Consider the following 57671-nt stretch of genomic DNA (forward strand, 5'->3'; position numbering starts at 1 on the left):
TCTGATTGCAAAGCGCAGTGCGATCCTTGACCAGCCGTTCTCGCATTCGATGCAGGCTCTGAACATCCTGTTGACCCAATGACTTGATCGGTACAAACCGGATATTGGGTCTCATGGATGCCCTGTATGTCAACCTAAGCCTGAGCCAGTGGATTTGACTACGATCCTGTGAAGCAAGCGTGTCTTTGCTCTCAGGGAAATGAACTGACTTTTCATGGTTTATCGACAACTATGTTGAACAATACCGGCAGGGTCGGAGCATATACCCGATATTCCAGTGGCAAGCTGCGGTCAATACTTGCCTGTTTGAAATAAAACGGGGTTGTATAACGGCTCGGATGTGTGTCTGTATCGCCGTGCCAGGCTGGGGTAATATGCCGCCAAAATCAAAAGGCGTAGGCAGTGGTAGCAGAATTGACGGGTGGAACATTGATTGGTCTGGCGGCCGGTTTATTGTGGCTTGGCCATGGCCGTATCAGCGGTATGACGGGGGTGATATCGAGCCTGTTTTTACTGGCTCGACTGGGACAAGAGCGACGTTATTGGTCGTTGTGGTTTTTCCTTGGCCTGATTCTGGCCTGGCCGGTGTTGGTGATCATTGGCTTTGAGGCAGATGCCATTGTGATTACCGACAGTCCGTTGTTACTGATAGCGGCGGGGTTGCTGGTGGGGATAGGCACTTATATTGGCAATGGCTGTACCAGTGGCCATGGCGTTTGTGGCATCGGGCGGCTATCGGTACGGTCGATGGTGGCGACGCTGATATTTATGACGGCAGGTATTCTCACGGTGGCGCTGATGTCGGCCTTGAACCTGTTTATGGAAAGCGATGCGTTATGATTTCAGGACGTAATAGCGTGCCGACCGTTTTCGCTGCTGCAGTATTAGCATTGGTGTGTGGGCTGGTATTCGGTATTGGTTTGATTGTCGCTGGCATGCACAACCCGGAAAAAGTACGCGGTTTCCTGGATCTTTTTGGCCATTGGCAGCCGGCCTTGATTGCAGTGATGGGCAGCGCCATTCCGGTGTTTGCCCTGCTTTACTTCAGCAGCAAGCGTTGCCGTCGGCCTTGGTTTGCCGAGCGTTTTCATTACCCGACACTGGCTGGCGTTAGCGGGCGGTTAGTAACCGGGGCGACCCTGTTTGGTGTCGGCTGGGGTCTGGTTGGTTTGTGCCCTGGCCCGGCGCTGGTAGACATGTTCAGCCTGAATGGCGATGTCTGGATATTTCTGGTTGCGCTGCTGCTGGGCAATCGCATCGCCCATTATTTTTTTGGCCCTGCTGCGACGCCAGCTGCAAAGCCGTAACGTTTAAAGCGGCGCTAATCGTGGTGCTGCCGCTGTCATCTAACTGACGCTAAACTGCAATACTAACTTCAACCCCCGGCAACCGGACTGTCATGGGCTAACGGCTTAATCCCGGCTTATGTTATTAGTTGCGGATACAGCATGCCTCTGACTCGCCGGGAATTCCTGTTGGACAGTGCCGGTACCAGCCTGTTTGCACCAGCAATCAAGCCGGGTAGCGACCGTATGCGCTATCCGTTCCAGCATGGTATCGCCAGTGGCGATCCGCTCACCGACCGGGTGTTGCTGTGGACTCGGATTACTCCGCTCGACAGTACCTTCGGTATCTCCTATCGCTGGCTGATCACCACCGACCCACAGTTACAACAGGTGGTGAACCAGGGAATCGGCTTCACCGATGCCAGCCGTGATTTCACTGTCAAGGTGGATGCCGACGGCCTGCTCCCGGCCACCACCTACTACTATGCCTTTGAAGCCGATGGCCATTACTCCGATGTAGGTCGAACCCGGACATTGCCAGAAGGCTCGGTAACGCATTTGCGGATTGCGTATACCTCCTGCTCCAACTTTGCCAAAGGCTACTTTAACGTCTACCGGGAGCTGGCCAAACGTGCAGATCTGGATGCGATTCTGCACCTGGGCGACTACATCTACGAATACGCCGATCTGGAAGACTGCGCGCGCACCGGGCGCATTAATACGCCGCTGCATGAGACCCAATCGCTGAAGGACTATCGTCAGCGCCATGCCTGTTACAAGCAGGACAAGGACTTGCAGGAAGTTCACCGTCAGCATCCATTTCTGGTGATCTGGGATGATCATGAAGTGGCCAACAACGCTTGGGTGGGCGGCGCAGACAATCACGATACCGCCAGTGAAGGTGACTGGCGCTTACGCCTGAGTGGTGCGGTGCAGGCCTATTTGGAGTGGATGCCGATTCGTGAGCCGTCCCGGCCGGATGTGGGTATTTATCGCAGCTTCCGCTTTGGTGATCTGGTCGATCTGACCATGCTGGATACCCGTCTGGCCGGGCGCGATGCCCAGGCGGCAACGATGGAAGAGCGTAACCTGAGCGGACGCACACTGTTGGGCTATCAGCAGGAAGAATGGTTATACAGCAACCTCGCCAATGCCCAGCAGCAGGGCGTCACCTGGAAACTGAGTGGCCAGCAGGTCATGGTTGCCCAATTAGGCACCAATGATATGCCCTTCAATTACGACCAGTGGGATGGCTACCCGGCGGCGCGTCAACGACTGTTTGATGCCGTCAGTCGGGCGAATGTCGATAACTGGGTTGTCCTCACCGGCGATATTCACTCATCCTGGGCACTTGAGCTGTATCAGGATCCGTTCGCTGATGATCCAGGCAAGCCGCTCGGGGTCGAGTTTGTGACACCGGCAGTCACCTCGCCGGGCATTGAAAGTTACCCCCAGGCGCAGCTGGCCGGAGCCTCCCTGGAAGCCCTGTTACCACACCTGAATTTTGTTGATTTCTACTTTCGTGGCTACGTGGTGCTGGATATCACCCACGAGCGCCTGCAAGCCGAGTGGTGGGTGGTCGATAACATCGATACCCATCGCTACAGCACCGAGTGCTTGCGCGCCTTGCAGGTGCAGTCAGGCAGCAGCCAGCTGCGGCCCGCTGCCGGTTTGAGCCAGGCCAAGGCGGCACCACCACTGGCACCGGCATTCGCCGACGATCTGGCCTTTCTGCGCGACTGGAAACAGCAATACAGCGGTCGGCTGGAAGGCGTACTGGCAGCTCATACCGAACGTCCATCGCTTTAATAGCACGTCTATCAATTACAGCGCTCGACATTCGGGTGTTAAACATCGACTCAAAATGCCCATTTACCACTCTTATTTAACGTAACAACCATTCGCTCAGAAAAGAGCCAAATCCAGCTTTTCCGCAGTAGAACAGCCCAGCGCACGACAGGCACCAGGGTTCTGCAAGCGGTTCTTTAGTGACATCCTGCTCTGACGGCAACCGCTTCGCTTGCACCAAAGTAGCGAATCAGACACATTGCAGCTTCAGAATGATCCTACTTCCCATACAGGATGACCTATCATGGATTCAATTATCTCTCTGCTGTTTTCGGTCGAAGCCGTTGCGCTGGTGTTTGTGCTGGTACTGGTGCGTAGCAGCATTAAATTTGTACCGCAAAACCGTGCCTGGCTGATTGAACGATTTGGCAAATACCACTCCACCAAAGAAGCTGGTCTCAACTTTATTGTGCCCTTTATCGACCGGATTGCGGCGGATCGCAGCCTCAAGGAACAGGCCCAGGATGTACCCAGCCAGTCGGCCATTACCCGTGACAATATTACCCTGAGTGTTGATGGCGTGTTGTATTTCCGGGTACTGGATCCTTACAAGGCGACCTACGGTGTTGATAACTACGTGTTCGCCGTGACTCAGCTGGCACAAACCACCATGCGTTCCGAACTGGGCAAGATGGAACTCGACCGCACCTTTGAAGAACGTAGTCTGCTGAACATCAATATTGTCACCTCGATTAACGAAGCCGCCGAACCTTGGGGCATCCAGGTGCTGCGCTACGAAATCAAAGACATCGTGCCGCCGCAATCGGTGATGCAATCGATGGAAGCCCAGATGAAAGCCGAGCGGGTCAAACGCGCCCAGATTCTGGAATCGGAAGGTGATCGCCAGTCTGCCATTAACGTCGCAGAAGGTCAGAAACAGGCGCGGGTACTGGCAGCAGAAGCCGACAAGGCAGAACAAGTTTTGCAGGCTGAGGGTGAAGCACAGGCCATTGTTGCTGTCGCCAAAGCGAAAGCACTGGCATTAAAAATGGTTGGTGACATTGCCAATACCGACGATGGCCAGAAAGCCATTCAACTGGAGCTGGCCTCCAAGGCGATTGAAGCCAAGCATGCGATCGCCAAGGAATCCTCCGTCGTCTTGCTGCCAGACAGCGGCACCGATGCCAGCAGCATGGTGGCCATGGCGACCTCGATTATCGGCACGCTAAACAAGGGTTAGATAACATCTGGCTGCGACAGGAAAGTCGGCGTTATCCCTCAATACGGGATAGCGCCGTTCTTACCGTTCTTACCCCCATGTTCGTTCCATTATCATCGTTGAAAATCCGCCCATGACTCTTGCCCTGAACGCTCTTTGCCGACACCATCGCCACTCGGACTCGTTATGACGACTGCGGTAATTTATCTTGCCGGGCCAGAAGTCTTTCTGCCCAATGCCGTTGCACTGGGAGCCGCCAAAAAAGCCCTTTGCCAACGCTACGGGTTTACCGGGTTATTTCCACTTGATGCGGAACTGGAGGCGGGTGATACCACGGAACTGGCGTGGGCCATCAGTCGTGGCAATGAAGCGCTGATCCGCCAAGCCGATAGGGTCATCGCCAACCTGACGCCATTCCGTGGCCCCAGCGCAGATGTGGGTACCGTTTACGAACTGGGTTTTGCCCGAGGGTTGGGCAAACAGCTGATGGGCTACAGTAACGATCCGACTCCGTTTGCAAACCGTACCTGGGCCCAATTTGGGATAACGGGTGAGCCTGGCCCAGTGGGAGATATCCGTGATCGGGATGGTTTGAAAATTGAAGAATTCGGGTTGCACGATAACCTGATGATCGAAGGCGGCATCCGTCAGGCCGGTGGCCTATTTATCAGCCACAATGCCTCGGTTAACGACCGCTATACGGATCTGACGGCGTTTGAACGCTTGCTCCAGACACTGGTCTGACAGGGCCGTTGTCGGGGCACCGGTGTATGCTTCTTTCTGCACCATCACCTAATGTAAGGAAACTCGTTATGAGCTACCTGTTGTCACACCTGCCCCAGTCATTGCTGGTGGTCGGTATTCTGGCACTGATTATTGAAGTTGCGATTCTGGGGTTTGCTTCCATCGTGTTGTTTTTCCTCGGGCTGTCGTTGGTGCTATCTGGTTTGCTGATGCTGGTTGGTATCTTGCCGGAAACCCTGACCGCAGCATTATGGAGTAACGCATTGATTACTTGTGGCCTGGCACTGGCGCTGTGGAAGCCATTAAAACGGCTGCAGGACGAGCGACAACCAACACCGATCAATAGCGACTTTGCCCGCGATGCTTTTGTACTGGAGCAGGACGTCGATATCAGCGGTAAGGCCACTCATCGTTATTCCGGTGTCGAGTGGAAACTCAAAAGCCAGCAACCGCTCACTGCCGGAACCACCGTCAAGGTGTTGCGGGCGGATGTAGGGGTGTTATGGGTTGAGGCACTGGAGCAGGATTCTTGATATTGCCCGACATGCGATTGCTTGGCGGGACGGTTGACGGAGCATCGGTTGAAAGGGACGGGTTCTGGTTGACTGGACAGCTGTTCGAGGATCAGCCTCTGACCGCCCTCTGGCAATACTGGTGCGAGCGACGAGACGGGCTGTCGTTTGAGGCATCCCTCAACAATGGCTGGATACACATTGATGAGCACTGCTGTCAGGACGCCTCTATGCCGTTGCTAGCGGGGCAGAAATTTGCCTTCTGGTTGCCACAGCACCGGGAGGGGAAAGCCGACACCCAATGGCAAATCTTGTGGCAAAGTAACGAATTGATGGCGGTGCACAAACCGCCCGGTTTACCGGTGTCACGTACCACCCGCAATCTCTACAACACCCTGATCAATCTGGTACGCCGCCAAAGTCCGGCGACCAATGCCCACCTGTTACACCGGCTGGATGCGGAGACATCAGGCATCCTTCTGTTGGCGAAACATTCTGCCGCCGACAAACGCTGGAAAAAACGGTTTAACACCCTGCTGCAGCGTAAATCTTATCTGGCGCTGGTGTATGGCAAGCCGGATTGGCAGCAGCTCGATTTTGAATGTCATCTGGCAGAGCGGCAAGACAGCGCCATTCGTTGTCAGATGTACGTGGTTGACCCCGAACAGCATCAGCCGTTGCTGTCCGGTTCGGCCAAACTCAGTCGCACGCTGTTTCAGTGTCTGGCAGCAAAGGATGGGCTGGCACTGGTTCAATGCGAATTGAAAACGGGTCGCAAACATCAGCTGCGGGCACAACTGGCCGCGTTGGGGCACCCTATTGTGGCAGACAAGATTTACGCCCACGGCGGTCGTTTTTATCTTCAGCGCCTGCAACAGGCGTTAACCTCGGAGGAAATCGCTGAATTGGGTGCTTCCCATCATCTGCTGCACGCCTGGCAGGTTGAATTAAGCGCCTATGGTCAGCAGTTTCACGTGCAAGATGACCAGTTATCCAATGAGTGGCCCACCTGGGTGCGGGATTGGCTGGCTGCCAGAAATTGATGAATATTTGATGATTATTGAATAAATAATTTCCAAATAAATAGATCATTATATTGGCGTATTTTTTTATATTTTTTATGAATATATATTTCCTGGCAGGAGGAGTGGCCATTATTTATATAGCACAAATCCCTTTTTCGAGGCGAGTTTTTGCGCTTTTCTGGTGCGACCTATAGTCACCCAAATTTAATTTTAAAAGCTGACAAAGTGGACGTATAGTTCCTCTGCAAGGGAGCCCCCTTACCAGGCGTACAGCTTGAAAAATAACGTTAATTATCAGGAAGGACTATGATTGTGCCAGAAATCAACGCAGTCACACAGGCTGAACAGCCCATCTACTTCATTGGTAATACCGCCTTCAATATTGATCAAGGCCGTATTTATCTGAATATCGATGGTATTGCCAGCGACCGTTTTGCGGATAACATCAGCGGTACCTTGAATCTTGAACTGTGGGCTTTGCCACAGCGATATAACGGCTCTCTTGATCAGGGTGAACAATTGGCCGCCACCAGTATTGGTGAACTGTTTGGTCAGTGTTATCTGGAAAACTGTCAATATGACCTGATTTTTGTCGAACCGTCTATGGGTGAGTGGAATCTGGTACTGCTAGTGCGCGAATGGGATCTGGATGATTTTGTCACGCGTGATGTGGTTCAGTTTGATTTGCCCTACGTCGTTGCCGGTGAAAGTATCGTTGCCGATGATAGCGCGGCAGCGGTTGGCCAAGTAATAGAAGTAGCATTTGGCGAACCACGTGAAGCAGCGGTTGCTGAAGATGCAGACGTTGAAAAAGAAGCAGACGTCGTTAAAGAAGCGGTTGTTGCAAACGTGGTGGAAGAGAAAGAGGCCGCTTTGGCTGAGAAAACCGCTGCTGATAAAACCGCAACTGAAAAAGCCGCAACTGAAAAAGCCGCAACTGAAAAAGCCGCTGCTGAGAAAGCCACTGCTGAGAAAGCCACTGCTGAGAAAGCCGCTGCTGAAAAAGCCGCTACTGAAAAAGCTGCTGCTGAAAAAGCCGCTGCCGAAAAAGCCGCTGCCGAAAAAGCCGCTGCCGAAAAAGCCGCTGCTGAAAAAGCCGCTGCTGAAAAAGCCGCTGCCGATAAGGTTGCAGCCCTAAAAAAAAAATTAGTCCGCGTAAATATTAATACCGCTACCGAAGCCGAACTGGCTGCTGTCGGCGGTATTTCCAAAAAGCTGGCCCAAAGCCTGGTGGCAGAGCGCCCATTCAAAACGATGGATGAACTGGTCACGGTTAAAGGCATGGGAGTTCGGACACTCAAGAAAATTGAGCTGTTGGTCTCTCTGTGAGTGCTGTATCGGCAAGGCAGATGCCTTGTGAGTGGCTCACCTCAACGCCTGCTTGCTGCAGGCGTTTTGCTATCTGGCTGGCCGCCATAACACCCTGCTGTATGATAGCCGCTATTGCTGTTTCCCCCGCCTGAATCACTGCGTGACAGGGCTGGTAACAACTGTCGGACAGAGGTCACTGTTGAATATTCTATTGGTTGAAGATGATCCCCAGCTGAGCCGGGATATTGGTCGTTACCTCACCGGAGCCGGTTATGGTGTCGAACAACTGGATCGTGGTGACTGGGCCGCCCGCTATTTGCCAGATCATCTTGATGTGATCGGTTGTGTGGTGCTCGATTTGGGGTTGCCGTACCTGTCGGGTCTGGAAGTACTGACCTGTTGGCGCAGTCAGGGCATCACCACCCCGGTACTGATTCTGACCGCTCGTAACAGTTGGCAGGAACGGGTGGATGGGCTGAATGCCGGAGCCGACGATTACCTGGGTAAACCGTTCCAGAGTGAAGAGCTGTTGGCGCGGCTGGAAGCGTTACGCCGCCGGGTGGAGCAGCGGGGACAACCCCGTCTGGTCGTGGATGGCCTGACACTGGATGAAACCAAACAACAGGTCTCGAACGGGGTGGGTGGGTGTGAAAGCCTGACTGCAACCGAATTCGCCATGCTGCGATTGCTGATGCAAAAAGCCGGACAAATTGTCTCCAAGCAGCAATTGCTGGATGCCACCTACGACTGGCAGGAAGAAAAAAATGAAAATCTGGTGGAAGTCTATATCCGCCGATTGCGCAAAAAAATTGGGCAGGAACGTATCCGTACCTTTCGTGGCCAGGGCTACCTGATGGGAGAACGCTGATGTGGTCCTTAGCGGCCCGTCTGTTTCGTTCCCTGTTGGGCGGTCAGCTGGTACTGATGGTGCTGGTTACCACGGCTGCGGCGATTGCCCTGCTGGTATCGGCGACCGACTATTTCAAAACCCGGCTGGAACACGACAGCGATTTGCTGTTGCAGGAAATCCATTGGCACCGCGACACCATGGATATTGATGAACACATACTGCCGCCTATTTTTGTAATGCCACAATCCGGCCATTATTACCAGGTGATGTGGAATGGCCAGCAACTGAAGTCGCCATCACTGGGAACTCTGGCGCTGCGGCTGGAAGGCCGGGAAGGCAGTCTGTCATGGGGCTGGCAGCAAACTGTGCCAGAGCAAAGTCTGTACGTGATGACGCAGACGCTGATGGTGCACAATCACCAGGTGGTGATTCAGGTTGCCGAGGATTTTCGTCCTATTCTGGCGGTGTTTACCCGAGCTTTTTTAACCTTGATGGTGTTGCTGGGTCTGGTGATGACGGCTATTTTTATCTGGCAACGGCGCATGCTCAACAATGCCTTGTTGCCTTTCAATCAGGTGCAGCAGCAACTGCGTCAGCTGGCGCGGCAGGAGCGTGACCATCTGGATGCCCCGGATATGCAGGAGCTGGAGCCACTGGTGGATGAAATCAACCGGCTTGGGGAACGTACCCGTGAGCGTTTGCTGCGTGCCCGTATGGCCAGTGGCAATCTGTCACACTCGCTGAAGACGCCGCTAGCGGTGTTGAACAATCGTTTGCATGATGTTGCGTTGTCGCAGCCAGAGGGCGACTGGCAAACCTCGCTGCAGCAGATTGAACGCATGAACCAGATGATCGATAACGAAATGAAGCGGGCCAGAATCGCGGGCTTGATGAGCCGGGCACCACAGATCGATCTGGCTGAACTGATACGGCAACTCTGTCTGAGTATGGCCAAACTGTATCCTGGGGTGGTCATCCGCCAGCAGTTACCTGCGACGCTGCCATTTCCTGGTGATCGGGAAGATATGTTTGAGCTGATGGGGAATCTGGTCGACAACGCCTGTAAGTGGGCGGTTGCTAGCGTCGTTATCGAAGCCACACAGCAACAGGATGGACAGATTCATCTGCTGGTGGCCGACGATGGCCCTGGTGTGGATCCGGAGAAACTGGCGGGCTTGCACCAGCCAGGTGTTCGGGGTGATGAAAGTGGTGCCGGTTACGGACTGGGGCTGGCGATTGTGGCAGATATTGTCGAACAGTATCAGGGCCGTATCCTGTTTGAAAACGGCCCTGACGCCGGTTTGCGGGTGTGTCTGTCGTTGCCATTAAATCCGGACTACTGACTGTTCAGGCTGCCACTGGCAAGCAGCGCTTCCACCCAGTAGTGAATATCAAAACCGCTAAAAGCCAGATGCAGGTTTTCAATCACTTCACGACACTGGCTATCGCTCAGGTGCAGGCTGACAAAGGTACGGTTCTGTTTACCCTGAATCTGCTCACTGATCGACAGATGACCGATGCGATTGCTATGGCCCCAGCCGATCCAGGAGCTGAATCCGGGCAGGCCCTGCTCCAGCAGCCAGTCGGTAATGGCATCGGCTTGCCTGGGTGGCAGTGACAGGGTGAGCAGGGTCAGTGACGAATTATTGAGAGTGACCGGAGAAGTACCGGTATCGGTGGTGTTCATTTGTCTGCCTCCAGAATGAAGCGGCGATAAAGCAGCGGTAATACATACAAGGTCAGTAGCGTCGAGGTCACCAGCCCGCCGATCACAACGATAGCCAGTGGCTTCTGGATTTCACTGCCTGGCCCGGTGGCGAACAGTAACGGCAGCAAACCAACCGCACCGGTACTGGCGGTCATCAGTACCGGTCGCAGTCGTCCGGCGGCACCTGCCAGAATCATCTCCAGACCCCGTTGTCCCAGTGCCTGCAAATGCCGGAACTGGTCAACCAATACTACGCCGTTCATCACTGCCACACCCAATAATGCAATAAAACCGATTGAAGCGGGCACCGACAAATATTCGCCACTGATCCAGAGTGCCAGCACACCGCCTATCAGGGCAAAAGGAATATTACACAGAATCAGCAGCGCCTCGTTGATACGGCCGAAGGTGGTAAACAGCACCAGCAACACCAGTGCGATGGCCACCGGCACCATAATGGCAAGGCGGGCGTTGGCCCGTTGCTGGTTTTCAAATTCACCCCCCCAGTTCAGATGGTAGCCACCAGGCAGGTCGATATTCTGGCTGACCGCCTGTTGTGCGGCGGCGACATAGTCGCTCAGTGCCACGCCCTCGACATTGACGGTGACGACGGCAAAGCGCTGGCCGTTTTCCCGTTTCACCAGTACTGGCCCTGGCGTTTCACTGGCGTTGACCAGTTCCGCCAGCGGTACGGTGTCACCGGAGGCGGTGACCAGCCAGTGTTCGTTCAACAGGGCACTGATTTGTACCGGGCGTGAGTGTCTGAGCAGCAGCGGTAGCTGCCGATCCGGGTACACCACGTCCCCTGCACGAATACCTTCAAGGGCTGCCCGCAAGGCGTTTTGTACGGCACTCACCGTCAGTCCCAGCTGCAGGATCCGGGTCGCATCTGGAGCAACGGTCAGGTAGTGCATGCCATCGGCTTGATTAAGCATGACTTCTGCCGTGCCGGGCAGGGTTTTCACCAGCGTCGCAATTTGCTCGGACACGGATTGCAGCTGTTGCAGGTCGGTACCAAACAGTTTGATGGCGAGATCGCCCCGCGAGCCGGAAATCATCTCCGATACCCGCATATCAATCGGCTGGGTAAAGCCATAATTTAAACCGGGGAACTGTTCCAGAATGGCCCGAATCTGCTCCCGCAGCTCACTTTTGCTGCCTGCCTGCCATTGTTCCTCAGGCTTGAGCTGCAAAAACATATCGGTTTCGTTGAGACCCATCGGATCCATACCCAGGTCGTCGGAACCGGCGCGAGCGATAATGCGCTGGATGTCCGGCACCGCTGCCAGCAAGGCTTTTTCCACCTGCAGATCAATCGCCAACGATGCTTCCAGATTGATGGTGGGGATTTTTTCCAGCTGTACAATCAGGTCACCTTCGTCCATTTCCGGCATAAAGGCCTTGCCGGTCTGGGTAAAGGCCAACACGCTGGCGACCACCGCCAGCGCCAGGCCGATCAGCATCGGTAATGGCTTGGCTAACGTCCGTTCGAGCGAACGACGGTAGGCCGCTTGCAAGCAGTTGACCCAGCTTGGCGTGGTGACCTTGTCGGCCTGAATCAGCCAGGTTGCCAGTACCGGAATCAAGGTCATCGACACCACCAGGCTGCTGGCCAGGGCAAACATAATGGTCAGCGCCACGGGCGCAAACAATTTGCCTTCCAGTCCTTGCAGGGTCACCAGCGGCGAGAACACCAGCAGAATAATCAGCGTGCCCGAGACGATGGGGACAGACACTTCGTGAATCGCCCGAAAGATTACATGCAGGCGTGGCAAGGCATGATTGTTTGCCTGCAAGCGGGTGACGGTGTTTTCGACCACGACGACGGAGCCGTCGACCAGCATGCCGATGGCGATCGCCAGCCCGCCAAGACTCATCAGGTTGGCGCTCATACCGAGTTTGTCCATGATGATAAAGGTCATCAGCGCAGACATGGGCAAGTTGACGGCGACCACCAATGCCGTACGTACATTACCGATAAACAGTCCGAGTAATAGGATCACCAGCGCCACCGCAATCCACAAGGCTTCGGTCACGGTACCAACGGCGCGTTCAATCAGGTTGCTGCGGTCGTAAAACACCCGGATCTCCATTCCGGCAGGCAGATTGAGGCTGTCGAGTGCCTCGCGTACACCGCTAATGACTTGCTGGGCATTGGCATTTTTTAACGCCACGACCAGCGCCTCAACCGTTTCTCCCTTGCCGCTGTCGGTGACTCCGCCGTAGCGGGTCAGACTGTCGAGCCGGACGTCGGCTACGTCATTGAGGCGAATCGGGCTGGCATCACGATACACCACCACGCGGTTGGCCAGATCCTCAAGCGTGGTAATACGCCCGGTGCTGCTGACAATGATGGCTTCTTCGCCGTCTTCCAGGCGTCCGGCACCATCATTCCGGTTGTTCTGTTGCAGAAATTGCTGCAGCTCGGCCAGGGTCAGGCCAGCCCGCGCCAGTGCCATCATATCCGGGATAACCGCCCAGGCTTCTACCTTGCCACCGAGGGCGTTGATGTCTGCCACACCGGGTACGGTGCGTAACAGCGGCCGGATTTGCCAGTCGAGAATACGGCGTTTTTCGGCCAGCGATTGTGGCCCGTCGAGGGTAAACATATACAGCTCGCCGAGGGGCGTACTCATGGGGGCGATGCCGCCACTGATGTCAGCAGGCAGTTCCGGCCAGACGGCCGCCAGCCGTTCGGATACCTGTTGGCGCGCCCAGTAAATATCCGTGCCTTCGGCAAAATCGACGGTAATGTCGGTCAGACCGTACTTCACCACGGAGCGCAGGATCGATTGGTTCGGGATACCGAGCAGCTCCACTTCGATCTTGCGGGTAACCCGTGTCTCAAGTTCTTCCGGTGGCAAACCGGGTGCCTTGATAATGATCTTTACCTGGGTAGGCGATATTTCCGGGAAGGCATCAATCCGCAGGTTTTGATAGCTGATCACGCCCGCCGCCAGTACGCCGAGACTGATCACCAGAATCAGTACCCGCTGTACCAGAACCGTTTGAATCCAGTGCGACAGCATTATTCATCTCCCTCGCTGCTGGCTTGCCAATAGGACATCAACGCGGCAGTGCCTCTGATCGCCAGCGTTGGCTCTGCGGGCAAATCGGCCGGGGTGAGCAGTAACTGCCCAGCGCCTTCAGCGATCGGCACGATGGCTACTGGCTCGACCTGGTCACCTTGTTTTAGAAATACCCAGGACTGGCCATTGGCGCGTACGCGGGCGGCGGCGGGTACTGTCCAGCCGGTCTGTGACGATGGAATGGTGACTTGCCAGCGCTGTCCGGGAATCGGCTTGCCCTCGGTCAGTTGCAACCAGACCCGGTACTGGCCGGTGACGCTGATCCGCTGTTCGATTCGCAACACCCTGGCCGCCTGCGACACCGTTGTATGGCTGTCCTGGACGTTCAGTGACTGGCCCGGCTGCAGCTGGCTGGCCAGATGGGCAGGCATTTCAACCAGAATCGCCAGGGCGCTATCGGGCCAGAACTCTGCCAGACCATCGGCCGGGTTGGCGATCTGGCCTGGCTGTTGATAGAGGGTCATCAGCCAGCCGGAGCTGCTGGACTTGAGGGTAAATTCAGCCTCATGGGTGTTATGCCAGTCCGCTGGCAAGTGGGCCAGTACCTGCTGGTTGCTGCTGACGTTATCGTCCAGTTGCTGGCACTCGAGGGATTTTTCTTCGACATCCAGGCGCGAGCTGAGACCACTGTTCTGACGGTCTTTCAGGTACGTCAGTCGTTGGTGACACAGGCGAGTATTTTGCAGCAAGCGCTGGTGGCTCTGCAGAAAGGCCAGTGTTTCATGGCTGTGCAGTTGCAACAGTGGCTGACCGGCATCGATATGCTGACCTGGGGCCTGTAACCACTGTTCGACACGGGCCTCGAACGGCATCATCAGTTGCTGGCGCTGGTGTTCACTGACGGCAGTACTGCCCGGTAAGACCGCCAGTGGCAGCTGGGCAAGAGTCGTCAGGGTGCTGAATTCGACGCCAAGACGCTGCTGTTCCGAGCGATCCAGTGGCAGCACATCGGCCTGACTGGTGGCGATGAAGAGTGTCCCCAGCAAGGCGCCCAGTGGCAGCATGCCGAGCCGGTGCTGGCGTTTAGCTACTGTGGGGGTTACAGAGGTGCGGGTTACAGAGGTACGGGTTACTGGGGTGTGGCTTGAGGCATTCAAAAACGTCATTGCGGTATCTCACCCTGAAGTTGGTTCCAGTCGCTGATGGCTTGTTGGTAGGCAAGACGGGCATCGTCGGCCTGTTGCTGCAGTTGCCAGATGCTGTTTTGCACCTGTAACCATTCCAGTCCCGATAGCTGCCCCTGACGCCAAGCTTGATATTGGGCGTCGTACTGCTGGCTGGCATCGTCACTGAGTTGTGCCAGTTCTTCTACCCGGACAGCCAGTTGTGGCAATTGGCTGGCCAATACCTGTTGCTGGCGTTGCAGTTGTTGGCGCACATCCCGTTCGGCCCGTTGTTGCTGAACAAGGGTGCTTAACTGCGTGCGTTGGTTCTGGTAACCAGCATTGCCTAACGGCAGGCTGATACCGAGCATCAGTAGTTCACTGCCGGGCGTATCGTTGATGGCCGCCAGGTGTTTGATACCCAGGGATACCGTCGGCGTCAGCGCTTGCTGACGGCTAAGTGTCTGATTCAACAGGGCTTGCTGACGTTGTTCGACCTGAAAGCGTAACAAGGGGTGTTGTTCCAGTGGCTGTGCCGTTACGGGAACAAAGTGCCAGTCGTCGGGTAACTGATCTTGTCCCGTCCATTGGCGAAATTGCAGGGTAAGATCCTGTTGCTGGCCTTGCAGCGTCAGTTGGCTTGCCTTTAGCTGTTGCAAGGCTTGTTGTAGCGGCAGCCGGTCTGCGGCCGGGCGTTCGCCCTGGCTGACCAGTAATTGCAGCCAGTCGAGTTGTTGGGTCATCGCCGTCAGACGATTGTGGTTACGCTGCTGTTGCAGTGACAGCTGTTGTCTCTGCCACCACCAGCTTTGTAAGCGGCCTGACCAGAGCCAACGCTGATAATCCCGTTCGCTGGTGATCAGCTGGGCGGCGGTCTGACTGAGTTGGCTGCGGGTCTGATACTGCCCTGGTTTGCTCAGCGTTGCGTTCAGGCTGACTTGCCATTCTTCGCCGATCGCTGCGGCGTGATCGCCCTGGGTATAATCGATGGCCAGTGCCGGGGTTTCCACTAGCCAGTCTGGACGACGATGTTGCTGCAGGGATTGGGCGGTTTCCAGTGCCTGCTGCTCCGGTGTGGATTGCCAACTGGCTTCCAGAGCGGCGGAAAATGAAGGGCCAGCCTGAGTTTGGCTGGCAGCCGTGAATATCAGCAGGCATAAATAATGCTGCCTGGCCCAGGATCTGACTGGACGTACAGGCACAGCAACGGGTTGGGTTTGCCCGGTCATGGCGCTATCTCCTTTATTGATCGCAGGAGCTTAGAACCAAAGGCTGAACCGAAACTGAATGTGTTGAATGTTAGCGGTTATCGAATGGCGGCGTCCGGGGTATCGATGCCCCGCACGTCGATAATGAAGGGCTCGATCACCACTGTTGCGAGTACGGCGGTACGGCCTCCCGGAAAGTATTAGCCGTCATTGCGCGGTATTGAGCGGTGTGTGGTCAGTCTTGCAAAAATGCCAGTTGCGGGCCGACCGGTACAATCCGGGTTGGATTGATGGTGTCGTGGCTGTAGTAGTAGTGGCGCTTGATATGATCGATGTTGACGGTCGCGGCAATGCCGGGGTGCTGATACAGCCGCTGCAAATAGTCCGACAGTGCCGGGTAATCAGCAATACGGCGGATATTGCATTTGAAGTGGCCCACGTACACCGCATCAAAACGCACCAGCGTGGTAAACAGACGCCAGTCGGCTTCGGTTAATACCCCGCGTCCAGAGGCATCGGCGACCAGAAAATCTTGTCTGGCAATGATGGCTTCTACGCTATCGAGGGCATCAAAGAGGTCGCTAACCGCCACTTCGTACTTGTCGGCAGCGGTGGCGAAGCCGGATTTGTACACGCCATTGTTGATCTTGTGATAAACCAGCTCATTAATGCCATCGATCTGGCGACGCAGGTCAGCGGGATAATAGTCGTCGGTATTGCCGGTCAGGTCGTTAAAAGCCGAGTTCATCATACGAATAATTTCTGATGACTCATTACTGACGATGCAATTCTGTTGCTTGTCCCACAGTACCGGCACCGTTACCCGACCGGAGTAGTTCGCTTTGTGGCGGGTATAAATCTGGTGCATGCAGGTTGAGCCAAACAGGGTGTCGCCGCTGCTGCGAAATTTCTTGTCCGGGTGGTTGGTATCAAACTCCCAGCCGTTAGACAGCATGTCGGGTGACACGATGGACACGTCAATATGAGCTTGCAGTTGCTTCAGTTGACGGAAGATCAGGGTACGGTGAGCCCAGGGGCAGGCCAGCGAAACGTACAAATGATAGCGGCCGGATTCTGCCTTGAAACCGCCAACGCCATTGGGGCCTGCTGCACCGGTAGCGGTTACCCAGTTGCGTAACTGGGCGTCTTCGCGCTGGAAGGCACCACCGGTTTTCTCGGTGTCGTACCACTGGTCTTGCCACTGGCCGTTGATCAGTAGACCCATGTTGTTCTCCGATTCAGTCCTGATTGGGTAAGCAGTCAGTCTAGCGCAGGGAGAATTCGAAAAAAGCGCAAATATTAAGCTGGCAGATTCGGTTTGCTCGAAAGGTATTGGCTGTCGGTGCGGCGTTTGCCGTTGTCGTCGATGTCATAGCGGGGAGCTGGCAGGCAGCAGCAGGAAAAAACCGCTGCCATCAAGGGCAGCGGAAAGGCGTACAACACGCCAACAGGCCTCTCCGAGGGAGAGGTTGAGGTCTAAACAATTCGGTATAACCCTGAGTATGAAACAACACCGGCGGGTCAGGCAGCCCGCCAGTGTTTATCTGGCAATGGTGTTTACCGGACTCAGAAGAAACCCAGTGGATCAGTGCTGTAGCTGACCAGCAGGTTTTTGGTCTGCTGATAGTGATCCAGCATCATCTTATGGGTTTCGCGGCCAACACCGGATTTTTTGTAACCACCGAAGGCTGCGTGTGCAGGGTAAGCGTGGTAGCAGTTGGTCCAGACTCGACCAGCCTGAATGCCACGACCCATGCGGTACGCTACGTTCATGTCACGAGACCAAACGCCGGCACCCAGACCAAACTCGGTGTCGTTGGCAATTTCCAGTGCTTCGGCTTCATCTTTAAATGTGGTTACTGCAACCACTGGTCCGAAGATTTCTTCCTGGAAGATACGCATCTTGTTGTGGCCTTTCATCAGCGTCGGCTGAATGTAGTAACCAGTGCCCAAGTCATCGTTCAGAGATTCAGCGGAACCACCGACCAGCACTTCGGCACCTTCGTCACGACCGATTTGCAGGTAACCCAGGATCTTTTCGTACTGCTGCTGGGAAGCCTGTGCGCCCACCATGGTGTCAGTATCCAGCGGGTTGCCACGCTTGATCTGGCCAATACGCTCGATCACTTTGCCGATAAACTTCTCGTAGATGCTTTCCTGAATCAGCAAACGGCTAGGGCAAGTACAGACTTCACCCTGGTTGAAGAACGCCAGTACTGCACCTTCCACACACTTGCTGACGAAGCTGTCTTCGTGATCCATGACGTCGGCAAAATAAACGTTAGGTGACTTGCCACCCAGCTCAACAGTAGAAGGAATGATGTTTTCAGCGGCACACTTCATGATGTGTGCGCCAACCGGAGTAGAACCGGTGAAAGCGATCTTGGCGATACGGGTAGATGTGGCCAGCGCCTGACCGGCTTCTGCGCCGACGCCGTTAACGATATTCAGTGTGCCTGGTGGCAGCAGGTCGGCAATACATTCCATCAGTACCAGAATAGAAACCGGAGTCTGTTCCGCTGGCTTCATAACAATACAGTTACCAGCCACCAGCGCAGGAGCGATCTTCCAGGCGGCCATCAGCAGAGGGAAGTTCCATGGAATGATCTGGCCAACCACACCCAGAGGCTCGTGGAAGTGGTAAGCCACGGTGTTTTCGTCGATATCACCAATGGTGCCTTCTTGAGCACGGGCACAACCGGCGAAGTAACGGAAATGATCCGCCGCCAGTGGTACGTCGGCAGCCAGGGTTTCACGAACGGCTTTACCGTTGTCCCAGGTTTCAGCAACTGCCAAAGTTTCCAGATTGGCTTCAATACGATCAGCAATTTTCAGCAGGATATTGGAACGCTCGGTCATAGACGCCTTGCCCCAAGATGTTTGGGCGGCATGAGCGGCATCCAGCGCCAGATTGATATCGGCTTCATCGGAACGGGGAACCTGACAGAACACCTGGCCATTAACCGGGCTGATGTTGTCCATGTAACGACCGTTAACTGGCTCGACCCACTGGCCGCCAATGAAGTTGCCGTAACGTTCCTTAAAAGTGACTACTGAGCCTGGTTGGCCGGGATTTGCGTAGATCATGTTGGTTCTCCGGGTATTTATTGTTATCGCAAACAGAGTTTATTGTTCAGAGAGACAGAACACCCTGAAGCAATATGGACACTGCCAGTGTGCTGGATGCTCTGCCATCGGGTCATTTGCCATCCGTGTTTAAAAAGACACTACCTTGGTACTAGTTCTTTGGGATGCCACTGTGGCGCGGCAGGGCAGGCTTCCGAGAGGGGGTGAATGGTGGTGCGACTGGTGATGCGACAGAGACTGTTGTTTGCTGGCTGGCAAGAGAGAGTTTGTCCGCTGGACGGCGATCAATAGGGAGAGTATCCGCCGATCTCTTGCTGACAGTTTGGCCTGTATGGCGCGGTTCACACCCTGTTGACTGAGTGATTTATCTGGCCTGCGCTTTGGACTCATGCGATCTATTTGCTACTGCATGGCAATTGCCGGAGAATAGCGCCCCCAGACGTTGGATGACTTGCCGGATTGCCAGACTTTATGACTACCCGCATCGCCATTAACGGTTTCGGCCGCATCGGCCGCTCGGTTCTCCGGGCACTCTACGAAAACCGTTATTACCCGCAACTGCAAATCGTGGCGATTAATGAATTGGCCGATATCGATTCCGTCAGTTACATGTTGCGTTACGACAGCACCCATGGTCGCTTCCCTGGAGATGTGGTGGTGGAAAGTGACCATTATCTGCGCATCAACGGAGATCGGGTGCGGTTATACCGCCAGCCCAGTCCCGACAAGTTGGACTGGTCCGAATGCCAGGTCGATATTGTGCTGGAGTGCAGTGGCCAGATTCGTAGCCGTGCCGACGCCGAAGCGCATTTACTCAGCGGTGCTGGCAAGGTACTGATTTCCAACCCTGCTGACAGTGCGGTCGACAACACCATTGTTTACGGCATCAATCACACGAGCATCCGGCCGCATCAGCGCATTATTTCCAACAGCTCCTGTTCTACCAATTGTCTGGTGCCGGTACTGACCTTACTGGAACGTGAATTTGGTATAGAGCGGGGCGTTACTACCACTATCCACTCAGCCATGAATGATCAACCGGTGATCGACGCCTATTCATCGGATCTGCGACGAACCCGCTCTGCGGTACAAAGTATTATTCCGGTTGATACCGGGCTGCCGAAAGGGATTGCCCGCTTGATGCCGACACTGGAAGGCAAACTCGAAAGCCTGCATTTACGCGTTCCGACCATCAATGTGTCCGCTCTGGACGTGAGCTTGCAGCTCAAATGTGATACCAGCGCACAGGCCGTTAACGAACTGATACAATCCGCCGCCAATGGCGTGTTTCGTGGCCTGTTGGGCATCAGTTACGAGCCTCACGCCTCCATCGACTTTAACCACGATCCGCGTTCCGGCATTGTGGATGCGACCCAGACACGGGTCAGCGCCGGTTCGATGCTGAAACTGTTGCTGTGGTTTGATAACGAATGGGGGTTTGCCAACCGGATGCTGGATACTGCGTTGTGTATGAGACAAGCGCCGGGTGAGTCAGCGATGACGGCATCATCCACAGGCAATAATTCGTAGTCATGATTAATTGTAGTTACTAACAAAAACAGTCAGGGCGCTTGCGACGCCTGCAACACAAATGAGGAAAGCCACAATGTCTGTGATCAAAATGACCGATCTGGATTTGAAGGGAAAGCGCGTTCTGATTCGTGAAGATCTGAATGTACCGGTGAAAGCGGGCAAGGTGACGTCCGATGCACGCATCCGTGCTGCTCTGCCAACCATTCAGCACGCACTGGAAGCGGGCGCTCGTGTCATTGTGATGTCCCATCTCGGTCGTCCGACCGAAGGTGAATACGACGACGAATTTTCGCTGCAGCCAGTGGCAGCTCATCTGTCGGCTTTGCTGGGTCGTGACGTTGTGGTGGTCAAGGACTTCGAAAACGGCGTCGACGTTGCGGAAGGTGAGCTGGTATTGCTGGAAAACGTCCGTTTTAACACCGGCGAAAAGAAAGACGCAGAAGCGCTCTCCAAAGCCTACGCGGCGCTGTGTGATGTCTTTGTAATGGATGCCTTTGGTACCGCTCACCGCGCCCAGGCATCGACGCACGGGGTGGCGAAATTTGCTCCGGTTGCCTGTGCTGGCCCGCTGTTGGCGGCAGAACTGGACGCCTTGGGCAAGGCGCTGGCAACACCGGCCCGTCCGCTGGTGGCCATTGTGGGTGGCTCCAAGGTATCGACCAAGCTGCAAGTCCTGGAAAGCCTGTCCGACATTTGTGACCAGATCATTGTCGGTGGCGGCATCGCCAATACCTTTCTGGCCGCTGCCGGTAAGCCAGTGGGGAAATCCTTGTGCGAAGACGATCTGATTCCAGCGGCGAAAAAGCTGATGGAAAAAGTCTCAATTCCAGTGCCCACCGATGTGGTGTGTGGCAAGGAATTTTCTGAAACCGCCGAAGCCACTCTGAAGTCGGCAGATGATGTGACCGAAGACGATATGATCTTCGATATTGGCCCGGATTCTGCGGCAGCTCTTGCGGCACAACTGCAACAGGCCGGCACTATCATATGGAATGGCCCGGTAGGCGTATTCGAGTTTGACCAGTTCGGTGAAGGCACCAAAACCCTGGCGCTTGCCATCGCTGCATCGGATGCTTTTTCGATTGCCGGTGGCGGTGACACTCTGGCAGCGGTTGATAAATACGGCATTGCAGATAAGGTATCTTATATCTCCACCGGTGGTGGTGCGTTCCTTGAATTTGTTGAAGGAAAAGTCCTGCCTGCCGTCGCCGTACTGGAAGAGCGCGCCAAATAAGCGCCAAAACTATAACCGGCTGGCTCGGTCTGCGAGTCGGTCAGAATAATCAGTCAGAAGGATACTAATTTATGGCACTTATCAGCATGCGTCAGATGCTGGATCACGCCGCCGAATTTGGCTACGGCGTACCGGCATTCAACGTCAATAACCTGGAACAGATGCGCGCCATCATGATGGCCGCCGACAAAACCGACTCTCCTGTGATCGTGCAGGCCTCTGCCGGTGCACGTAAATACGCCGGTGCCCCTTTTCTGCGCCACCTGATTCTGGCAGCGGTAGAAGAATTTCCGCACATTCCTGTGTGTATGCACCAGGATCACGGCACCTCGCCAGATGTTTGTCAGCGCTCCATTCAGCTGGGCTTCAGCTCAGTGATGATGGACGGTTCACTGGGAACCGATGGCAAAACGCCAACCAGCTACGAATACAACGTCGAGGTCACCCGTCGTACCGTCGCAATGGCGCACGCTTGTGGTGTGTCAGTAGAAGGTGAACTGGGTTGTCTGGGATCGTTGGAAACCGGTCAGGCTGGTGAAGAAGACGGTATTGGCGCAGAAGGTATTCTGAGCCACGACCAGATGTTGACCGACCCGGAAGAAGCGGCCGATTTCGTCAAACAAACCGGTGTCGATGCTCTGGCGATTGCCTGTGGTACGTCCCACGGCGCGTACAAGTTTACCCGTCCGCCAACCGATGACATTCTGGCGATTGACCGCATCAAGGCTATTCACCAGCGTATTCCAGGTACTCACCTGGTCATGCATGGTTCGTCGTCTGTGCCTCAAGAGTGGCTGGCGATCATCAACGAATTTGGTGGCGAAATTCCGGAAACCTACGGCGTGCCGGTTGAACAGATCGTTGAAGGCATCAAGTACGGCGTCCGCAAGGTGAATATCGATACCGACTTGCGTCTGGCGTCTACCGGTGCCATCCGTCGTTTTCTGGCAGCGAACCCAGGTGAATTTGACCCGCGTAAATACCTGAAAGAAACCGTGACGGCAATGTCCGACATCTGTATTGCCCGTTACGAAGCCTTCGGTACCGCAGGTAATGCCAGCAAGATCAAGGTCGACTCTCTGGACGTGATGTACGAGCGTTACCTGACCGGTGAGCTGGATCCAAAGATTGCCTGATCTGGCTGCCTGAATCAGTCTTGAGCTGATGTTTGGCCGCACCTGTTGGCCTTCTGTTGGCGGTAATGAGGTTTATTCTGGAACCGTTACCGCCATCGGTTTGTCTCGGCGGCGAATTCCTTCGCCTCCTGTCTGTTGCTGTTTCTTGCCTCTCGTGGTGATACCTCGGTTCTGGTATTTTTGTCCCTCCTTTCTATCGCCTTTCTATCGTGTTTTGCCATCGATCGTTTACCCGCTATCAGCCACTGCAGCATTTATCAATGCCTTGCAAGCCAGCGGCTGAGACCCGGAAATACTCTGTGGCGCGGTAGCCAGCCTATCTATTGCCAGCTTGTCCTACGTTCGATCAGGGGAATTTGTGACGCTCTGCACAGAGGCTCGCACTGGTTTTGTAAGGAATTGTATTGCCAAACCAAAGCTGGTTACTCTTTGACCGTTCTGGAAACCGGAACACCAATCTACCGGTGATCAGACCCAAATAGTTAACCATGTGATAAGCACAAAGGAATCAAATCATGAACTGGACTCATTCATTAACGGGCTGGATGTCTGCCGCTCTGATCAGTAGCACGCTGGCCATTACGGGTTGTGGTAGTAGCGATAGCAATGACAGCAGCAGTGATAATAACGATAGCAGCAACTCAGCAGATGCGACGCTGGAAGGTACAGCGGCCACCGGTGCCGCGATTGACGGTTTTGTCTATGTAACAGACGCCAGTGGTACAGAAGTCAATGTCGCGATCGAGGCTGACGGCAGCTACACCATTACAGTAACCGGCATGTCAGCGCCTTTCTTGCTGCGTGCTGCTCCTGACGATGGTTCGGACGTACAGTATTCTTTTGCGGCAACCGCCAACAGCATCGCCAATATTACACCGATGACCACGCTGGCGATGTTCCTGGCCAATGGCGAAACCAGCCTGGCGACGCTGCAACAAAACTGGGCCTCCGCCGCTACCAGCTTCTCCAGCGATGATCTTGCTGACGTTCAGGCGCAGATTAATGCCAATTTCAGTGAACAGTTTGCCGATCATGGTCTGGATGCTGACAGTTACGACTTTTTTACGACCGAGTTCAGCGCCAACGGCAGTGGTTTGGATGCGGTACTGGATCTTATCAGTATCGATATCGACTTCAGCGCAGGTTCTTTCATCGTTGAAGTGAACGGTCTGGTGTATGACTACGACGTCGATATCGATACCGATGGCATCACCATTGGCGGCGGTGACAACAGCAACCTGGATGGCGAGTGGACGCTGACCTTCAGCGGCACGTTTAAATCCGGAGTAACGACGACGGCTATTCCTGCGGTCACCATTGAAGGGCTGGAGGCACCGGATTCCTTGTCTGAACTTGAAGATCGGGCCGCCGCTGGCTTCGAGACTGCTGGTTCTGATATCACCGACCTGGTTGTCACTGTGGTAACCGATACCGATACGCGCAAGACCTTTACGCTGAAATTTACTCAGACCATGACAGTTGATGCTGGAGGTTCACCCGTAGAAGTTATCTCCGACTACGATATGACTTACGACTATCAGCTTAACTGATACTCACAGCAGTACACGGCGGTTGTTACACAACGGTTGTTAGAGGGCGCTTCGGCGCCCTTTTCTGTTTTCTGTGGCGCATGGTTATGCCGTTGTTTCGCTATTGACGGGCTTTTTCTCTGATGATGTCCTTCAGGTTGTGAGGAACAATAAAGGTATCTTTTTTGCCGATCTTGTAGCGCTTCAGTAACTGGAATGTTTCTGCCAAATTCAATAAATCGGTACGTGCCGTCTGGTACACTACTCCGTGGGAATGCTGATGGCCCTTGATGCTGTATTCATAACCGGGGTTCTTCAAAGCATGTTTCAGGATAGATAATTGACGATGATTCAACTGTCCCTGCAGAGCAGAGCCACTGAGCACATCTTCGGTTTCTCTCAGCTCCTGCATCTTGTCTTTGAGCCACTTATGCAGGTCATGAATTGACTCTTTGATGACATCCAACTGGTAGTCAATAAAGTACGTCAGATCGTTGGCATCGGTTTCGGTATAGAGATAGGCCTTTTGATATTGCGCCGGTGCTTTCTTGATCACCCTTGAAATCGAGGTGTATTGCAGTAGCCAGTAATTCTCTTTCGCCATCATCCAGTAGAACAGTGCTCGTGCGGTACGGCCATTACCGTCAACAAAAGGATGATCGTAGCTGATCATAAAATGCACAATGATGGCCTTGATCACCGGAGGAATAAATATCTCTCCAGAATCATCGCCAGTCTGATTGGCAAAATCACACAGTGCCTGCAGCCGCTGGGGTAACTCAGCGGCTTTGGGCGGTACGTGCAGCAGTTGGTCATCCTGAGAAAAGACACAAATATCATCTTCCACACGTCTGAACTGCCGGGCCAGATGTTCATCGCCAGACTCCAGTGTTCCTGCTGTCAGCAGTCGGTGTAATTCGAAAATGATCGAAGGGGTCAATGGCTCGTGCCGATATTCCCGAATAAACTGCATTGCCTTATAGTTGTTTACAATCATGCGCTCGGATTGGTTCAGTGGTGTTCTAGCGCTGGTGAGCATCTCCTTGGCTACTCTACGGGTTGTCGAGGCTCCTTCCAGTTGGCTGGAGCTGATGGCTTCTTCAATCAGGCTGTTGATCAGATAATGTTCCCGGGTGCTTTTGTCTTGCATGATGGCATCGGCAGCCATGGCGCCGCTGGCATTTTCGCTGATCCACAATAAATCCCGCATCAGGGTATCGGGAATACAAAACCGGAATGGCTGATTGTCTTTATTGAGCAGAGGAATACTCCGGGCTATTTTTTCTCGGACCAGCTTGGTAGCAATCCAGTGTAATTCCGCATTGAAACCGCTTGGGGGTGGCAGGTGGCGCAGTTTATCCCAGTGCAGGTAGCGCCCTTTCGCATCGCAGGGGCCGATGTCTGCCTGAAACAAATGCAGCAGTTGGGCGTGGTTCATCGCCGTCAGAGCGGTCAGTGGCTGATCGTGATAGGGAGGAGTTTGTGGGCGCTTCATGATATCAACTACTAATATAATTAAAATTAGTATATCAATGAGAAGAAGGCTTACTACTCATTTTTTATAAATTAGTCGTTGGTGTTGCTGCGGATGATCAGGCTTGCCATGCAACCGCAACCGTCGCCACCCGTTCTGCTACAGAGAGGAGACGCACACCCCTTTGGCAGGGGGCGTCGATAGAGTGTCTGCAGATAGAGTGTCTGCTTCAAGCGCCAGCAGCGATTTCTTTAATCCGCTGCACCATGGCGCGGATACCGTTACCACGGGTAGGACTGAGGTGTTTGATCAGGTCAATATCAGCAAAATAGCCATCAATATCAAATGCGAGAGCGTCAGCGGGCGTTTTGTCATTGTAGGCACTGAGCACCACGCCAAGCAGGCCTTTGACGATATGAGCGTCGGAATCGGCTTCTAATACCAGCTTGCCGTCGATGATGTCGGAGTCGATCCACACCTGACTTTGGCAACCACGAATCAGGTGTTGTTCGGTTTTTTTGTCGTCTGGCATCGATGGCAGCTGCTTGCCGAGCTCGATGATGTATTTGTAGCGTTCCTCCCAGTCGTCAAAAAAGCCGAGGGTATCGAGGATGTCGTCAGTGGTAATGTCGGTGCCAAAGGGATTCGGGGTCAGGCTCACGGTTATCTCCTCAGGCTGGTTCAGCCAGTTCGGTGTTTAGTGTTTCAATAAAGCTGCGGATGCGTTGAGCGGCTTCGCGGCATTCTTCCACGCTGGCGACCAGTGCCATGCGGACGCGGCCAGCGCCGGGATTGATGCCATTCACGGTGCGGGAAACGTAGGAGCCGGGCAGTACGGTGATGTGCTGCTCGGCGAACAGGCGCTGGGCAAACAGGTCATCGGCAATCGGGGTTTTTAACCACAGGTAGAAGCTGGCGTCGGTTTGCTGGATGTCGATGACTGGCTTGAGTATCTCGATAAAGGTGTTGAATTTCTGCGTGTACTGGCGGCGGTTGTCTTCCACGTGGGCTTCGTCGTTCCAGGCGGCGATGGCGGCCATTTGGGTCTGAATTGGCTGGGCACAACCGTGGTAGGTGCGGTACAGCAGGAAAGGTTTCAGCAGTTTGGCGTCGCCCGCAATAAAACCGGAGCGCAGGCCAGGCAGGTTGGAGCGTTTCGACAACGAGTGGAATACCACGCACTTGTCGTAGTCGTCGCGGCCCAGTTCGGCGCAGGCTTGCAGTAGGCCAACCGGAGCTTCTTTGCCATCGACCCAGAGCTCGGAGTAACACTCGTCCGAGGCCACAATAAAGTCGTATTGGTCGGCCAGTGCAATCAGTTCCTTGTACTGCTCAATACTCAGGGTCGAGCCGGTCGGGTTGCCCGGTGAGCAGACAAACAGCAGTTGGCAGCGTTCCCAAACGTCAGTTGGTACGGAGGCATAATCGGCGTTAAAGCCGGTTGCTTCCATACAGGGCAGGAAGTAGGGTTCGGCACCCGCGAGGTAAGCTGCACCTTCGTAAATCTGGTAGAAGGGGTTCGGGCTGAGCACCAGCGGGTGTGGCTGAGTACGATCGACGGCGGCCTGGGCGAAGGCAAAGATGGCTTCGCGGGTGCCGTTGACGGGAATAACCTGGGCCACAGGATCGATGCGATTGAGGGTGAAGCGGCGCTTGAGCCAATGGGCGCAGGCTTCACTGAGTTCTGGCAGGCCTTTGGTGGTGGGGTAGTTTTCCAGTGCCTGGATGTTGTCGATCATGGCCTGTTGCACAAAGGCCGGAGACGGGTGTTTGGGTTCGCCGATCGATAGGGATATATGCTCCAGTGCCGCATTAGGGCTGACAGCTGCTTTCAGTTTTGCAAGCTTTTCAAACGGATAGGGCTGGAGTTTGCTCAGGTCTGGATTCATGTGGCACCAACAAGGACAACGACAAGGACAACGACTGGCAGTAATCGCTACCGTGAAAAAGTGTGGGTGATTATACCCACTGCTCCGGGAAAGAGCAGGTCATTATGACAAAAGTATGGCGCTTGCTGCAGGGCGCTGGATGTGAACCGGACGGTTGTCTGGATACAAAAACGGAGCCGTGAGGCTCCGTTCAGTGATAAGCAGGGTGTAGCGGTTATCAGTCGGCTTCAATTCCAACTACTAGCCAGGGGGCGTTGTCGATCGACATATCGCGCTCCAGATGCCAGGTGTCGAATATGCCATCTTCGGAGTGGTCACCGTTATCACGGCTGCGGCCACGGAACAGGACGCTGATTTGACGCACGGAGCCGTCTTGTTCTGCCCGTACGATGTCGGCCGCAAGATCGAGTACTTCGGTCTGTGGTGGCGCATCGGCCATGGCGGTACGTTGTTGGGCCAGTTCGGCGTACAGCTCGGGGGCAACGTATTCCTTGATGGTGTTCATATCACCGTCGTTCCAGGCTTGTTGTACCTGGCGATAATGATCCAGTGCACCGCCAATAAAGGCGATCTGGTCAAAGTCGTCTGGCAGGTTGACCGGTGCCTCGTTGCCTGTAGGGGTCATCATGGCACTCAGATCGTTGCGCTGGGCCACGGTGTCGGGTTCACTGGCTGCAGCCTGGAAGGGTTCATGTCGTTGATGGCCCGCCGCTTGTGGCTGCGATTGGGGCTGTGGACGTCGTCCGGCAAACAGTTTGAACAGTACAAACCCCACCAATGCCAGCAACAGGATGTCCATAAACTGGATGCCATCAAATGCACCGCTGCCCAGCAGGTAGGCAAACATGCCACCGGCGAGCAGGCCACCGAGCATACCGCCCATCAGACCAGTTTTACTGCCCGCTGTTTTGCCTGCAGGTTGAGCATTGCTGACACCGGGTTGATCTTTTTGAGTGGAAGAAGGGGCTGCCGATTTTTTCTGGGCAGGGGCTGTGGAAAAGCTTTTACCAAAGCCGCCGCCGCCAAATTTTTTACCTGCCTCAGCCGGTTGTACCAAGGCCAACAGCAGAAAAACCGTCGTAAACAGGGACCAGAAGGACTTCATAATAACCTCTGTGAATGTCGTCTTTGCCAAATCGGACGTTACTTTACCAGAATAACCCGGTGTACGAAGTCTGAAAGACGATCGTGGTGAAATTTGGTGAGATTTAAAGGGCCACAACCAGAATGTGTCCTGGCAGAGTGTGTCCTGGGTTGCCAGAAGCTGTGGCTGCCAATCACCGGGTCATTATTGATCCGGTTCGCTGCTGACGAGTTCCGCCAGCAGTGGCAAGTGTGTGTGGTATTTACATGCAAATATAAATGATAAATAATATTATTTGCATTTGATAAGGATATCAAAGTCTCAATCACCCACTAAGAGCACCGATTCATGACCAAGTTCAACCGCCGTTCTACCCTTCTGAATGGGATGTATCCCTGCCTGACTCCCGCCTGTCTGACGCTCGCTACCTGCTTGTCATCTGTCGTTGTGGCGGATGATTCGTCTGTTATTGAACTTGAAGCCGTGGTCGTTACCGCAACGATGAGTGCGCGCCCGATTGAAACTGCACCTGCCTTTACGACGGTTCTGGATGCTGAAGCGATTGAAGCGGCACCTGTGGACAGTCTTGGTGATCTGCTGCGAGCGAATGCAGGGTTGAACAACCTGACGGATGGCAATGGCCGGGATGATATCCAGATTCGTGGTCTGGACGGTGATTACACCATGGTGTTGGTGAATGGTAAGCGGGTGTCGTCTGGCGGTGCTTTTGCCAAGGGAACCGACGTTGATTTCAATTCCATTCCGGTAACTTCGATTGAGCGGATTGAAGTGATTCGTGGGCCGATGGCGGCACTGTATGGCTCGGATGCGATTGGTGGGGTGATCAATATCATCACCAAAAAATCGGCGGGCGACTGGCGCGGCAGTGTCAGTGGCGAATACACCGTGGTCGATTCGGGTGAAGACGGTGGCCGTTATCGTCTGGGAGGCACTGCAATGGGTTCCCTGAGTGACCAGGTGAGCTTGTCGGTTTCCGCAGACCAATACAGTCGCGAAGCCTGGTATGCCAATGACGATGACGATGTGCCGGATCAGGAAGAAAAAACCGCCAGCAACCTGACATCAACGCTGACGCTGGATTTGAACGAGCAGCAAAGTATTGATATCGATTTTGGCTACAACCAGGATAAGCGGCCCTACCAGGCCTATAGCAGCAGCTCGTATCGTGAGCAGGAAATCAGTCGTTACGACCTGGCGCTGACACATACCGGATTATGGGACAGCGCATCAACCACCGCCTACATCAAGTACGAGCACAGCGATGTCGACGATTTTAATACCAGCTACGTGACCCCCCAGCATCACACCAAGGAATCCAACCTGTATGCCAAGGCTTACGGCAATACGGCATTTGGAGCCAATGACCTGGTGGCCGGGGTGGATTACCGCCATCAGGAGCTGGAAGACCCGATCAATTATGTTGCCACCGGCAAGTACAGCATCGATCAGGTGGGTGTTTTTGTGCAGGATGAAATTGCCCTGATGGAGGCGCTGACACTGACGCTCGGTGGTCGTTGGGATAATCATGAAATTTTTGGTGGCCACTTTTCTCCCAAAGGCTATCTGGTGTACCAGTTAAACGATGCGGTGACTCTGAAAGGGGGAATCGGCAAAGCCTTCAAGGCTCCAGACGGACGTAAGTTAAGCCCGGAATACAACGAGATCAGTTGTGGTGGGGGTTGTTATATTCCCGGTAATCCGGATTTGACGCCAGAAACCAGTATCACCAAAGAGCTGGGTGTTGAAGTGCGTCAGCCTGACTGGGCCTTGAGCGCGGATGTGTTTGATACGGAAGTGAAAGACAAGATCGAGCGTGAGCTGGGTGCAGCAGATGACGATGGGGTGTATCACCCGATCTGGGTCAATCTGAGCAAGGTAACGTCCAGGGGGTATGAATTGAGCGGTGATCTGGATGTTGCCGATCATCTGGCCGTCAGTGGTAACTACACCCGCCTGAGCGTCAAGGACGGTGATGATGCGGTGATTGAGTATCGCCCCGAGCATCAGGCGAATCTCGCTCTGAAAATGCAGGCAACAGATGCCCTTAGCGCCAGCCTGAGCGTTAATTATGTGGGAGGTATGACCTACTCCTTCTGGGCCAATTCCCAGACCAATGTGCACAAACTGTCGTATTACCGTACCGATCTCGGCTTCCTGATGGATCTGAACGAGGCAGTTCGACTGAAGTTTGGCGTGAATAATATTGGCGATACCAATCTGGATAATATGGATTCCCATATCACCACCGTGGAACTGGGGCGCAATTATTATCTGGGCGGCACCTACAGCTTCTGATGGACATCCTGATGATCACGACTATTTTGCTTATCGGCCTGACCATACTGGCAGTTGCCTTGCTGTATCTGTGCCTGCCCAATCAGCGCTGGCTGTCACAGCCGTTATCCAAGGCGTTCTGGCCGATTGTACTTGCCGCGCTGGGTGTGTCGTTGCTGGGCTGGCTACTACTGCTGTCGCCGCTGGCCGCAATATTGAGCTGGCTGGTGGTGATCATGCTGGCGCTGGGGTTACTTCCGGCGCTGTTTTTGCTGCGTCGGAGGGCTGACTGATGTCGTCACGTTCTTTGCGTTATGACTGGTGGTCAAAGAGCCTGAGTGGTGTGGTCGCCGGATTTTTGTTGGCACTGGGTATTAGTGGTCTGTTTGCCTGGCTGGGGCCAGGGGGTATCGCTGCGGCGAACAAGGTGCAGTTCAATATGTGGCTGATCGTACTGGTCTGGTTACCAATATTGACGACGGTATATCTGTTTCGAAGCGGCGCACGGGCCTGGCTGATTCTGGGGGGGCTGGCATTAGTCAGTCATGTCGCGTTGTACTGTGTCCGCTATGGAGCCATGTTATGAAAAACGGCTTCAAGGTGCGTGGTGATGTATTAAAAATGTACAAAACCTTGCATACCTGGGTGGGCATTAGCTCCGGGATGTTGTTGTTTATCGGTTTTTTTGCCGGTGCATTAACCATGTTTGAAGAACCTGTTCAACAATGGTCAGAAGCGCTGGATCAACAAGTCGTACCGACATCAAGACTGACCACTGCCGAACTGGATTTGCTGGTGGGTCAGGTGCTGGAACGGTATCCGGCAGCCCGGCATGAACTGACATTACAGCTGGGCGACCATCCGCCGGGCAACGCCCCGGTATTCTGGAACGAGGGAGAGGGGGATCACCATCAACTGAACTTGTCGGCTTCACGTTGGCAAGCCAGTCTGGATGAAAGCGGACAATTGCAGGTGCAGCAGCAGACTCCTGGCCAATTGGGTGAGCTGATTGATCTGCTTCATCGCAGCGCCGGTATACCTGGGCAGCTGGGACACGAGCTTGTTGGTGTGTACCTGATGGGAGTGGCCGCCCTGCTTTACAGCTTGGCGCTGGTGTCAGGTGTCGTGCTGGTGTTACCCACGCTGTTGCGTGATTTTCTGATTCTGCGCCCGGAAAAAAGCCGCAAGCGTTTCTGGCTAGACGCTCATAATCTGATCGGCATCACCAGTTTGCCGTTCCATCTGGTGATTGCCGTTACCGTGGTGGTATTTGCCTTTCATGACCTATTATATGGTGCCTTGAAAGGCGTCGTGTACGGTGAGCAAGCGATGTTTGGGCCGCGAGCCGTGGCCACGGCGCAGCCGCTCAGCGAGTTGCCGCCAATCAGCCAGTTGCTTGCGCGGGTACATGAACAAGCACCGGGTTTTGACGTCAAGGCGGTTGAGTTGATGAATCTGGAGTCGGCGCGGGCGATGGCCAGAGTGGCGGTTACTCATGACGCTTACCTCACCCGTGGCGCGCGCGAGGGTTACGTCATTCTCAATCCGTATACGCTGGAAGTCACCAATACCAGTGTATTACCGGGACAACAGGATGGCTGGAGTGTGCTGGTCAGCAGTTTCTTTGGCATGCACTTTGGCAGCTTTGGTGGCACACCAGTGAAGTGGCTGTACTTTGTGTTGGGGATCAGCGGTGCATTTGTGTTCTACAGCGGTAATCTGTTGTGGATTCGGAGTCGGCGCAAAAAAGACGGCAAAGCCGATTTGCCGATGTCCGCGCAGTCCCGCTCGGTACGCTGGATGGCTAATGCCACAACAGGGGTTTGTCTGGGAGCCATCGCCGGGGTTGCGATTGCCATGGTCGTCAGTAAAACATCAGCAGGGTTGCTGGGTAGCCATAATAATCAGGCCAATGTGCTGGTGGTCTGGGGTTATTACCTGACCTGGTTAGCCTGGCTGTTGTGGGCATGTATACGTGGCAGTGAGCGTGCTGGACATGAGTTGCTACAAGCAACGGCGATTTGCGTCTTGTTGATTCCGACCTGCAGTCTGCTGCTGGCGTTGCTCGGGAACACCGCAGCGATCTCTGCCCATGGCGCGAGTCTGGCCGTGGATCTGGCGGCGTTGCTGGTCGCCGCGATGATGCTCTGGTTTGATCGGCGGGTACGTCAGCGTACGTTGTTGTCTGGTACTGCACCTCCCAGGGCAACGAGGATAACGGCAGAGTAGATTTCCCCATGCTTTATTGGTCAGAAACAGCACTGCGGTGGGTGAATTGAAATAAGTTCTACGGGTAAAGTTATTAGTAAGGTTATGGGTAGAGATGTTGGTAAGATTATTGAAACTTGTTTTCTTATTGCCTTAATCTATTAGCGGGAGAGTAAAATGTCATTATCCCTGATAGTCCATACTGATTAATCTGACTGTGTTGATAGACAAACAGAGGATTAGCCATGAATAGTATCTTTCGTTATATCGCCGTGGTTTCCCAGCTTGAAGCAGGTGCGACCCGGCAATCTCAAGCGCGCTCTGCTACACCGGCCCCACAATCGGGCCGCTGCCCGACTCAGGGGTGTAACTATGCGGATAACTACTACGGTGATCAGCAGTGTGGTGTGGTGAACAAGCCTTAGCCAGCTCCAGCGTACCGCCCGCTCGTCGCCGTCCAGAAAGTGGTTACGAGCGGATAAGCAGGGCTGGCCGGATCCATGGTCGCTGAGAGTTCGTATGATTAGTTGTTTGCTGGCGTACGCCAGTCCTGGATAGGGACGGTAGAAATACTGTTCTTCGGCGAGCCATCGACCATTTTGTCGGAGTACACCAGGTAGATCAGCGTATTACGCTTACGGTCAAAAAATCGCACCACTTGCATGGTCTTGAACAGCAAGGAAGTGCGTTTGGTGAATACCTGTTCACCATCGTCAAGAGTATCCAGAAAACGGATCGGACCAATCTGACGGCAAGCGATGGAGGCGTCTGACGTGTCTTCCGCCAGCCCGAGTGAGCCACTGATACCTCCAGTCTGGGCGCGGCTCAGATGGCAGGTCACTCCCGCTACCTTGGGATCATCAAACGCTTCTATGACTATCTTGTGGTTTTTTCCAATCAGTTTGAAGGCGGTGTCGACTTCGCCGACCATCTCTGCGTGTGCTGTGGCGGAGATGACCGCGATCAGGCCCAGCAGTATTGGACGTAATAAGTTGGCCATAGTTGTTGGTACTCCGATGTAGTGGGTCGTTTGGTGTGCTTGGTCGTATACAGCATGACAGCAGACTCAGTAGTGGTAGGTCATAAAAACACCAAGCGAGTCGCCGTTAAAGGTCTGTCGGTCTGAATGATAGGTGGCGGATTTATAGGCCAGTTCAAAGCGCATCGCTCGGGTCACCTTGTATTCAATAAAAAGCCGTGGGCTGAGGGTATTGTCCAACGCCGTCCGGGTACCATCCCTGTCCTTGATGCTATGGGCTATATCGATGTGCAAACCGGCACCGGCTGCCCACCGGGGATAGTGATAACCGGCATCAAGCTGCATCACCAAGCCCTGACTATTACCTTCGCCGCCCTGGTACAGAATACCCAGTCGTGCCCGTGTTTCGATGCGACGGCTGGCGGGTATGGCGTAACCGCCATACAAAATTGCACCAGCTCCGGCATTGTACGGCTCGCCCTGTTTATTTTCGGCGACTTTTTCACCGCCAAAATCCATTCCCAGGCCGATTTCCCAGCCCCGGTGCAAGTAGTTGGGGGCGGACTCGGTTCGGGCTGGAATGGCCAGCTTCAGGGTCGGGGTATCGGTGGTCAGGTAGCTGCCTTGCTGGAGCACCGTCTGATCGGTCACATAGCTGTCGCCTATGATCAAACGCTTGGTTTGCGGTTGCTGCGTCAGCGTACGTCCCAACCATTCGGCATCCGTAAACACCACCAGATAGCGGGTTTCAGGATCTACTTCCAGCTGGAGGTAAACTCCTTCGTTGCGGCTGCTGGTGTCGCTGATCAGTACGGGATTGTTGTAGATTTCCAAGGCATCAAATTGCGCATCGAGCAAAATCACGGCTGGATAAAATACGGTTTGTTCTTCGACCAGTGATTGCAAATCCATACGGATGTTGCGGTCGTAGTGCGGCAGCTCCAGGCCGGTTGCCAATACATGATGCTGACCCAGCAGCATGGGTTCCGTGGTTGGGATCAGTTCACCCTGAAAGCCATATACCAGACTGTGGTAGTGAAGCGTTGGCAAACTGGCTAACCAGTCAATCGGCGAGGGTATTCCATCGCTTTTTGGCGAGTTGTCCATGACCGGGTCACGGCTGGTTCTGTTGTCCGACTCTTCGTTGGCCGCCAGCGCCACACCGTTAAGCAGCACGCCCACTAACCCTGAGAACAGGGGAAACACATACTTCATTCAGGCTCCTTGTCGGTAGACAAACCATAACGCCCGCGACTGTAGCGCAGAGCGTTATCCCGGAGCCAGTTGAATCAGTCTGATCGGTAGAGTGAGAGGGTCAGGATAGCTGTTTTTTAAAGAAATTTTCTGTCCGTTCCCAGGCGATATCGGCTTGCAGCTCATTAAAGCGTGGGGTGGAATTGTTGTGGAAGCCATGACGGGTACCTTCATAGCTGTACATCACGAAGTCTTTTTTGTGGGTTGTCAACGCCGCCTTGTAGCCTGAACGCATGGCATTGATACGCGGATCGTCCTCAGCGTAATGAATCATCAGTGGTGCCTGGATGTTGGGTACTTCATGACTCTCTGCGGCGCGACCGTAAAACGGTACTGCGGCATTCAGGTCAGACCCCATAACAACCGCCAGCTGGTTCACGACGCCACCGCCATAACAGAAACCGGTTGCCCCCAGCTTGCCGCTGGACAGTGGATGAGTTTTGACAAAACGGGCACTGTTCAACATATCGGTGAACAATTTTTCCTGATTCAGGCTGGCCTGTAACTGTTTACCGTCGTCGTCATTCCCTGGATAACCCCCGACGGGTGATAATCCGTCCGGTGCCAGTGCCAGAAACCCGGCGACTGCCAGGCGCCGGGCGACATCTTCTATATAGGGGTTGAGGCCACGGTTTTCATGAATCACTACCACGGTCGGGAAAGAACCCTCTCCCACAGGTTTGACCAGATAACCTCGCATGCGACCCGACGTCCCGCCAGAAGAGTCGTAGTCTATATAGGTTGCCTTGATGCGATCATCGGTAAAGGAAATCGTTGCCGCCTCGGCATAACGGGGCAGGAGTGCCTGTGCCATGGCCAGACCGGAGCCGGTGACCAGAGTGAGAGCTGCAGCACGAGAGAGAAAATCTCGCCTGCTCATGCCTGAATGACAATATTCGTCGTATAAATCGTAAACCTGTGGATCGATAGGGTCATTATTCATGGCAGTATCCTGCGCAGGCCGATGTTGTTGTAACGCCGAATCGCAGTGGATAAATCGGTGGCTGAATGGTTCCTTGTCATCGATAAAAAAAATGCATGAGCATAAAAGGTATTCACTATATAAGAGCGATTCGGTCAGTGTGGGATCACAATGTTCAGATTGCGGGTATTAGTCCATAACTTTTGTGTGGTTATTGGTGTTGATCCGGATGCCCCCTGATTTTGTGATAGGGTGTGTCACCACAAGCCTGAGCTGACATACCCTGTGTCGGTTTTGATTCGCGTGTGCTGTGACTCACGCCGGATCTTCATGAATAAACGTAAAACGGCAACTGCGATAGCAGCCATCAGCACAGGTCAGGATAATCAAGCCTGGTTATCCATGTGGCGTAACGACCAGATTGAGTTTCATCAGGATGCGGCGAGTCGTTTACTGGTAAACCATTGGCCCAGGCTGGGGCTGGCAGACAACAGCCGGGTGTTTGTGCCGTTGTGTGGCAAAAGCCTCGATATGCTGTGGCTGGCGCAACAGGGCTATGACGTCGTAGGAGTAGAACTCAGCCAGGTTGCTGTTAAAGCGTTTTTTGTCGAAAACCAGATTGATTACCAGCGCAGCCGGGCGGGTGATTTTATCTGCTGGCGCAGCGAGCACATCACCATACTCAGTGGCGACTTTTTTCAGCTGACGATGGCGCAGCTGGGCCATATTGATCTGGTGTTTGATCGGGCATCCCTGACCGCGCTGAATCCGGCGATTCGTGGTCTCTATGTGCAGCACATGCATGACATTTTGCCAGCCGGGCAATGCCCGGTCTATCTGCTGACAGTGGAAGACCCGGACGAACAGGAACAACCTTTTGATATTGATCAGGAGTTGTTGGCGCTGTATCAGACGACGTTTGAGATTGAGGTGATTCAGGCAGAACGTAGCCAGATAGACATGCCGTTGCCGGAGGCTGCCGATATCACGGATACCAAGCTGTATCGGCTACTGCCGAAGTAATTGGTCATCGGCTTCAGCGGTTATTCAAACTTGTCCCGTGCTTTGGCCCAGGGATCAATTTTGCGGCTGTCAGGTGTTGTTGACGACGTTGTTGATGGCGTTGTATTGCGGGAATGGCCAGTGCCGCTGTGTCTGCCATTGTTACCCTGGCGCGAACGAGGCCCTTTGCCATGTTCCGTGGCCTGCTTTTCACGTTTTTCCCGCAACCGATCAGCATCTTCCAGGCTCAGAACTGCAGGTTCCCCTGGTGCCTGATGGGCGGGAATAATCCGGTCTCTGGGAGGCAGAGCAAACTGGGTGGATGAAGCCTTGGGCAAATTCTTGAACTGATACAAATAAAAGACCTCAACCTTTTCTCTGGCCCAGGTGGTCTTTTTCAGAAACTTCACACTGGCATCAATCCCCGGATTGGTTTTGAAACAGTTGATGTTCAAATACGCAAACAGAATATCAAAGCCGTAGTGCCCCACCAGCTCAACCAGCATCTGTTTTAACCCTACGCCATGCAGTGGGTTGTTTTTGTAATTGATTTCGTCGTTCATGAACCATCCGGTAAAAGCGTGAAGGCCGCGATTGTACCTGTTGCGGTGTCGAAAACCCATGCTTGAACCGGGTACGCCCAGTAAGCCCCGCCCCGTCTATGTCTGCTCTCAGATGCAGGCGCGGGTGGTTCCTGCCCTGGTTGGTCATGTTGCATAGCAATGAAGGTCGTCGGTCTGCGGCAACGTCATTGCCCTTGCTGTGGCTCTGAGCGACAATGCGCGCCTTTATATGACACAGCATATGGCACAGCAGCTGCCAGGAGAGTGATTTCCATCGACAGGCTACCGGTCTGCTATCCTGTGCTTGCTAACATTGACACAATCAGGAGTCGTAACATGACCTCTCGTACCGAACTGGCTAACGCCATCCGTGCATTAAGTATGGACGCTGTCCAGAAGGCCAAAAGTGGCCATCCAGGCGCCCCAATGGGCATGGCTGATATCGCCGAGGTACTGTGGAACGACTATCTCCAACACAACCCGAACAATCCGGAATGGGCTGACCGTGACCGCTTTATCCTGTCCAATGGTCATGGCTCCATGCTGATTTACTCGCTGCTGCACCTGACTGGCTACGAGCTGTCCATTGATGACCTGAAGAGTTTTCGTCAACTGCACAGCAAAACGCCAGGTCACCCCGAATACGGCTACGCCCCGGGCATTGAAACCACCACCGGACCTTTGGGTCAGGGCATTGCCAATGGTGTTGGTATGGCGGTAGCAGAAAAAGTATTGGCCGCCCAGTTTAATCGCAAGGGCCACGACATCGTTGACCACAACACCTATGTCTTTATGGGTGACGGTTGCATGATGGAAGGTATCTCTCATGAAGTCTGTTCTCTGGCCGGTACTCTGGGTCTGGGCAAGCTGGTCGCTTTCTACGACGACAACGGCATTTCTATCGACGGAGACGTTGATGGCTGGTTTACCGACGATACGGCTGCCCGTTTTGAATCCTATGGCTGGCAGGTCATTCGCCACGTGGACGGCCATGATTCCGAAGAAATCAAGATGGCGATTGACACTGCGCGGGCCAATATCGAGCAACCAACCCTGATCTGTTGCAAGACCATCATTGGTTTTGGCTCGCCTAATAAAGAAGGCAAGGAAGATTGCCACGGTGCGCCATTGGGTGATGATGAAATTGCTCTGACGCGTGCACGGCTGGGTTGGACACATGGCCCGTTTGAAATCCCGGCCAATGTGTATGAAGGCTGGAGCGCGAAAGCAAAAGGTGCCGCCGCCGAACAATCCTGGAACGACAAATTTGCTGCCTACGCTGTGGCTTACCCGGAACTGGCTGCTGAATTTGAACGTCGGATGAAAGGTGAATTGCCTGCTGACTTCAGCGTGAAGGCGGCTGCCTACATCACCGAATGCCAGACCAGGGGCGATACAATCGCCTCTCGTAAAGCATCCCAGAACACACTGAACACGTTTGGTCCGCTGCTGCCGGAACTCCTCGGCGGTTCTGCTGACCTGGCCGGTTCCAACCTGACCTTGTGGTCGGGTGCCAACGGCATCAGCGCTGAAGATGCCAGCGGCAACTATCTGTTTTATGGCGTGCGTGAATTTGGCATGAGCGCCATGATGAACGGCCTTGCATTGCACAAGGGCTTTATTCCTTACGGCGCTACCTTTCTGATGTTTATGGAATACGCCCGCAACGCTGTGCGTATGGCGTCGCTGATGAAGCAACGCGCTATTTTTGTATACACCCACGATTCCATTGGTTTGGGTGAAGATGGCCCTACCCATCAGCCGGTAGAACAGGTTGCCAGTCTGCGTAATACGCCAAATCTGGAAACCTGGCGCCCATGTGATACGGTTGAAAGCGCAGTGGCCTGGAAGTCGGCGGTAGAGCGTGCAGATGGTCCATCAGCACTGGTATTCTCACGTCAGAATCTACCTCATCAACAACGCACCGCAGAACAGGTTGCCAATGTGGCTCGTGGTGGCTATATCCTGAAAGAGTGCGCAGGTACCCCGGACGTGATTGTGATTGCAACCGGTTCAGAGGTCGGGCTGGCGATGGATGCGGCGGCGCAGATTGCCGACAAGGCCGTTCGCGTGGTGTCCATGCCGTGTGCTGAAGTGTTCTGTAAACAGGATGCCCAGTACATTGAATCCGTATTGCCCGCTGCCGTGACAGCACGCGTTGCCGTTGAGGCGCTGCATAAGGATTACTGGTACAAGTTTGTTGGCTTGCAGGGTGTCATTGTTGGTATGGATACGTTTGGGGAGTCTGCACCGGCTGCTGATCTGATGGCACACTTCGGTTTCACCAGAGACAAAGTGGTTAATTCTATTAATAGCCTGGTCTGAGAATCTATCGGGATCTGCTGAGCTTCGATAACAGATCCCGAATTGTCCGATCCTGCGGGGGGGATTGGTTGATGCTTTTATTGATGGTTGGCATCATCAACGACAACTTTTAGTCTTTATTCCGAAATTTTCCCAAGGTAGTATCAGGCTGGTCAACAGGTGCTATTGTGCTCCCCCTCTCAGGATCCGATAGTACTTGTTGGCAACCCACCTATTTTGTAGGTATAAGCTGTAAGGACACATAATGGATGAATCAATAGTCAGCCCATCTGCCAAAATCAGACAGGATAGTCATACTTTTCAGTTTGAAAAGTTCAGTATTCGTGGTGCAACCCATAACAGCACTCAACTGACCGTATTCCCTTCGGGAGAATGGAAATCGGTCAGCAATATCAGTACTCATGTTGCCTCTTTTAAACCCCGGCTAAGTCTTTCCATCGAGTTTTTTTTACGGGATACCGGCATGACGATTCCTGTTGGCAGTGTTCCTGATGACTGGAGTCCCAAGCATCTGTGGAGTACCACTTTTGCCAAGCAGCAGAATCGCACCGTTTCCAGCTCTGGCAAAAGCGAGTTTATTGCTGATAAATTTGAGACTCTGGCCCACAACGCGGAATGTAAACTGAAGTTACGTATTCAGCGTCGTTCTGGCTTGTTGAGCCGGTTTTTCTGATTAGCTGTTTTTTGAGATTGAACGTAGCCAAAGCCTCATATCATCCATGCTGACGGGAATTACGTGCCGTGCTGTTCAGCGGCAAACATGACAAAATCCTGCTGCAGCACAATGCGGTAGCGCGGCTTGCCTGCTTCCAGATAGCCCAGGGCTTGGTTAATTTCACTCATCGGCATGACTTCTGTTTGCGGCAAGATGTCGTGGCGAGCGGCAAATTCGAGCATGGTCTTGATGGTACCAGGACTGCCCACTTCAGACGCCATCACCGCTCGTTGACCAATCAGATTGATATCCAGCGGTTCCAATAATACCCCCAGCAACACCAGCTTGCCCTTGGGTTTGAGTGTAGCGATGTAGCGCCGCCATTCAAGTTTGACATTGACGGTTGAAATAATCAGATCAAAGCGGTTTTTTGCCTCTTTCAGCGCTGCGCTATCGCGGCTGTTGATAATTTCGTGGGCACCAAAGCGTCGGGCCTCATCGGCTTTGTCGGGGGAGGAGGTGAAGGCGGTGACTTCGCAGCCCCAGGCTTTGAGAAACTGCAGCGCCAAATGACCGAGTCCGCCGATACCAATCACCGCAACTCTGGCGGTAGGTGATAACTGTTGCTGCATCAGCGGGTTAAAGGTTGTGACGCCAGCACAAAACAGTGGCCCGGCCTGTTCCATGGGAATAGCGGCTGGTATCGCGATCACACTGCTGGCTTCGGCCCGCACACGATCGGCAAAGCCACCGTGTCGACCAACAATGGTTTCTTCAACGGCATAACACAGGTTGTGGTCGCCGTTCATGCAGCATTCGCAGGTGTGGCAAAAACCGGATTGCCAGCCTAGCCCGACAATATCACCGACGGCGAACTGGGTGACCAGATCGCCGGTTGCAGCAATGCGACCGACAGCCTCATGGCCGGGAATAAAAGGGTATTGGCTGACGCCCCAGTCGTTGTTGATCATGCTCAGATCGCTGTGACACAGACCGCAATACTCAACGGCAATCTCGACCTGATGACTGCCTAATGGCCCCGGATCGTATTCATAAGGACGAAGCTCTCCACCTGCTTCAAATACCGCGTAACCTGTAATCATGAACTGCTCCTGTCGAATATGAGTCGGTGTATTTTGACCTTAATCGACAATCACACTATCAGAGAATGGCAAGTTTTTAATGGACGTCCGGAATCCCTCCCGATAGCGGTGTGAGCACGGTGTTCACTGACCGGAGTTTGCCGTACAACATGGGCGTGGGTACGGGAGGGCACAGGACGTAAGGGAAATACGCCCGCGTTATGAGTGAACAGCGGTGAGCTTGGTGCCGTTAAACCTTTGAGGCAGTTTCGAGTATGTCCGGTCGTGTGGCGGCAAGCTTGGCGTTGAGATAACGCAAACGGCGGCTGATTTCACGCAGCATGTTCATCTGGATCAGGGTGAATTGCTCGAGATCGTATTGGTACAGCTCGTATAAGGCCGCTGCTGGCAGCTCCAGTGCATCGCAGTCGGTAATGGCACGTACCGTTGCCCCGCGGGGGTTCATATCGACAACGGCCATTTCTCCAAAGCTGTCACCTGGCCCTAGTTGGCGCAACTGGCGCATTTCATCTCCACACTGTTTCATCACTTCGGCGTTGCCTGTTTCCAGTACAAAAATCGAACTGGCGGGATCGTCTTCGTAAAAGAAGGCCTGTCGTGCCTGGACTTGTCGCTGGATGCAGCGGCTTTCGATAAAATTGATGGCATCGGCACTGAGTGCGCCAAAGATAGGCATATTCTGAAGTAATTTCAGACGTTGCGGACTGAGTCCGGATGTTTCCGGTGAGCATTGACTGGCAGAGTCATGAATCATGGCGATCACTTGTGACTGGAACCTGTTAGCCATGGTACTGCCAGGCAGCGGTCAAAGGAAAGCGGAACTGTGTCACGAATCACTATGGTCTTAGACGCTGACGGCAAGAACCGTTAGCGTCTGCTTTTTGCGACCGTTGAAGTCAGGCTCCGAGACGAGCATACAGCTCGGATTCATCCCGGGGTGCCGCAATCAGGTCGTCCAGTTGTTGTGGTGCCTGAGTGACCTTGTGTTCGGAGTTGATCCCCAGTTTGCGGAACAGCGCCTGATCCTTGTTGGCCGCCGGGTTAGGCGTGGTCAGCAAGCATTCGCCGTAGAAGATGGAGTTGGCTCCGGCAAAGAAACACATCGCTTGCATTTCCTCGCTCATTTCCTCGCGTCCAGCGCTTAATCGCACATGGGACTTTGGCATCAGGATACGGGCAACTGCAATGCTGCGGATAAAGTCGAGTGGATCAACGTCAGCTGCATGTTCCAGTGGCGTACCGGCTACTTTGACCAGTTGGTTGATGGGCACTGAATCCGGGTGTTGGGGCAGGTTGGCCAGTTGTTGTAACAGGCCAGCGCGATCACGCTGGCTTTCGCCCATACCAAGAATGCCGCCGGAACAGACTTTCATACCGGCCTTACGAACATTGTCGAGGGTTTCGAGGCGGTCGCCGTAGGAACGGGTGGTGATGATTTCGCCGTAATAGTCAGGCGAGGTATCCAAGTTGTGGTTGTAATAATCCAGCCCGGCTTGACCCAGGCGGCTGGCTTTGTCTTCGTCGAGCATGCCCAGGGTCATGCAGGTTTCCAGGCCGAGTTCCTTGACGCCTTTAACCATTGCCAGTACGTACGGCATGTCTTTTTCTCGTGGCGAGCGCCAGGCGGCACCCATACAGAAGCGGTCAGAACCGGCGGCCTTGGCGGCTTTGGCTTTTTCCAGTACGGCTTCCACTTCCATCAAGCGTTCTTTCTCGAGACCGGTATCGTAGCGGGCACTTTGTGGGCAGTAAGCGCAGTCTTCCGGACAGGCACCGGTCTTGATCGATAGCAGTGTGCTGACCTGTACCGCGTTCGGGTCAAAGTATTGGCGGTGAACCGTCTGGGCCTGAAACAGCAAGTAGTTAAACGGCTGGTTCAGCAGTGCCTGTATTTCGTCCAGGGTCCAGTCGTTACGAATGGCAGCGTTGGCTGGCTGCGAGGAGGACTGAAAGTTGGCTGCTACGGCACTGCCCATGGCGGTCTCCATTTGGCTGATTCGGGTAAGGGATGCTAATAGTGCGGGTTGCCAGGGCTGCAGGCAATTTGGGGCCGCTGTTATGCTGACTATTGTTCAAAAAATGTTCGTCAGTCAGCTGTGGCTGTCATGCTACGACACCAGCACGGCAACAGATAAATCCTGGCAGCAAAAGATCTCATCGGCGGCTGCCTTCAACGTGCTTCCGCTCGCGGTCGTCAGCGCTGTATTCGTTATCTGGCGTGAGATCGGCAGCTGGAAGTTGCGAAGCTGTGTGATTCAGCTAAACCTGTATGAGGGAGAGTTGATCATGTATTCAATCAGGAAAACGCTATGAACCAGCGACGCTACACCCGAGTGCCGTTTTTGCGCCGCGCCCAGATAGAAACCAGGGGTCAGCGTATGGAAGTTCAGTGCCTGGATCTGAGTTTGCGTGGTGTATTGCTAGCCCGTCCAATGGAATCCAATTGGGCGTTGGAACAATACATTCAGTTTGTCCTGACGCTGGATGATCAGAATCAGATTGTGATGGATTGCTCGGTTGCTCATATCGATGATGATGTGGTTGGCTGTGCCTGTGATTCATTGGGGTTGGAGAGCCTGACGCTGTTACGGCGGGTGCTGGAGCTGAATTTGCCGGAGCCGTCTCACGTGCAGCGTGAACTGGCTGAACTGATCCGGGGCGACAAATACGCTCACGGCTAAATTGTGTATCTGACGTCAGTTTGGGTGTCAATTCGCGGTATAGTAACGCCTTCGACGCCAGCCGAGGTTTGCCATGTACTATCCGTTTCTGAATGATGTTCCTTTTTTGTCTGCTATTGGCAAAGCCGTCTGTGTGGGCCGTAATTATGCTGCTCACGCCGCCGAATTAAATAATCCTGTCCCTGAACAGCCATTGTTGTTTATCAAGCCTGCTGACGCCATCGTGGCGATGGAAGGGGAAATCGCGATCCCGGTTGATGCCGGTGCCGTGCATCACGAATTGGAAATCGCCCTGCTGATCGGGCAGCCGTTATCATTCGCCAATCATCAACAGGCATTGGCGGCAATCGCCGGAGTTGGTTTGGCACTGGATTTGACGCTGCGGGATGTTCAGGATGGCTTGAAACAGAAAGGCCACCCCTGGGAGCGTGCCAAAGCGTTTGATGGTGCTTGCCCGGTTTCCCGCTTTGTGGCAGCAGAGCAAGTGAATGACTGGGCCGATCTGAATGTGTCGCTATTGCGTAATGGCACCATGCAGCAGCAAGGTAGCAGTGCGGCGATGCTGTTTCCGGTGGCTGACTTGCTGGTTGAAATCAGCCAGCACTTTACTCTGAACCCTGGCGATCTGGTATTGACCGGTACTCCGGCTGGAGTGGGGCCGCTTGAGCCAGGCGACCAGTTAACGGCGACCCTGCAAGATTGGTTGTCGGTCTCGTGCCAGGTTGTGGCGCGACAAAATGCTGAAGAGCAGGGAGGTAAGTAATGGCTTCTTGTGATGCCCCTGGTTTGCAAACGTTGGACGAAGCACTGGAGCAAATCCTGTCGCAGTTGTCGCCGCTGCATGAGCAGGAATGGATTCCATTGTCACAAGCTGATGGTCGGGTGCTGGCAGCTGACGTTCAGAGTTGCCTGGATCTGCCTCCGGCAGACAATTCCGCCATGGATGGTTATGCCGTGCGGGTGGAGGATCTGACAGAGTTTGATTGGCTCACCATTAATCAGCGCATTCTGGCGGGAGACGCCATTACCCAGCCGATTTTGCCGGGTGAATGTGCTCGTATCATGACCGGTGCCATGGTGCCAGAGGGAGCGGATACCGTCATCATGCAGGAAGATGCCGAGCTGGGTGACAACGGCAAGGTACGTTTTCTGGCTGCGGTAAAACCGGCCGTCAATATTCGTCATCGAGGTGAGGAAATAGCCTCTGGTGATACCGTGTTATCAGCCGGGCGGCGTTTACGGGCGGCAGATATTGGTCTGCTGGCGAGCCTGGGGATTGACCGTGTGGCGGTGTGTTGCCGGGTGAGAGTTGCGATTATGGCAACCGGAAACGAACTGGTGGCCCCCGGACAAGCATTACAAGCGGGACAGATTTACGAGTCCAACAGTCAGGTGCTGGCCGCACTGCTGGTGCGGCTGGGTTGTACGGTCATTCACTTTGGTATTGTGCCAGATGACCCGCAGGCATTACGCCTGGCTTACCAGAATGCTGACAATCAGGCTGACCTGGTCATTGCATCCGGTGGCGTCTCGGTTGGAGAAGCAGACTTCAGCAAGCAAGTATTGGATGAACTGGGTCAGGTGGGGTTGTGGAAGCTGGCCATTAAGCCAGGCAAGCCCTTTGCGTTCGGCCGTTTAGCTAATAGCTGGTTTGCCGGTTTGCCGGGTAATCCGGTATCCACCATGATTACCTTTGATCAGCTGGTGGTGCCGATGCTGAAAAAACTGGCTGGAGAAAAGACACCACCACGATTAAAAATGCGCGCCCGATTAACCTGTGGGTTACGCCGTCGACCTGGACGTCTGGAATTTCAGCGGGCGGTGGTGTCAACCACAGCCGATGGCATACTTGCAGTGACACCTCTGGCCCGTCAGGGATCAGCGCTGCTGAGCACCATGGCGGAAGCTAATGCCTATATCCTGCTTGATGGGGATACGGCCAGCCTGGAAGAAGGTAAATATGTCCAGGTTGAGCTGTTTGACGGGTTGTTATCGTAGGGCCCGCCTCCGTGCGTGGCCGCAGTTAACATGTGCGCAAAATTCACCAGTGTTGCGGACAGCCACGTAGGGCCCGCCTCCGTGCGTGGCCGTGGTGAACATGTACATGGCTGTGGTGAGCATGTACGTGGTACCAGACGAAATCCTAGAACGGAATGTCGTCGTCAAAATCATCAAAGCTGTTGCCCGGCTGCGGTGCGGCTTGGGGGGCTGGCGCTTGCTGATAACCACCGGGTGATTGTTGCGGTCTAGATGTTGGCTGTTGCGGTGCCTGTTGTGGTTGTTGGTGCATCGGCTGTTGCGGCTGTTGCGGCTGTTGCGGCTGTTGCGGCGCAGGGGCCGGTTGTTGATACGGCTGCTGATAACCACCCTGCAGGTTGTGCATTGGCGCTTGCTGGGCTGGTTGTTGCGGCTGGCCATAGCCTTGTCCGCCCATTCCTCCTTGAGCCGGTGACGGAGCAACGGCCGGGTTCATCATGCCGGCTGCCCCTTGTTGCGGATAACCGCTGTTCATGCCACCGCCCATACCCCCGCTCATGTCGCCACCACCATTATTACGATTGTCGAGCATCATCATGTCGTTGCAGACGATTTCTGTGGTATAGCGCTTAACGCCGTCTTTTTCCCATTCCCGGGTTTTCAGACGCCCCTCAAAATAGGCCTTGGAACCTTTTTTCAGATATTGCTGAACGATTTCAGCCAGCTTGCCGTAGACCACCAGGCGGTGCCATTCGGTTTGCTCCACTTTCTGACCGGTTTGCTTGTCGTTATAGCTCTCATCGGTCGCCATTGTCAGGTTGGCAACGGCATTGCCATTAGGCATGTAGCGTACTTCAGGGTCACGGCCCAGAGTACCAATCAGTGTCACTTTGTTAACGCTGCGACCCATAAGATTCTCCTGTTGTATGTGTAATGGCTTGTGCCAGTTCCTGATCAAACTCGCTGGCCGTCACCTTTAAATAAACGGCCTGTTCTTCAGGTAATTCGGTCAGTTCGGCTACGCCGCTGAGCGCCAGCAAAGCTCGGTGTTGATATTGGGTTAATGGTTGTAGCAAGGCCAACCGCACGCTGGTGAGATGGCGGGGGGGAGGTGTTGCCACCATCAGCAGTCCCCATAACAACACAGCTGCGGCAAAGATGGCAAACACGCTGCTTGCCCCCCAATACGATAGTGCCCAGCCGCCAATGCTGCCCCCGGCAAAAGCCCCCAGAAACTGCATGCTGGAATAAATGCCCATTGCACTGCCCTTGGCTCCGGCCGGAGCTATTTTACTGAGCCAGGAGGGCAAGCTGGCTTCCATCAGGTTAAAACCGAGGAAATAGATCAGCATCAGTCCTGCCCATTGCCAGAGGGTGGCGGCTTGTGTCATGAGCAGCAGAGCGATCAGAATCAGGGTCGCTGCAATCAGCACAACATTTTTCATCTGGCGGCGTTTTTCTGCAATGATTATCAGTGGCACCATCAGGGCAAACGCCAGCAGTAATACTGGTAGGTAGAGGTAACTGTGCTGTTCTGCTGGCAGGTCAAGCCGGGTGAGCTGCAGTGGAATAGCGACAAAAATGGCCACCATCAAGGCATGAAGTACAAAAACGCCGATATTCAGCGGCCAGAGTGAGCCATTAGCCAGCTGCAATCGAACTTCGCTGAGTACCGCCACCGAGTCGCGGTGATGGGTTTTTGGGGGGGATGGTATCAGTAGCAGGGTCACGGCAATGCCCCCCAGTGCCAGCACGCCAGTGAGTGTAAAAATCAGCGATAATCCACCGATACTCGATAACCAGGGGCCCAGTACCAGAGCGACAGAAAATGACAGGCCAATACTGGCACCAATAAAGGCCATGGCTTTCATCCGGCTCTGTTCATTGGTGAGGTCAGTGACCAACGCCATGATGGCACTGGCAATGGCACCGCCGCCTTGCAGGGCACGGCCAATAATCAGGCCGTAAACGCTGTCAGCATGGGCAGCAATCAGGCTGCCTGCCGCAAAAATCAGCAGCCCGACAACAATGACCGGCTTGCGGCCAATACGATCTGACAGGGCACCTGCAGGAATCTGCAGTAACGCCTGGGTCAGACCATAGACACCCATTGCCAGTCCGAGGAGTTGGGGAGTGGCATCTTTCAGTGTCAGGCCATCCAGCATCAATACCGGAAGTACCATAAACAGGCCCAGCATACGCAGGGTATAGAGAGCGGCGAGTGATGCGATAGCGCGCTGTTGAGCAGATTCAGGTATGGCGGTCATGCGAAGTCCAATGAGAGGGCCCAGCCCTGGCTTCCGGGGTCGGTGACGGCAGTCGGGTTTAAAAAAGTGCGCTAGTTTAACAGGAATAACGATCCGTTTTCAGCAATGACGCATGGGAGCCTGTGCTTCTCGTTAAATTCCACAAAAACTTGCCAGCCCTACAGGCCAGCGCTCTTTTTTTGACCGGTTGTTAGGGTAGAATTATCTGAAACTGCTGCGGACAGGATGTCGCCCGTGGTGGTGAGGTTGAGTCAAGGAGAGACGTTATGCATCTGCAAGACGACGCGGGTAGGCGTCATATCCTGTTGTTCGGGCGCCAGAATCTGCAAAATACGGTGTTGCTGGCCTATATCCAAGGTCAACTGGGCATGCATAGCCAGCTTGTACATGAGCTGGTTTGGCCGCCAGCCTGTTTGCCTGCTGATGGACAAACGTTATTGATGTTTGACACCGATGGTGTCCGCCCCGAGCGCCTCGCCAAGGTGCTGGATACAGTCTATGAAGAAGATGACGACACCTCGCCTGCCATCGCATTGTTTAATGTTCCCCAGCGTCATGCCATGGAGTCGTTTGTTTGCTGGCCCAGGGTGTGTGCCTTGTTCTATCGCGATTCAACCCAACAGCAATTGATTCGGGGCGTAGAAGCTGTTTTTAAAGGGGAACTCTGGCTCCCCCGAAAGCTGGTGAATGCTCATCTTGAACGTACCCGGCAACGCCCGCGTGCATTTGAACCTCCTCCGGTGTCGCTGACCAGTCGGGAATCTGAAATTCTGCATTTGGTCGCGACGGGTGCGACGAATCAGGCTATTGCTGAAATTCTGGAACTCAGTACTCATACGGTGAAAACCCATTTGTACAACTTGTTCAGAAAAGTGGGCGTCAAGAACCGGGTGCAGGCAATTAATTGGGCCAAGGAACATCTGTCGGTCTGATGTATTTGGTCATGTATACCGATGACCAGGTAAGGGCCGCCCGATATATGGTTCTCTCCTTTGTCTCTGTTTTCAAAGCCGCTAAGCTGGGTGGCACTTGTGCAAGGGGGTTGTGTTGTATGTCGAAACGGATACTGATTACCGGGGCGGGGCGGCGATTGGGCAAGGTGCTGGCGTTGCATTTTTTGCAGCAGGACTGGCAGGTGGTCGGCCACTATAATACGGTCAGCGAGCTACCGGATCATGATAGTTTGTCCTTGTTGCAAGCCAATCTCGCAGATACTGCGGATACCTTGCGGTTATGCCAGCAGTTGCAGCATCAGCCAGCATTTGATGCGGTGATTCATAATGCTTCCTGTTTTGTTCCGGATGCCGCAGGCGGCCATACCCCGGCAGAGCAGGCGGCGCATCTGACGGCGCATCTGAATGTTCATATTGTGGCTCCGGCCTTGATTACCCAGTGTCTGGAGCATCAGTGGAACGCGGGAGCTGCAATGGTGGTGCTTGCCGATATTTATGCCGATCTTCCCAATCAGCGTTTCAGTGCGTACTGCTCCAGCAAGGCGGGATTACAAAATTGGGCCTTAAGCATGGCGCAGCGTCTGGCGGGTCGGGTGCGGGTTAATGTGATTCAACCGGGGCCGATCCAGTTTTTACCGGATCATGATGATGCCTATCGGCAGCGGGTATTGTCGCAATCTCTGGTGCCGCATGAACTGGGCTATGGTGCCATCATCAAGGCATGTGATTATCTGTTGGATAACGAGGCAGTGACCGGGTCGGTGATGCGGGTCGACGGCGGTCGTTTTGTCGCCAATCGTTACGATCAGATCTTTAGTGCGGATTGATGTGTGTTACCAGTAGCGAACAGGGGCTGCCAGATTTGCTGCACCCGGCGATAGTAGCTCTCGTCGAGGATCTGATTAAAACATTCGGGCGCAGCACTGCCTTCGGCGAGAATATCCAGGTCGATGGTGCGATCCTTGAGTTTGCGAGCAGGGGATTTGGCTTCGCGTCCTAACGTACGTTCGATTTCCAGTAATATTTCCTTGACCCGAGTGGCGCTCAGGCCAGTACTGATTACCGCCAGCTGATTCTTGAAGGGGTATTGAAAGGTATCACCCACGGGTGCCGTTTCCAGCTCGGGAGAGGTCGCCAGCAGCTCAAAGTGCTGAAGCAGTGCCTGTCGTGCCAGTGGCAAGTGCTCATCCGGGTTTAGATTGCTGCCCAGGCCAAGCAGATAAAATGCCATAACAACTCCCACCGATGAAAAGTTGTACAAGAATGTGAAACCGGTGTGTCAGCTGTCAAGTGATTCTGTTATCCCGGATTCTCGTAAACATTGACGTTGTTGGATAAAACGGTACTGTTAATTACGGGCAAGCTGTTGCTCTACTTATCGTCTTGATTGTAAAAATTGTGAAGCTATTGGATGCGGCAAGGAGGCTGATATGGAAATTATCTGGCTGTTTACTCTGGTTCTGGCGTTTGGACTGTGTGTTGTTCCGGTTATGGCGTCTGGTGATCATTCCCCCCCTTTGATGCTGGCAAAAGTCTGGCGTGAGTCCCTTGACCCGTCGGCTTATCTGGTTAGCGAAAAACTGGATGGTGTTCGTGCCTACTGGAATGGCAAGCAGCTGCTTAGTCGCAGTGGTTTGCAGATTCATGCACCGGCCTGGTTTCTGGCGCAACTGCCGGAGTTGCCCCTGGATGGCGAACTGTGGGCAGGGCGCGGTTCTTTTGAACGGGTCAGTCTGTTGGTTCGTGCGATCAAACCGCAGGATGAGGCCTGGCAGGGAGTACGCTTTATGGCGTTTGACGTACCTGACAGTCCGGTGACGTTTACGGATCGTTACTGGTTACTCAAAACCCTGGTAGAGGAGCTGAATTCCCCCTGTATCGATGTGGTCAGGCAGGAAACGGTGAATGATCAGGCCGCCTTGTTGGCCAGACTCGACAGTGTGCTGGCTGAGGGCGGGGAAGGCTTGATGCTCAAGCGTCGCCAATCGCTTTATCAGGCCCGGCGGAGCGACGATTTGCTTAAATACAAACCCTTACAGGATGCGGAAGGTACTGTGATCGGCTACGTGCCGGGCAAGGGTAAATACCTGGGTATGACCGGTGCACTGCGGGTATTGACTGACGATGGTCGAGAAATTCGTCTTGGCTCCGGCCTGACGGATGCGTTACGCAAGAATCCTCCTCCCCGAGGAGGCCGGGTTAGCTATGCCTTTAACGGTTATACCGCCCATGGGCTACCACGCTTTGCCCGCTTTGTTCGGGTGCGTCCAGAGGAATAAGTGCGGAGCCGATGGTGGTAGACTGACGAATTTAACGATGAGCAGTTTATGGTTCGAATCGTACAGCGGGTGTCGCCAGCCGCATGGCAAGCAGGGCCGTCAGAGCAAATATCACCTGTATTGCAGCGGGTATATGCTGCCCGAGGGGTAACAACAGCCGAGCAAACGCGGTTGTCGCTGCAGCAGTTGTTGCCCTATCACTCAATGAAAGGGGTGCAGCAGGCGGTGAATTTGCTGGTGCAGGTTGTTCAGCAGAATCAGCGCTTACTGATTGTTGGCGATTTTGATGTTGATGGCGCGACCAGCACGGCGCTGGCGATTCGCGCCCTGCGCTTGATGGGAGCCACCTCGATTGACTATCTGGTTCCCAACCGCTTTGATTTTGGCTACGGCCTGACACCGGAGTTGGTGGAGGTCGCGGTTAGCAGACGTCCGGATTTGATCATGACCGTCGATAATGGCATTGCTGCCATGGCGGGAGTGGCAGCGGCAGCGGCAAAAGGTATTCCGGTGCTGGTAACCGATCACCATTTACCCGCCGAGCAGCTGCCGAATGCGGCGGCGATTGTGAATCCGAACCAGCCCGGTTGCGCATTCCCCAGCAAGGCTGCCTGCGGGTGTACGGTTGTTTTTTATCTGATGCTGGCACTCAAGGCGCGGTTGCTGGAGGTCGGCTATTTTACCTCGGCTGCGATCGCAGCGCCGAACCTGGTTGAGTTACTCGATCTGGTGGCGTTGGCAACGGTCGCCGATGTGGTGCCACTGGATTTTAATAACCGGATTCTGGTTGAGCAGGGCTTGCGGCGTATTCGTGCCGGGCGCACGGTAGCGGGTATTCAGGCGTTGTTACAAGTGGCAGGGAAAACCTCGACCCGTGTGGTATCGGCCGATTTTGGTTTCGCTGTTGGCCCGCGCTTGAATGCTGCCGGGCGTCTCGATGATATGGCGTTGGGCATTGAGTGCTTGCTGTGTGATGACCCGGCGCTGGCATTACAAATGGCGCTGCAGCTGGATGAACTGAATCGCGACCGGCGTCAGATTGAAGCAGCGATGGCCGCTGATGCCGAACGTTTTCTGGCAGTATTGGATACGGGTCAGGCGTTCCCCGCCGGAGTGTGTCTGTTTCACCGGGACTGGCATCAGGGTGTGATCGGAATATTGGCGTCGCGGGTGAAAGAGAAAATACATCGCCCGGTGATTGCTTTTGCATTGTCCGATACGGGCGAATTAAAAGGCTCGGCGCGTTCAATTGCCGGGTTGCATATGCGTGACGCGCTGGATCTGTTGCACAAACGCCATCCGCAGTTAATGGTCAAGTTCGGTGGTCACGCCATGGCAGCGGGGCTGACACTGGTAGCCGGTGGTTTTGACGCCTTTGTTCAGGCATTTGCCGATATTTGCCAGCAGTTACTCGGCGCAGAAGATCTGGCTGAACGTACCGATGTGGATGGCGAGCTGGAAGCCACCGATTTTACTCTGGAGCTGGCGGAACAGTTACGCTGGGCCGGGCCATGGGGGCAGGGATTTCCTCCCCCTGGTTTTAGCGGCCGGTTCTGTGTGCTGCAACAGCGAATTGTCGGTGACAAACATCTCAAAATGCTGGTGCAGCCCGAGAGCGGCGGTGCATTACTGGATGCGATTTGCTTTAATGTTGACCTCGGGCAGTGGCCATCATCGGCTGCTCAGGTGGATATGGTTTATCAGTTGGATGTGAATGAGTTTCGCGGGCGGCAGAGTGTACAGTTGCTGGTGAGTCATTTGTCAGCGGTTGTGTGAATCCGTGAACGGATAAGGAATGTTTCCGCTTTATAACGGCAAGGAGGGCCAGGATGGCTCCAGACAACAAATGTATATCAGCCGATACCGAATGCCCGGTGCCAGATCCAGATAAAGATGGTTATCAGTGGTCTTTGTATCACCTGGCACTGGCGTTATTACTGTTGATTGTGCTGGCTTGGGGCGGCAACACCCAGGCGGAAATCTATCAGTGGCGTGATGACAATGGGCGTCTGCATTTCTCTGATGAACCGCCCCCCAGCGCAGGTATTGACGCCAGCAAGGTTGAACTGCAACCCATATCGGAATACACCAGTGCACCGGAGCACAAGCAGGGTTTGTCATCCTCCTCTTCCAGCTCGACATCGTCTGGATCCGCGTCAAAAGCAGCTCGGGCTGCCCGTGTAGCAGCGGAGCAAAAACGCAAGGCATTACAACAGCAACGTTGCGACAAGTACCGCCGTCTTTACCGGAATACGAGTAAATCCCTTACCTCTGATATCAACTATGCCGTTAAAAAGCGCGATAAAAAAAATACCTATCGCGACAAGATCAGGGAATATTGCCATTAAACCGGGCTATTCAGAGTGAATCGGGATGAGAATATTGTCGCTATCAAGAACTATTGCTCTGATACCAACAATTCATTCCGTTTGCATGCCCTAGTCATTTCATCCGGGCTACACCAGAATGCTGCAATTCAGAAAATATATCTGTGCTAACCAGCGGTTGGGTTGCGCATCCGGCTTGATTCAGAGCCTTGTGGATGATCAACCAGCACTGGCAAGCATCGGTTTCGCTTATACAAGAGGACAGTATGAGAAGACATCAGGCAGGTTCGGGTTACCTCAAACTCCCGCTTTTGGCCGCATTGGTTTTAACCCTCAGTGCCTGTCAGGAAGAAGAGCAGCAGGCGGCATCGGCGGCTAAGCAAATGCCACCCACCGGGGTGGACGTCGTTCAGCTTGCACCACAGTCATTTGAACTGGCCGATACCTTGGCCGGGCGAGTAACTGCCTATCGGGTCGCTGAAATACGCCCTCAGGTAACCGGTATTATTCTCAAGCGCTTTTTTAATGAAGGTGCCAAGGTCAAGGCGGGTGACAAGCTTTACCAGATTGACTCAACTCTTTATGAAGCCGAACTATCCAGTGCGCGCGCGCAATTGGCGGTGGCGGAAGCCAATGCTTACAGTGCACGACTGAAAGCAGAGCGCTACAAGGAATTGTCCCGTACTTCTGCCATCAGCCGTCAGGATGTGGATGACTCACAGGCGAGCTGGAAGCAGTCCGAAGCGCAGATCAAACTGGCTGAAGCGGCCGTTCGCAGTGCTGAAATCAACCTGGGTTATACCAAAATTACCGCTCCGATTTCCGGTGTGATTTCGCGCTCCAGTATTACCGAAGGCGCGTTGGTTTCTGCTCAGCAAGAAGGGGCATTGACGGTGATTCGCCAGATTTCTCCGATTTATGTCGACGTTCAAAGCCCGGCCGTCAAGGTTATGGGTATGAAGTCTTCGGCATCGTCACTGGACGTCTCCTTGGCGTTGCAGGATGGATCGACCTATAGCGAAACCGGCAAAATCCAGTTTACCGATGTAGGCGTTGACCAGGGTACCGGCACAGTGAACATTCGTACCCTGTTCGATAACAAGAACGGATTGTTATTACCTGGCATGTTTGTACGGGCCAATATCGCTCACGATCGGGTCGAAAATGCTATTTTGGTGCCGCAAAAAGCGGTATCCCGCAATCCAGACAGCACCACAACCGTGATGGTGGTTGGAGCAGACAATGTGGTACAGCCGCGTCCGGTGGTCGTCACCCGTGCGGTAGGCGATCAGTGGTTGGTCAGTTCCGGTTTGCAGGTTGGTGAACAGGTTGTCGTTGCCGGATTACAGAAGATTCAGGCAGGTGCAACCGTTGCCCCGCATCTCATTAATGTCTCGGCAGAGCAATAAGGAGTAGCGGATTATGGCCCGATTTTTTATCGACAGGCCCATCTTTGCCTGGGTACTTGCCATCATGATTATGGTGGCGGGTGGACTGGCAGTGGTGAACCTGCCCATCCAGCAATACCCGACCATTGCGCCGCCGTCGGTCAGTATTGAAGCAACCTATCCTGGTGCCTCGGCGCAGACGCTGGAAGACAGTGTTACCCAGGTGATTGAACAGAATATGACCGGGCTGGATGGTTTGCTGTACATGTCGTCCAACAGTAGCAGTTCTGGTCGTGCGACCATTACGCTGACGTTTGCGGCGGGTATGGATCCAGATATTGCCCAGGTTCAGGTGCAGAACAAGTTATCGCAAGCCGAACCGCTGTTGCCAGAAGAAGTGCAGCGCCAGGGTGTTGCGGTGAGCAAGGGCCGTACCGGCTTTCTGATGGTGATTGGTTTGGTGTCCAGTGATGGAACCCTGACCAAAAGCGATCTGGCGGACTACGGTATTGCCCAATTGAAAGACCCGCTGTCTCGGGTTCAAGGTGTTGGTGGCATCACCGTCTTTGGTGCCCAGTACTCCATGCGTATCTGGCTGCAGCCTGAAAAACTGACGGCTTATGGTCTGACTCCGCTGGAAGTACGCCAGGCGGTATCCGAGCAGAATAGCCAGTTTCCAGCCGGTGAACTGGGTGGCTTGCCTGCTGTTGCCAACCAGCAGATGAATGCTTCCATCATTGCCCAGACGCGTATGGAAAGCGTGGAAGAGTTTGAAAATATTCTGATCAAGGTGAATCAGGATGGCTCCCAGATACGCGTCAAAGACATCGCCAAGGTTGAGCTGGGGGCTGAAAGCTATTCTGTCGACAGTCGCTACAATGGCAAGCCGGCAACCGGTCTGGGGATTCAGCTGGCCAGTGGTGCCAATGCACTGGATACCGCAGCAGCGGTACGCAAGCGACTGGCCGAACTGCAGCCTTTCTTCCCCCAGGGACTGGAGATTGTTTACCCGTACGACACCACGCCATTTGTGAAACTATCGATTGAAGAAGTTGCCCACACCCTGGTGGAAGCCATCGTACTGGTGTTCCTGGTGATGTTCCTGTTTCTGGGGAAATTCCGTGCCACGCTGATTCCAACCATTGCCGTACCTGTGGTACTGCTGGGTACGTTTGGCATCATGGCAATTGCGGGGTACAGCATTAATACGCTGACCATGTTCGGTCTGGTGCTGGCTATTGGCTTGCTGGTGGATGACGCCATCGTGGTGGTCGAAAACGTCGAGCGGGTGATGGAAGAAGAAGGCTTGTCGCCGAGGGAAGCGACCAAACGCTCGATGCGGCAGATTACCAATGCCCTGATCGGTATTGCATTGGTGTTGTCGGCGGTATTTGTCCCTATGGCCTTTATGTCCGGTTCAACCGGGGCTATTTATCGCCAGTTTTCGTTAACCATTGTATCGGCGATGGCGTTATCGGTGTTTGTGGCCCTGACGTTAACTCCGGCATTATGCGCTACCTTATTGCGACCCCATAAACATGGGCATGGTGAATCCGGTTTCTTTGGCCTGTTTAACCGCTTGTTCGGCAAGGCGACGGATAAATACGAAGGCGGCGTTTCGAGAACCCTGCGTAGCCCGATTCGTATGGTGCTGGTGTATGGCGGCTTGCTGGTGGTTATGGCG

At 54.1% G+C, this 57671-nt stretch carries 53 protein-coding genes and 1 pseudogene (1 of these 54 running past the window's edge); 33 read left to right on the forward strand and 21 right to left on the reverse strand.

The window, feature by feature from the left end:
* Positions 1 to 121, reverse strand: a pseudogene (locus WG929_RS10720) (IS110 family transposase); the annotation flags it as partial.
* A gap of 281 nt (positions 122 to 402) precedes the next feature.
* Here WG929_RS10720 and WG929_RS10725 point away from each other — a divergent pair.
* The 10 genes from WG929_RS10725 (at position 403) to WG929_RS10770 (ending at position 10078) form a co-directional block, all read left to right on the forward strand.
* A complete protein-coding gene (locus WG929_RS10725) occupies positions 403 to 840 on the forward strand; it encodes a YeeE/YedE family protein (RefSeq protein ID WP_416206010.1) in 438 nt (145 codons plus the stop codon).
* Positions 841 to 857: 17 nt separating this feature from the next.
* Positions 858 to 1307, forward strand: coding sequence for a DUF6691 family protein (locus tag WG929_RS10730; RefSeq protein WP_416206011.1), 450 nt, complete (start codon positions 858 to 860; stop codon positions 1305 to 1307).
* A 141-nt stretch (positions 1308 to 1448) separates the two neighbouring features.
* Positions 1449 to 3095 carry an alkaline phosphatase D family protein gene (locus WG929_RS10735; protein ID WP_416206012.1) on the forward strand — a complete coding sequence of 549 codons (1647 nt, stop codon included), beginning with the start codon at positions 1449 to 1451 and terminating at the stop codon, positions 3093 to 3095.
* Positions 3096 to 3378: 283 nt separating this feature from the next.
* Positions 3379 to 4314, forward strand: coding sequence for an SPFH domain-containing protein (locus WG929_RS10740; protein ID WP_416206013.1), 936 nt, complete (start codon positions 3379 to 3381; stop codon positions 4312 to 4314).
* A gap of 165 nt (positions 4315 to 4479) precedes the next feature.
* Positions 4480 to 5037 carry a nucleoside 2-deoxyribosyltransferase gene (locus WG929_RS10745; protein ID WP_369855575.1) on the forward strand — a complete coding sequence of 186 codons (558 nt, stop codon included), beginning with the start codon at positions 4480 to 4482 and terminating at the stop codon, positions 5035 to 5037.
* A 68-nt stretch (positions 5038 to 5105) separates the two neighbouring features.
* Entirely contained in the window at positions 5106 to 5570 is a 465-nt protein-coding gene (locus WG929_RS10750; protein WP_416206014.1) for an NfeD family protein, read from the forward strand.
* A 68-nt stretch (positions 5571 to 5638) separates the two neighbouring features.
* The gene (locus tag WG929_RS10755; RefSeq protein WP_416206015.1) at positions 5639 to 6592 is read left to right on the forward strand and encodes an RluA family pseudouridine synthase; all 954 of its coding nucleotides are present in this window, start codon (positions 5639 to 5641) and stop codon (positions 6590 to 6592) included.
* Positions 6593 to 6880: 288 nt separating this feature from the next.
* Entirely contained in the window at positions 6881 to 7903 is a 1023-nt protein-coding gene (locus WG929_RS10760; protein ID WP_416206016.1) for a ComEA family DNA-binding protein, read from the forward strand.
* A 181-nt stretch (positions 7904 to 8084) separates the two neighbouring features.
* Positions 8085 to 8753 (forward strand): winged helix-turn-helix domain-containing protein, encoded by a 669-nt coding sequence (locus tag WG929_RS10765; protein ID WP_416206017.1) that lies wholly within the window; start codon positions 8085 to 8087, stop codon positions 8751 to 8753.
* On the forward strand, positions 8753 to 10078 hold the full coding sequence (locus tag WG929_RS10770) for an ATP-binding protein (RefSeq protein WP_416206018.1): 1326 nt from the start codon (positions 8753 to 8755) through the stop codon (positions 10076 to 10078). The genes WG929_RS10765 and WG929_RS10770 overlap by 1 nt, the downstream gene beginning before the upstream one ends.
* Here the strand turns inward: WG929_RS10770 and WG929_RS10775 are convergent.
* The 6 genes from WG929_RS10775 to exaC all read right to left on the reverse strand — a co-directional run bounded on the left by WG929_RS10775 (position 10072) and on the right by exaC (position 18930).
* Positions 10072 to 10422 (reverse strand): DUF3240 family protein, encoded by a 351-nt coding sequence (locus WG929_RS10775; protein WP_416206019.1) that lies wholly within the window; start codon positions 10420 to 10422, stop codon positions 10072 to 10074. The two genes, WG929_RS10770 and WG929_RS10775, sit on opposite strands and share 7 nt — an antisense overlap.
* Positions 10419 to 13472, reverse strand: coding sequence for an efflux RND transporter permease subunit (locus tag WG929_RS10780; protein WP_416206020.1), 3054 nt, complete (start codon positions 13470 to 13472; stop codon positions 10419 to 10421). The genes WG929_RS10775 and WG929_RS10780 overlap by 4 nt, the downstream gene beginning before the upstream one ends.
* Positions 13472 to 14638 (reverse strand): efflux RND transporter periplasmic adaptor subunit, encoded by a 1167-nt coding sequence (locus WG929_RS10785; protein ID WP_416206021.1) that lies wholly within the window; start codon positions 14636 to 14638, stop codon positions 13472 to 13474. Before WG929_RS10785 ends, WG929_RS10780 begins: the two co-directional genes overlap by 1 nt.
* Complete coding sequence (locus tag WG929_RS10790) at positions 14635 to 15864, reverse strand: TolC family protein (RefSeq protein WP_416206022.1); 1230 nt, start codon at positions 15862 to 15864, stop codon at positions 14635 to 14637. Before WG929_RS10790 ends, WG929_RS10785 begins: the two co-directional genes overlap by 4 nt.
* 214 nt (positions 15865 to 16078) lie before the next feature.
* Positions 16079 to 17068 (reverse strand): glutathione S-transferase family protein, encoded by a 990-nt coding sequence (locus WG929_RS10795; RefSeq protein ID WP_416206023.1) that lies wholly within the window; start codon positions 17066 to 17068, stop codon positions 16079 to 16081.
* Between the two features lie 341 nt (positions 17069 to 17409).
* Entirely contained in the window at positions 17410 to 18930 is a 1521-nt protein-coding gene (gene exaC, locus WG929_RS10800; protein WP_369855564.1) for an acetaldehyde dehydrogenase ExaC, read from the reverse strand.
* A gap of 471 nt (positions 18931 to 19401) precedes the next feature.
* On the opposite strand from exaC, the gene WG929_RS10805 reads away from it, so the two are divergent.
* The 4 genes from WG929_RS10805 (at position 19402) to WG929_RS10820 (ending at position 24383) form a co-directional block, all read left to right on the forward strand.
* Entirely contained in the window at positions 19402 to 20460 is a 1059-nt protein-coding gene (locus WG929_RS10805) for a type I glyceraldehyde-3-phosphate dehydrogenase (protein WP_369855563.1), read from the forward strand.
* 76 nt (positions 20461 to 20536) lie between these two features.
* Complete coding sequence (locus tag WG929_RS10810; RefSeq protein ID WP_369855562.1) at positions 20537 to 21697, forward strand: phosphoglycerate kinase; 1161 nt, start codon at positions 20537 to 20539, stop codon at positions 21695 to 21697.
* 71 nt (positions 21698 to 21768) lie between these two features.
* Positions 21769 to 22833 carry a class II fructose-bisphosphate aldolase gene (gene fba / locus WG929_RS10815; protein WP_369855561.1) on the forward strand — a complete coding sequence of 355 codons (1065 nt, stop codon included), beginning with the start codon at positions 21769 to 21771 and terminating at the stop codon, positions 22831 to 22833.
* Between the two features lie 515 nt (positions 22834 to 23348).
* Positions 23349 to 24383 carry a hypothetical protein gene (locus tag WG929_RS10820; RefSeq protein WP_416206024.1) on the forward strand — a complete coding sequence of 345 codons (1035 nt, stop codon included), beginning with the start codon at positions 23349 to 23351 and terminating at the stop codon, positions 24381 to 24383.
* 100 nt (positions 24384 to 24483) lie between these two features.
* Here WG929_RS10820 and WG929_RS10825 read toward each other — a convergent pair whose 3' ends face one another.
* The 4 genes from WG929_RS10825 to WG929_RS10840 all read right to left on the reverse strand — a co-directional run bounded on the left by WG929_RS10825 (position 24484) and on the right by WG929_RS10840 (position 28830).
* Positions 24484 to 25857: a Fic family protein gene (locus WG929_RS10825; RefSeq protein ID WP_416206025.1), complete on the reverse strand. Its 1374-nt coding sequence runs from the start codon at positions 25855 to 25857 to the stop codon at positions 24484 to 24486.
* Between the two features lie 208 nt (positions 25858 to 26065).
* A complete protein-coding gene (locus WG929_RS10830) occupies positions 26066 to 26497 on the reverse strand; it encodes a SufE family protein (protein WP_369855558.1) in 432 nt (143 codons plus the stop codon).
* A gap of 10 nt (positions 26498 to 26507) precedes the next feature.
* On the reverse strand, positions 26508 to 27725 hold the full coding sequence (gene dapC, locus WG929_RS10835; RefSeq protein ID WP_369855557.1) for a succinyldiaminopimelate transaminase: 1218 nt from the start codon (positions 27723 to 27725) through the stop codon (positions 26508 to 26510).
* A gap of 217 nt (positions 27726 to 27942) precedes the next feature.
* Positions 27943 to 28830, reverse strand: coding sequence for a Tim44 domain-containing protein (locus tag WG929_RS10840; RefSeq protein WP_416206026.1), 888 nt, complete (start codon positions 28828 to 28830; stop codon positions 27943 to 27945).
* 327 nt (positions 28831 to 29157) lie between these two features.
* Here WG929_RS10840 and WG929_RS10845 point away from each other — a divergent pair, with 327 nt between their 5' ends.
* From WG929_RS10845 to WG929_RS10865, 5 genes are all read left to right on the forward strand, one after another.
* The gene (locus tag WG929_RS10845; RefSeq protein WP_416206027.1) at positions 29158 to 31125 is read left to right on the forward strand and encodes a TonB-dependent receptor plug domain-containing protein; all 1968 of its coding nucleotides are present in this window, start codon (positions 29158 to 29160) and stop codon (positions 31123 to 31125) included.
* A gap of 11 nt (positions 31126 to 31136) precedes the next feature.
* Positions 31137 to 31397, forward strand: a complete 261-nt coding sequence (locus WG929_RS10850) for a hypothetical protein (protein ID WP_369855554.1) — start codon at positions 31137 to 31139, stop codon at positions 31395 to 31397.
* Positions 31397 to 31690 carry a hypothetical protein gene (locus WG929_RS10855; RefSeq protein WP_416206028.1) on the forward strand — a complete coding sequence of 98 codons (294 nt, stop codon included), beginning with the start codon at positions 31397 to 31399 and terminating at the stop codon, positions 31688 to 31690. The genes WG929_RS10850 and WG929_RS10855 overlap by 1 nt, the downstream gene beginning before the upstream one ends.
* Positions 31687 to 33333, forward strand: coding sequence for a PepSY-associated TM helix domain-containing protein (locus tag WG929_RS10860; RefSeq protein ID WP_416206029.1), 1647 nt, complete (start codon positions 31687 to 31689; stop codon positions 33331 to 33333). The genes WG929_RS10855 and WG929_RS10860 overlap by 4 nt, the downstream gene beginning before the upstream one ends.
* Before the next feature lie 224 nt (positions 33334 to 33557).
* Complete coding sequence (locus WG929_RS10865; protein ID WP_416206030.1) at positions 33558 to 33737, forward strand: hypothetical protein; 180 nt, start codon at positions 33558 to 33560, stop codon at positions 33735 to 33737.
* Positions 33738 to 33835: 98 nt separating this feature from the next.
* Here the strand turns inward: WG929_RS10865 and WG929_RS10870 are convergent, their stop codons facing one another.
* The 3 genes from WG929_RS10870 to WG929_RS10880 form a co-directional block, all read right to left on the reverse strand.
* Entirely contained in the window at positions 33836 to 34312 is a 477-nt protein-coding gene (locus WG929_RS10870; protein WP_416206031.1) for a CreA family protein, read from the reverse strand.
* 66 nt (positions 34313 to 34378) lie between these two features.
* Positions 34379 to 35506 carry a MalM family protein gene (locus WG929_RS10875; protein WP_416206032.1) on the reverse strand — a complete coding sequence of 376 codons (1128 nt, stop codon included), beginning with the start codon at positions 35504 to 35506 and terminating at the stop codon, positions 34379 to 34381.
* A gap of 100 nt (positions 35507 to 35606) precedes the next feature.
* Entirely contained in the window at positions 35607 to 36488 is an 882-nt protein-coding gene (locus WG929_RS10880; RefSeq protein ID WP_369855548.1) for a dienelactone hydrolase family protein, read from the reverse strand.
* Positions 36489 to 36797: 309 nt separating this feature from the next.
* Here WG929_RS10880 and WG929_RS10885 point away from each other — a divergent pair, with 309 nt between their 5' ends.
* Positions 36798 to 37490: a class I SAM-dependent methyltransferase gene (locus tag WG929_RS10885; protein ID WP_416206033.1), complete on the forward strand. Its 693-nt coding sequence runs from the start codon at positions 36798 to 36800 to the stop codon at positions 37488 to 37490.
* Between the two features lie 20 nt (positions 37491 to 37510).
* On the opposite strand, the gene WG929_RS10890 is transcribed toward WG929_RS10885, so the two are convergent.
* A complete protein-coding gene (locus tag WG929_RS10890) occupies positions 37511 to 38032 on the reverse strand; it encodes a VF530 family protein (RefSeq protein ID WP_416206034.1) in 522 nt (173 codons plus the stop codon).
* A gap of 336 nt (positions 38033 to 38368) precedes the next feature.
* Here WG929_RS10890 and tkt point away from each other — a divergent pair, with 336 nt between their 5' ends.
* Positions 38369 to 40357, forward strand: a complete 1989-nt coding sequence (gene tkt, locus WG929_RS10895) for a transketolase (RefSeq protein ID WP_416206035.1) — start codon at positions 38369 to 38371, stop codon at positions 40355 to 40357.
* Positions 40358 to 40601: 244 nt separating this feature from the next.
* Complete coding sequence (locus WG929_RS10900) at positions 40602 to 41030, forward strand: hypothetical protein (protein WP_416206036.1); 429 nt, start codon at positions 40602 to 40604, stop codon at positions 41028 to 41030.
* Between the two features lie 59 nt (positions 41031 to 41089).
* On the opposite strand, the gene ahr is transcribed toward WG929_RS10900, so the two are convergent.
* From ahr to bioB, 3 genes are all read right to left on the reverse strand, one after another.
* Positions 41090 to 42115 carry an NADPH-dependent aldehyde reductase Ahr gene (gene ahr, locus WG929_RS10905; RefSeq protein WP_416206037.1) on the reverse strand — a complete coding sequence of 342 codons (1026 nt, stop codon included), beginning with the start codon at positions 42113 to 42115 and terminating at the stop codon, positions 41090 to 41092.
* Positions 42116 to 42344: 229 nt separating this feature from the next.
* Positions 42345 to 42902 carry a Crp/Fnr family transcriptional regulator gene (locus WG929_RS10910; RefSeq protein WP_369855542.1) on the reverse strand — a complete coding sequence of 186 codons (558 nt, stop codon included), beginning with the start codon at positions 42900 to 42902 and terminating at the stop codon, positions 42345 to 42347.
* Positions 42903 to 43011: 109 nt separating this feature from the next.
* Positions 43012 to 44091, reverse strand: coding sequence for a biotin synthase BioB (bioB, locus tag WG929_RS10915; RefSeq protein ID WP_416206038.1), 1080 nt, complete (start codon positions 44089 to 44091; stop codon positions 43012 to 43014).
* A gap of 82 nt (positions 44092 to 44173) precedes the next feature.
* On the opposite strand from bioB, the gene WG929_RS10920 reads away from it, so the two are divergent.
* The 4 genes from WG929_RS10920 to moeA all read left to right on the forward strand — a co-directional run bounded on the left by WG929_RS10920 (position 44174) and on the right by moeA (position 46794).
* Positions 44174 to 44428, forward strand: coding sequence for a hypothetical protein (locus WG929_RS10920; RefSeq protein WP_416206039.1), 255 nt, complete (start codon positions 44174 to 44176; stop codon positions 44426 to 44428).
* A complete protein-coding gene (locus WG929_RS10925) occupies positions 44425 to 44796 on the forward strand; it encodes a PilZ domain-containing protein (RefSeq protein ID WP_416206040.1) in 372 nt (123 codons plus the stop codon). Before WG929_RS10920 ends, WG929_RS10925 begins: the two co-directional genes overlap by 4 nt.
* A gap of 73 nt (positions 44797 to 44869) precedes the next feature.
* Positions 44870 to 45559, forward strand: coding sequence for a fumarylacetoacetate hydrolase family protein (locus tag WG929_RS10930; protein WP_416206041.1), 690 nt, complete (start codon positions 44870 to 44872; stop codon positions 45557 to 45559).
* A complete protein-coding gene (gene moeA, locus WG929_RS10935) occupies positions 45559 to 46794 on the forward strand; it encodes a molybdopterin molybdotransferase MoeA (protein ID WP_416206042.1) in 1236 nt (411 codons plus the stop codon). The genes WG929_RS10930 and moeA overlap by 1 nt, the downstream gene beginning before the upstream one ends.
* A gap of 145 nt (positions 46795 to 46939) precedes the next feature.
* Here moeA and ssb read toward each other — a convergent pair whose 3' ends face one another.
* Entirely contained in the window at positions 46940 to 47683 is a 744-nt protein-coding gene (gene ssb / locus WG929_RS10940; protein WP_416206043.1) for a single-stranded DNA-binding protein, read from the reverse strand.
* Positions 47667 to 49040, reverse strand: a complete 1374-nt coding sequence (locus tag WG929_RS10945) for an MFS transporter (RefSeq protein ID WP_416206044.1) — start codon at positions 49038 to 49040, stop codon at positions 47667 to 47669. The genes ssb and WG929_RS10945 overlap by 17 nt, the downstream gene beginning before the upstream one ends.
* A gap of 266 nt (positions 49041 to 49306) precedes the next feature.
* Between WG929_RS10945 and WG929_RS10950 the strand changes: the two genes are divergently transcribed.
* A complete protein-coding gene (locus WG929_RS10950; RefSeq protein ID WP_416206045.1) occupies positions 49307 to 49972 on the forward strand; it encodes a LuxR C-terminal-related transcriptional regulator in 666 nt (221 codons plus the stop codon).
* Between the two features lie 119 nt (positions 49973 to 50091).
* Entirely contained in the window at positions 50092 to 50820 is a 729-nt protein-coding gene (locus WG929_RS10955; RefSeq protein ID WP_416206046.1) for an SDR family oxidoreductase, read from the forward strand.
* On the opposite strand, the gene folK is transcribed toward WG929_RS10955, so the two are convergent.
* Positions 50799 to 51224: a 2-amino-4-hydroxy-6-hydroxymethyldihydropteridine diphosphokinase gene (gene folK, locus WG929_RS10960; protein WP_416206047.1), complete on the reverse strand. Its 426-nt coding sequence runs from the start codon at positions 51222 to 51224 to the stop codon at positions 50799 to 50801. The two genes, WG929_RS10955 and folK, sit on opposite strands and share 22 nt — an antisense overlap.
* Positions 51225 to 51423: 199 nt before the next feature.
* On the opposite strand from folK, the gene WG929_RS10965 reads away from it, so the two are divergent.
* The 5 genes from WG929_RS10965 to WG929_RS10985 form a co-directional block, all read left to right on the forward strand.
* Positions 51424 to 52272 carry a DNA ligase gene (locus tag WG929_RS10965; RefSeq protein ID WP_416206048.1) on the forward strand — a complete coding sequence of 283 codons (849 nt, stop codon included), beginning with the start codon at positions 51424 to 51426 and terminating at the stop codon, positions 52270 to 52272.
* A 48-nt stretch (positions 52273 to 52320) separates the two neighbouring features.
* On the forward strand, positions 52321 to 54048 hold the full coding sequence (gene recJ, locus WG929_RS10970) for a single-stranded-DNA-specific exonuclease RecJ (RefSeq protein WP_416206049.1): 1728 nt from the start codon (positions 52321 to 52323) through the stop codon (positions 54046 to 54048).
* Positions 54049 to 54101: 53 nt separating this feature from the next.
* Entirely contained in the window at positions 54102 to 54620 is a 519-nt protein-coding gene (locus WG929_RS10975) for a DUF4124 domain-containing protein (protein WP_416206050.1), read from the forward strand.
* A gap of 245 nt (positions 54621 to 54865) precedes the next feature.
* Positions 54866 to 56008, forward strand: coding sequence for an efflux RND transporter periplasmic adaptor subunit (locus WG929_RS10980; RefSeq protein WP_416206051.1), 1143 nt, complete (start codon positions 54866 to 54868; stop codon positions 56006 to 56008).
* A 13-nt stretch (positions 56009 to 56021) separates the two neighbouring features.
* Positions 56022 to 57671, forward strand: the 5' portion of a protein-coding gene (locus WG929_RS10985) for an efflux RND transporter permease subunit (protein WP_416206052.1). 1461 nt of this gene lie beyond the right edge of the window; only the first 1650 of its 3111 coding nucleotides appear in the window; it begins with the start codon at positions 56022 to 56024; its stop codon lies off the right edge, out of view.

The organism is Oceanobacter antarcticus, from assembly GCF_044962685.1.
Classification (GTDB): Bacteria; Pseudomonadota; Gammaproteobacteria; order Pseudomonadales; family Oceanobacteraceae; genus Oceanobacter; species Oceanobacter antarcticus.

Bases quoted from the DNA above. Each gene is read 5' to 3' on its own strand.
- WG929_RS10865 (WP_416206030.1), top strand. From the start codon at position 33,558: ATGAATAGTATCTTTCGTTATATCGCCGTGGTTTCCCAGCTTGAAGCA.
- WG929_RS10910 (WP_369855542.1), bottom strand. From the start codon at position 42,902: ATGGCTAACAGGTTCCAGTCACAAGTGATCGCCATGATTCATGACTCT.
- WG929_RS10885 (WP_416206033.1), top strand. From the start codon at position 36,798: ATGAATAAACGTAAAACGGCAACTGCGATAGCAGCCATCAGCACAGGT.
- WG929_RS10745 (WP_369855575.1), top strand. From the start codon at position 4,480: ATGACGACTGCGGTAATTTATCTTGCCGGGCCAGAAGTCTTTCTGCCC.
- folK (WP_416206047.1), bottom strand. From the start codon at position 51,224: ATGGCATTTTATCTGCTTGGCCTGGGCAGCAATCTAAACCCGGATGAG.
- WG929_RS10735 (WP_416206012.1), top strand. From the start codon at position 1,449: ATGCCTCTGACTCGCCGGGAATTCCTGTTGGACAGTGCCGGTACCAGC.
- ssb (WP_416206043.1), bottom strand. From the start codon at position 47,683: ATGGGTCGCAGCGTTAACAAAGTGACACTGATTGGTACTCTGGGCCGT.
- WG929_RS10760 (WP_416206016.1), top strand. From the start codon at position 6,881: ATGATTGTGCCAGAAATCAACGCAGTCACACAGGCTGAACAGCCCATC.
- WG929_RS10870 (WP_416206031.1), bottom strand. From the start codon at position 34,312: ATGGCCAACTTATTACGTCCAATACTGCTGGGCCTGATCGCGGTCATC.
- WG929_RS10785 (WP_416206021.1), bottom strand. From the start codon at position 14,638: ATGACGTTTTTGAATGCCTCAAGCCACACCCCAGTAACCCGTACCTCT.
- WG929_RS10845 (WP_416206027.1), top strand. From the start codon at position 29,158: ATGACCAAGTTCAACCGCCGTTCTACCCTTCTGAATGGGATGTATCCC.
- WG929_RS10950 (WP_416206045.1), top strand. From the start codon at position 49,307: ATGCATCTGCAAGACGACGCGGGTAGGCGTCATATCCTGTTGTTCGGG.
- WG929_RS10890 (WP_416206034.1), bottom strand. From the start codon at position 38,032: ATGAACGACGAAATCAATTACAAAAACAACCCACTGCATGGCGTAGGG.
- WG929_RS10820 (WP_416206024.1), top strand. From the start codon at position 23,349: ATGAACTGGACTCATTCATTAACGGGCTGGATGTCTGCCGCTCTGATC.
- WG929_RS10920 (WP_416206039.1), top strand. From the start codon at position 44,174: ATGCTGACTATTGTTCAAAAAATGTTCGTCAGTCAGCTGTGGCTGTCA.
- WG929_RS10795 (WP_416206023.1), bottom strand. From the start codon at position 17,068: ATGGGTCTACTGATCAACGGCCAGTGGCAAGACCAGTGGTACGACACC.
- WG929_RS10740 (WP_416206013.1), top strand. From the start codon at position 3,379: ATGGATTCAATTATCTCTCTGCTGTTTTCGGTCGAAGCCGTTGCGCTG.
- WG929_RS10770 (WP_416206018.1), top strand. From the start codon at position 8,753: ATGTGGTCCTTAGCGGCCCGTCTGTTTCGTTCCCTGTTGGGCGGTCAG.
- WG929_RS10825 (WP_416206025.1), bottom strand. From the start codon at position 25,857: ATGAAGCGCCCACAAACTCCTCCCTATCACGATCAGCCACTGACCGCT.
- WG929_RS10805 (WP_369855563.1), top strand. From the start codon at position 19,402: ATGACTACCCGCATCGCCATTAACGGTTTCGGCCGCATCGGCCGCTCG.
- WG929_RS10775 (WP_416206019.1), bottom strand. From the start codon at position 10,422: ATGAACACCACCGATACCGGTACTTCTCCGGTCACTCTCAATAATTCG.
- WG929_RS10965 (WP_416206048.1), top strand. From the start codon at position 51,424: ATGGAAATTATCTGGCTGTTTACTCTGGTTCTGGCGTTTGGACTGTGT.
- tkt (WP_416206035.1), top strand. From the start codon at position 38,369: ATGACCTCTCGTACCGAACTGGCTAACGCCATCCGTGCATTAAGTATG.
- WG929_RS10875 (WP_416206032.1), bottom strand. From the start codon at position 35,506: ATGAAGTATGTGTTTCCCCTGTTCTCAGGGTTAGTGGGCGTGCTGCTT.
- WG929_RS10975 (WP_416206050.1), top strand. From the start codon at position 54,102: ATGGCTCCAGACAACAAATGTATATCAGCCGATACCGAATGCCCGGTG.
- exaC (WP_369855564.1), bottom strand. From the start codon at position 18,930: ATGATCTACGCAAATCCCGGCCAACCAGGCTCAGTAGTCACTTTTAAG.
- WG929_RS10900 (WP_416206036.1), top strand. From the start codon at position 40,602: ATGGATGAATCAATAGTCAGCCCATCTGCCAAAATCAGACAGGATAGT.
- WG929_RS10930 (WP_416206041.1), top strand. From the start codon at position 44,870: ATGTACTATCCGTTTCTGAATGATGTTCCTTTTTTGTCTGCTATTGGC.
- WG929_RS10880 (WP_369855548.1), bottom strand. From the start codon at position 36,488: ATGAATAATGACCCTATCGATCCACAGGTTTACGATTTATACGACGAA.
- WG929_RS10855 (WP_416206028.1), top strand. From the start codon at position 31,397: ATGTCGTCACGTTCTTTGCGTTATGACTGGTGGTCAAAGAGCCTGAGT.
- dapC (WP_369855557.1), bottom strand. From the start codon at position 27,725: ATGAATCCAGACCTGAGCAAACTCCAGCCCTATCCGTTTGAAAAGCTT.
- WG929_RS10980 (WP_416206051.1), top strand. From the start codon at position 54,866: ATGAGAAGACATCAGGCAGGTTCGGGTTACCTCAAACTCCCGCTTTTG.
- WG929_RS10955 (WP_416206046.1), top strand. From the start codon at position 50,092: ATGTCGAAACGGATACTGATTACCGGGGCGGGGCGGCGATTGGGCAAG.
- bioB (WP_416206038.1), bottom strand. From the start codon at position 44,091: ATGGGCAGTGCCGTAGCAGCCAACTTTCAGTCCTCCTCGCAGCCAGCC.
- WG929_RS10945 (WP_416206044.1), bottom strand. From the start codon at position 49,040: ATGACCGCCATACCTGAATCTGCTCAACAGCGCGCTATCGCATCACTC.
- WG929_RS10780 (WP_416206020.1), bottom strand. From the start codon at position 13,472: ATGCTGTCGCACTGGATTCAAACGGTTCTGGTACAGCGGGTACTGATT.
- WG929_RS10810 (WP_369855562.1), top strand. From the start codon at position 20,537: ATGTCTGTGATCAAAATGACCGATCTGGATTTGAAGGGAAAGCGCGTT.
- ahr (WP_416206037.1), bottom strand. From the start codon at position 42,115: ATGATTACAGGTTACGCGGTATTTGAAGCAGGTGGAGAGCTTCGTCCT.
- WG929_RS10840 (WP_416206026.1), bottom strand. From the start codon at position 28,830: ATGAAGTCCTTCTGGTCCCTGTTTACGACGGTTTTTCTGCTGTTGGCC.
- moeA (WP_416206042.1), top strand. From the start codon at position 45,559: ATGGCTTCTTGTGATGCCCCTGGTTTGCAAACGTTGGACGAAGCACTG.
- WG929_RS10860 (WP_416206029.1), top strand. From the start codon at position 31,687: ATGAAAAACGGCTTCAAGGTGCGTGGTGATGTATTAAAAATGTACAAA.
- WG929_RS10750 (WP_416206014.1), top strand. From the start codon at position 5,106: ATGAGCTACCTGTTGTCACACCTGCCCCAGTCATTGCTGGTGGTCGGT.
- WG929_RS10790 (WP_416206022.1), bottom strand. From the start codon at position 15,864: ATGACCGGGCAAACCCAACCCGTTGCTGTGCCTGTACGTCCAGTCAGA.
- WG929_RS10925 (WP_416206040.1), top strand. From the start codon at position 44,425: ATGAACCAGCGACGCTACACCCGAGTGCCGTTTTTGCGCCGCGCCCAG.
- recJ (WP_416206049.1), top strand. From the start codon at position 52,321: ATGGTTCGAATCGTACAGCGGGTGTCGCCAGCCGCATGGCAAGCAGGG.
- WG929_RS10850 (WP_369855554.1), top strand. From the start codon at position 31,137: ATGATCACGACTATTTTGCTTATCGGCCTGACCATACTGGCAGTTGCC.
- fba (WP_369855561.1), top strand. From the start codon at position 21,769: ATGGCACTTATCAGCATGCGTCAGATGCTGGATCACGCCGCCGAATTT.